We start from the raw sequence: 56,641 nt of genomic DNA, 5'->3' as shown, positions 1-56,641 counted from the left end.
ATTATATTACGATTACACTGATTGGTTTAGATGATTACACCGATTTTGCTTGTAATCTGGTATTGGTCATCGTAAAACTTACAACTTCCCAACCTTACAACATTTCAACTAAAACTATTGATTGTCCCGCCACTCGTATACCCAAGCCGACTGTATCTGCTCCAGGTGGCCTTCATTCGATTGCTCGCGGGTGCCGGCAAAGTTAGGCAGACTTAGTACCCATTCCAAAAGATCGGTGAAACGAATGCGGTATATCTTCGATTCGTCGAAATCGTCGCCGAACTTTTCATAAAGCTCCATGGCAATATCCTCGTAATCGTTCCAGTGTATGGGCAGGGCAAATTTATTGTCGTTCATTTTTGTCGTACGTTATACGTAAAATTCTTTTTAATGACCCAGGAAATTCGACTGATCGGGCAAAGTAACCTCAATATCCCCATCGATCACCACACACTGGCAACCAAGCCTCGAATTAATACGGGGATTGACAGCACGGTCTATAAAATCCTCTTCTTTATCCGATATTTCCTGGATGTTATCCATCCCCTTGTTCACGTAAATATGGCAGGTGCTGCAACCGCATACCCCACCGCAATTATGCTGAAGTTCGATGCCGTTCTCGAGGCAAACGTCCAGCACAGATTCACCTTCGGCAATGGGTAACTCAACCGGTTCGTGTCCCTTCTCCTCAAAGCTGATCTTAACTTTATAGATGTTCATTGGGGCAAAAGTAACAAAATTACCTGTGCAGGGTTACGCTATTTATCCATTTTGATAATCAACTGACTTAACAGCGCATATACCTGCTGCAAATCAGCACTATTACCCAATAATTTCATATGCCCGGCCATCGTTTTTTCATCGTTGCGCACTGCTGGACCCGTCTGTACGTTTTGGGGCAAATGGTCCATCATTTTTTCTGCCGTTTCAAGTATCAGCGGTCGCAGCATATTGAAATCAAGGCCATGCTTGTCAAGAATGGAGCCGGCAGCATAATACAGGTAATTGGGGAAATTACAGGCAAATACCGCCGCCAGGTGCAATATTTTCCGTTTTTCCGAATCAACCCGGTAAACATTTTGGGAAATAGATAGCGCCAACTCCTCCAATAACCGGGTAGTTTGTTCATCGGTGCCTTCAATACAAAGCGGAACCGTATTGAAATTTACTTCTTTGGTTTTGCTAAAAGTTTGCAATGGATAAAATACTCCAGCTTTTGTTGTGAATTGCGACAACTCGTCCAATGAAGTAGCTCCGGATGTATGCGCGATCAGTTTGCCGTATTTACCAAGTTCTTTGGCCAGCCCACCTATTGCGTCATCCTTTACTGATATAATGAACAGATCAGTATCTGGGTTAATTTCTGCCAGTTCGTTAATTGCTTCGGCTCTGATATGATAAGCAAGTATTGAGGCGTTTTGTATATCCCTGCTATACACCTGGACGATATGGTGCCCGGCATTTTTAAAAGCCGCCCCAAGATGTGTGGCCACATTGCCCGAACCGATGATGGTGATGCGCATATTTAAGTAGTTGTCTGTGGGGATACAGACAGCGGATGTAATTTTGTAAATATAAGCCGAATTTAATCCGTCTTCAACTCCTTGTTTCTCCTGAATATAGACATCAGGAAACCGATGACCATAATGATGGTACCCGACCAGAAGAAATTGATATACGGAAACTCTATAGCCCGCATTACAATAAATTTCTTTTTGCCTTCAGGTTGCTGGTAAACCGTTATCTCGGCCTGTTTGGTAGCAGGCGTAATTTTAGTGAGGGCAAGTTTTAAGCCTAAATCGTCTATCTTTTTTGGAAAACCGAATACCCCGTTGCTTTTCATCACATACAGCGGCCGTGCTGTGTAAGTTTTGCCGCGAGATACCACTTCCAGGTCGGCGCCAATGGCTGCCTCGTTCTTTCCAAGCTGCAAATTGGCCACTTTATTATCCAGGCCCAATCCTTTGAACACGATATAGCCGTCGCGATAGTGTATGGTATCGCCTACCCTTACCTGGTGCGGCATGGGCGGGTCATAATTTTTGTCATCGTCTTCACCATGCTTTTCGTCACCCTGCGAGTTTTCTTCGGGAGTAAGGGCGTTAAACATGGTGATGTGTGTATACAGATCGTGGAAAAAATAATGCTTGGTGTCAGGCGATGCGGCAAAGCCACCCATTTGCTTGTTTACCTGCGCTTTGGGCTTTAGCATAAATTCTTCCTTAACGTTGCCCGCAGCATCAAGGCGCTGGTATAATATTTTGAAGAAGTGGTCGGGGGCCGATACGGAATCGCCCACGTAACTTACCCGGTATGGCCCCATCTTTACGGGTTCATTACGGTAAACTATAATATTTTCTTTAGGATTGCTTTCTTTGGCAAAATCAGGGCTGAATTGCTCCCCTGTTGTGTTCTCAGATATTACCTTGCTCGTTCCGGCAGCTATCAGCGCGCCAACCATCAGCAAACCAAAACCGATATGCGCGACAGCCGACCCGGCCAGTTTGAATTTGCCTTTGAAAGCATCCACCAGTACTTTCCCGTTTACAAAAACAGAATAGACGGAGCCGAGCATCAGCAATATGAACACGACTTTCAACCGATATATCCCGGTGAAATAAACCACGATCACCGTTACCAAAACAGCAACGATAAGGTATGTGATGGCTTGCGCCAGGAACTTAGCGCGATCCGTCTTTTTATATTTCAGGAACTGTGTAAAACCGGCAAGTATGGTAACCAGGATCGCAAAAGCCGACTGGAAAACATTGTATAGCGCTACCTGGTTTGAAGGGGGTGCTATTTTGGTGCCGAATATGGCGTTCCAAACAGGTACCGAGGTAACCACAACCAACTGCAAACACGAAAGAGCCAGGAAAACCGAGCCGACGAACATCCAGAATTCGCGCGAGTAAGTATCTTCGTCTTTAGTTGAACGCGGCAGTTCCTTCCATCTTATTACCGGCAGGTAAACTGCCAGGAAAAGAAAAACGAGAATACCAGTAACCAGGTGCCAGAACATGCCAAGATCGGTAAAGGCATGTACAGAAGTATCGCCCAGTATTCCGCTGCGGGCAAGGAACGATGAATACCAAACCAGCACAAAACTAATAAGCACCAGGAAGGTAGCCATGATGTAGGAGTGCCCTGTATTTTTGTATACGATCATCACGTGCAGCGCGCCTACCAAAGTGAGCCATGGAAAAACTGAAGCGTTCTCAATAGGGTCCCAAGCCCAGAACCCACCAAAGTTCAATGATTCGTACGCCCAAAACGATCCCATGATAATACCTGTACCCAGTACCATACCCGCAAACAGCGCATAAGGGATAGCCTGGGTAATCCATTCTTTATATTTTCGCTGCCAAAGCCCTGCTATTGCATAAGCAAACGGCACAACCATAGACGCCAGACCAAGAAAAAGCGTTGGCGGGTGAATCACCATCCAGTAATTCTGGAGGGAAGGGTTCATCCCCTGCCCGTCCTTAATAAAGGAAAGATAATCGGGGCTTTGGAAGATAGGCGCCTCCATGGCATTCCGCAACAGTAAAAACGGTGAACTGCCTATGCGCTGCCCGAAAATGTCAATCCCCAATATCATGGTAGCAAGTATGACCTGCGAAAGTGCAATAACGGTCATTACCGGGCGCTCCCACGATCTTGCTTTCCATATCAGGATATTACCCAATACCGCCTGCCAAAACGTCCAGAGCAGGAAGCCGCCTTCCTGGCCGTTCCAGAAACCGGATACCAAATAGTAAACAGGCAACGAGCGCGACGTATAGTTCCAGGCGTAGTGATATTCGAAATAGTGATTATACAGAATGTAGAAAAGACAAGTACCTACACCGATAATGGATACCGAGTTGATAAAAAAAGCGACGCGGGCAAGTTTGTGCCACGATTTATCATTACCTGTTTTATCCGTAGTGGCGTAGTAGTAGCTTATTAACGACAACAGGGCCGCCCCAAAAGAAAGTACAACGAAAATCTGACCTAAATGCCCCGGGAAAAGGTGTTCACCTTTATAATCTATTGCCATTAATTATATGTCGGCCTTTTTTGCTGAGACCTCTGTAGTTTCTAATTTATCCTGGGTGTACTTGGACGGGCACTTCATCAATATTTTGGATGCATGAAACTCGTCGTTCACCATCCGGCCGGTAAGTACAATTTGCTGCGAGCGTTCAAAGTCCTCGGGCTTGGTACCTGTAAATACAACCTTGCACTCATCTCCCTTATCATCCTTTACATAAAAGGAAAAATAGTTAGCATCTTTAGTAGCGTCATAATACAGCTCTTTTTGCTTGTCCAGGTGTCCTATTACGTGTAATTCGCTATTCGTTTGTTTTGCTTCGCGGAAAGAAGCATAAGTGCTTGAACTGGCATAGGTGCTGATAATAACAGCTATCGCCACTGCAATAACAACTATACCAAATATTGAACTTTTCTTCATTAGCGGTTTTCAAAAATGTTTTGGTTCTGCAAAAATACAAAACGTAAAATTAATAACGATTGATACAAATCATTAAAATGACTGTTACAAGTCATTAATCTTATTTAGAATCAATTTAAAGAATTAGCAACAGGAGGCAAAAGGTGATGATTGCGGGAGGAGTACCTATTGATCGACAAGTTCCTTGTATGTAATTATATAGTATCCAAGGCCTCCTTTGTGTGCGGTTAGAATGATATAATCTGACGGGCCCATCAGGTATTCCTGTATGCGCTCAATATCAATATCCTTACTAAAATCGTCGTATTCAATATTAACCCTCGAGCCTTCGGTCTTGGCCGACTTAACAGCCTTGTTTAATATCTGCGCCTTTATCTTTTCTTCCCTGCTGCTGGCGAAACTGCGGTTAATTTTGAACAACACCGCCATAAACAAGCTTCCGAATAATATGATAGAAAAGAGATAATATTTAAACTGGCGCTCGATAATAAAAGATAATATAAGGCCCGAAATTATACCGGTTACCACGACTGTCTGAAAACTGACGAGCGTAGCGGCATATTCCCTTTTGCAATAGAAAAAGCAATAGATACCCAGGCCGTAGAGGATCGCTTTTATGATCCACACCGGCTTGATCTTCTTTAAAACCTTCCTAACATTTCTGCTTGTTCTGTTTGTTCGCCTTGATCTTCTTCGTCGCTCCATGTATAATTAGATGCAAACTATAAATAATTTATCAATTACGCCCACTAAAGCCACAACCGGGGTATAATTGCGGCCTAATCTGAGCTTAGCTGTGAAACTTATAAACAATGATGTTTTATAATTGGTCATTTTATTTTATCCACTGATAAGGAAAGACAGCGTAAGTTACTGATATTAAATTATGTTTAATAAATCAAAAACTCTTTTAAATCATATTTCTAAAAATATATCAACAAAAAAAGGCGGATATAATACCCGCCTCTCCTTTTTCTGTTTTGAATACCATCACGGCCAAACGCCCAGGTTTTTATAGGATACGGCTATTTTATTGATGGCCCCTACAAAAGCTGCGGTGCGCAGCGTATCTATTTTTTCAGTATTACTATAAGTTTCCCTGATCTCGTGATACGATCTGATCATGGTATCTTCCAATCCTGAATTTACCAGTTCAAGTTCAGACGCTCCTTTGATGATCGTAGACCGCTGCATAGGGGTCAATGCCACGCCTGTTATACCTTCAACCATATTTACCAGGTTGGTATTGGCAGTTTCCTCAAAACGACGGTTCATCCGGCCGAACGCAACATGCGAAAGGTTTTTCAACCACTCGAAGTAGGATACCGTAACACCACCGGCGTTGGCATACATATCCGGGATGATCAGGCCCCCTTTGGCGTAGAAAACTGTTTCCGCATCTGGAGACGTCGGCCCGTTGGCACCTTCGGCGATTATTTTTGCCTTGATGTTTTTAACATTGGCGTCAGTTATCTGGTTTTCCAGCGCAGCGGGTACCAGGATATCGCAATCCTGCTCCAGCCCTTCCATCGAGTTCTTGAATTCGATTGCAGCACCTGCATAGCCCAAAATCGAACCGGTACTTTTGCGATGCTGAAATACAGCTTCGACATCCAGTCCATCCGCATTGTAAATAGCGCCTTCAAATTCGCAAAGCCCCACAATGGTAGCTCCAAACTCGGCAAGGAATTTCGCCGAGTGATAACCTACATTACCAAGGCCCTGCACAATAACCCGTTTACCCGATATACCTGTTGTGAGCCCTATCCTCTTCATATCCTCAGCCACGCTCACACATTCGCGGATTGCGATAGCTACGCCACGGCCCGTTGCCTCGCGGCGGCCGGCTATGCCGTGCAGGGCAATGGGTTTGCCGGTTACTGCGCCCATGGCGTCTAACTGGCCGGGGTTCATGGTTGCATAGGTATCAGCTATCCAGCTCATCTCGCGCTCGCCCGACCCATAATCAGGTGCAGGCACATCGATGCTTGGGCCGATAAAGTTTTTCTTGATCAATTCCACGGTATAGCGCCGGGTGATATTCTCCAACTCCTGCACTGTGTAATTCTTAGGATTGATCTTGATACCGCCCTTTGCACCACCGAAAGGAACGTTTACAATAGCGCACTTATAGGTCATCAGGGCCGCAAGCGCCATTACTTCGTCCTCGTTCACCATCTCGCTGTAGCGGATACCGCCCTTGGTTGGCGACTGGTGCTGCGAGTGCTCAACGCGCCATGCGTCTATTACTTCAAAGCCATCACCCTTGCGGATAGGGAAGCGAAAACGGTAGACACTGTTACATGATTTTATCTGATCTAATAGCCCGGCATCGTGTTTAGTAAATTGCGCCGCGTAGTCAAAATTCTTGCATACGTCGCCGAAAAAATGGGTTTCCTCATCGGCGAGCAGAATATTATTTGCCATAATTTAGAATTGAATAATTATAAGATTCTTAAAAAAGTGCACAAATTTGGTACTAAAATTACCAATATTGCAAATTTAAAATTATTAGTGTTTTAGCTACACCATTGAATAATTACCGCAAATCCGTGTTTAAACCAAACAGGCATATTTTTTTGCCTAATTCCCTTTTTCGATTTTTTTCAATCGCCTGTCCATCGAGAACAGGTAAATGGCCAAACCAATGAAAATTATGGCAACCGTTGCGATAACGACGTATATCCTGCCCGACTTGTAAAAATCGTCAGCCATACCCGTTCCGCCTTTTCCCTGTGCAAAAACAACAATGTTTGATAAGGTCAATAAAACAAGGATCAATAATTTTTTCATCAGGTATATTGGTTCAAATTTGGTTCAAAAAACTTATTTGTACAACAACAGAATTATAAGTCTATGTTATTTCTTTTATGCTCTATCAAACGTATACGATAGCGGATAGTTGCGATCCAGACAGAAATGATAGCCCAACCCGCCATTGCCGGGTAAAAGACCATACGCATACGGTTATCAAGATCGTATTTGCCGAAAGCCGGGTTTCCTCCGTTACCGGGGTGTAGGGAATCGGTCAGCCTTGGTAAAATGAATATCAATACGATCATCACCGGGAACGCGAAAATATTGTAAATGGCGGATATTTTGGCCCGTTTTTGCTCCTCATCCATCGAGTTGCGGAGTACCAGGTAAGCGCAATACAACAGGAAGGCTATCGCGGCGCTATTCTGCTTGGGATCGCCACTCCAGAATTCGCCCCAGGTAAACCTGGCCCACATCATGCCGGTTACCAGGCCCAGTGTAAAAAATAACAAGCCTACATTAACACATTCTACCGACGCCAGGTCATACTCTTCTTTACCCGTGTTGAGATACATAATGCTGAAGACGACGGAAATTGTTAATACCGACATCATTGCTATCCACATAGGTACGTGGAAGTACAAATTGCGAATAGTCTCGTGCAGAATGGGTAATACAGGTACTGGAACGAGGAACCCGGCAATAAGTGTATAAAATATCAGCGTTACCGCTAATACTTTCCACCAGGTTTGATAAATGATCTTCATGCTTTATTTGAGGCTGTAAAAGTACGCTTTTAAGGTGAAAGGAGAAAGCGTAAAGCAGAAAGGCCAAAGCAGAAAGCTCAAAATAATCAGTTGGAATATAAAGGCGTTTAGCTTTGGACTTTCGGCTTTCTGCTCAAAAGCTTATTTATCGTCCTCCGGTGAATAGTTAAACGGGAGCAGGTCGGCTATTTTGGATTTTGACCATGTGCCCTCACTTAATGGAACATCTTTAAAAATTACGCCATTCATATCAAACACCGCATAAGGCCCATGCAGAGTTAGGATGCTTGTTTCAAAATTCTCCATGTCCAGGGGCCTGTACAAATCCTTAAAATCCGTCTCTTCGTGCCGGCGAGTGTAGATAACGTAAAGACAATCTGTAAAATGCAGCAGAAATATACCGGGTTGACTTGTTGTGGCGCAGACCTGGTATGGCTGCAAAGGCTGCCTGATCAGGTTTTCATGATAATACCTCGACATATTCTGTTTGGATATCCAGTAATTTAACGAATCGCGGTAAAAGCTTTGCTGAAATTTTTTGATATTGTGTAAAATGACACCCTCATCCGGCCTGTCAGGGTTTAGCTCGCGTGTCAGTTTATACACAATGAAGCCCTCCTGACCCAATGTGTTTTTATAAAGTGAGCGTAAAAAATGACGCGATGACCCATAATAGGTTTCGGCACGCTTTTGTTTCCATGCTTTTTTCTGCGATACGCTGCCCGGAAGTTCCTGGAAAACCACCTGCCCCTGCCATTGGGTAATGTCCTGTATACCTGATGAAGAAAACGTATCGACAAGGAATTTGACACGATAACCCAACGCCTTATTTTCGATCACCAGGAAATCATTTGTCCAGGCTTCTAATTGCAGCTTTTTGCCATGGTAAATCAGGTTCAGCTCGTGGGGATTTTTCACGTCGCACTTTTTGGCATTGTCGTCATCGCCAATGAACTGCTTCCTGAACATTTCATAATTGCGTTTCCAATCCGCCTCGCTGCTGATGACCACACCCCTGAGCTGGGTAACCTTTGGATTTAAAGTAATATCGAGATTTATTGGTTCGTTTCCGACCAAAACGGACTGCGTATATTCCTGGAAACCGATAGAACTTGCCACCAGGGTATACTGCCCCGGTTTTACACCTGCTAATCTGAATGTACCGTCGTCAGCAGTTTCTGTACCGAATGACGAATTACTCAAAAAAACGCTCACCTTACCTATGCCGGTATGCGAAACGTTAGTGGTAATTTTACCTGAGATGGTGGTAGTTTGCGCCCGGCTTATGAATGGGAAAAGCAGTAAGATCAGAATAAGCCTTTTCACGCTCATTTAACAAAAATACTTTACAGGGATTTATAACGCGAAGAAAAGTATTTATTGTGAATAAATAATGAAGAGGGCGCCGCAAATCGACACGGCGCCTGTAATAAATCATTTACAATGAGTACAAAAATTTCAGCACAGCATCCCTGTCGGTTTTGGAAAGGTGTGCGTAATAAACTTTTGACTGTTCCGCTTCGCCGCCGTGCCACATGATCGCTTCGACAATGGTTCGCGCACGGCCGTCATGCAAATAATAGCCTGGATTATTTACTTTTTCATACAAACCAAGGCCCCACAAAGGTGCGGTTCGCCAGCTTTGGCCGTCGGCTTTAAAATCGGGGCGGTTATCGGCCAGCCCGGGCCCCATATTATGCACAAGCAGGTCTGAATACGGATGAATCACCTGGTTCGATATGGCCGGGAAAGCCACATTGACCCTAGTAATTAGTGTTTTCCTGTGGCATGTGCCGCATTTAGCCAGCATGAAAAGCTGCTGGCCACGTTTTACTGTCGCATCAGTCACATTGCGGCGGGCAGGCACAGACAGCGTCTGAGCGTAAAATTTAACCGCGTTAAGTGTGCTGTCGGGTAGTTCCGGGTCGTCCTTCAGACCATCGTCCTGGGCCTGGCCGTAACTATTCTCAACAGGTAGTATTGTGCTTGTAAGCCCCATATCCTGGTTAAAGGCCGTAGCCACTTGTGTAACAATGGAAGCAGTATTCGCTTTCCAGCCGAAACGGCCAAGTTGTATAGACTTTGTGGTGACATCCCATACATAATTCGCCACGCCCTTAATTCCATCGCCATTGGCGTCATTCGGGTCGGCGTAGGCCACTATCACGCTTTCCGGAACTGCTTCCAGTAAACCCAGGCCGATCATCGGCGGTGCAAGCCGGGGCGATAACAAGTAACTGCCGGATATGGGTGTATACAAGTTCGATAACGTGTAAATAGGGGTTCGGAGATTATATTCCTCGCCATCGTCAAAAGAATACGATTGATAGGTGTAGGTCAAATTAACCTTCGCCTCTGGCTGTTTGCCATAGGCGGCTTTGTCCTGCACCTGTAAGCCGTAGCCAGGCACCGCTACAGGGCCACCGTGTTCGTCCGTTCCGGGCAGGCTGATCCGCATCAGCAGCGATGAACGGTTGTCGCCGGCGGTGGGTAAACCTATACCGTCGTTATGATGGCATGATTCGCAGGATGTATTGTTGAACAAGGGCCCAAGGCCACTATGTATCGGAGCCGGTGCAGTAACAAATGTCTGGCTGAAAACCTGGTCGCCCTTCTCATGTACGTACTCGTCATAAGTTGAAAGTGTCGGGAATGCGGCTCCGAAAGCCTTCGAAGTAGCATCAAAAACCGTTGCGACGCCAGCAGAAAGCCGTTCGTCATATTGATCTTCCGGAAATACGGCTGATTTCTGGCACTCGACCAAAAACAGCACCAGCAATGCGAGAAAACCTGTTATTTTAAACTTCTTCACGCGGCAGATCAGTCCTTAATATTAACATTAACAAAATCAGACAGATCCCCTTCAATCGTTTCCTTTAAGGTCCTTATGGCTGCCTGGACGTTCTTTACCTGTGTTTGCTGGCTGTATATAGCCTTTTCATAGGTAGTGGTTATGCCGCTGAATGAGGATATTGCAGCGCTGATCTGCGCCTGTATCCTGCTGTCGAGCGAAGTATTTTTCGAGGCGACCAATTCACTTAAACTGTGGCCCGTTACACCACCATACTGGCATTTATAAGCATTCAAAACACCGGTGATGTTATTCCTGAAATCGTTTACTGAATTATGCGAAAATGACGACTCGTCAAGTGTTGAATCTTGCGCCGCAAAAGGGGTTTGCATTTTTTCATTGGCCACCTCGTTACAAATATCTGCCATCGACCCAACCAGGGCCAGGAAAACATCCTTACGTGTAGTGAACCTTGTGCTGCCTTTACCCGCATTAATCACCTGTGCAGTAAAATTATTGGATTGGGTTGGGTCCCAGCTATTCCGAAGTTCGGTAGTGGTATTATAAAGGCTTTGACCAAGAGAGGCCAGGTAAACTTTATCCCGATCCGTAATGTCCGCTGCTTTTTGTGTACCGCCAACGCCGAATATGATATATTCAATAGCATGAAAGCCCTTTAGAGTCGTGCCTAATTGCTCTATGTCGGCAACGCCGAGCGGGTTGTCGCTGGCAATAAGATTATCAAGATCGGCTTTGTTCAGCGGCCAGTCGTCCATCGTGGGGTCGTAATCAAAATCCTCAACCGGGCCGAACAAGAAGCCTTCGCATTGTTCCCATGCAGCGCGGGTATCTTTCCATGCGGTGCGGATAGCTTCCAGATTAACATCGTTAGGTGCAGTGTTGAAGGCTATAATAGCATTGTTCATGATCAATGCCTTGGCCTGTATGTCCTGGTAATTGGGGTTCACCAGCACGCCGGCAAAGTCGGTCAGGACATTCTGCTCTGTTGAGGCAGTCGCGTTCTGATCATTGGTAGTATTGTCTTTTTTACAACCGGCCATTGCTATGACCGCCAGGAAGAATGCTGCGATAAATATATTTTTCATAGGGTTAACTTAAGTGAATGATAATTTTGTCACCGATTATTTCGGTTGGATATTTCAGCAATGATCTTTCAGCAGGGCCCTTTGTAACCCGCCCCTCTTTATCAAACGTGCTGCCATGAAGGCTGCATTGGTAACCTTTACCGGTTGATGTAAGCTGGTTATCGGCGTGAGTGCATCTCAACAGCAGGGCAGTATAAGTGCCATCCTTTTCTTTTTGCAGGCCAATGCTGTAAAAGAATTTATTCGGCTGGATGACCCGGAAATCGTTTTGGGCAAATAATGACACCGGAACCGCTACCTTGCCCGATTCAACAGCAGATTGGTACACCGATGCCGTGGCGCACGATGACAGCGAAGCAATCGATATACCCGCGCCAAGCGCTACACATACCGTACACGACTGCCTGATGAAATTTCTTCTATCCATAATTGTCAGAATGATAATGCAACACCCAGGTTAACCAGGTTATAATTTTGCTGGTAAGGTTGTGCGACGGGGCTCGGATTAATGACCAGATCGGGGTTTTGCGCGCCGGTGTGGACCAAACGCACGTCGCCTTTGATAGCAACGTTGCGCGTTGGGAGGTATGTAAATCCCGCCACTACATGGTTCTGATTCAGGGTGCCATCTGATACGCCGTTAGAGGGAACAGAGGCATTCACATTAAACTTCTCATCACGAACGAAGACGATCAGTTGCTTGTCATGGTCATTTCTGAAGGTGTGCAACAGGTCATATCCAATTTCGGCGTAAGCGCCATACTCGGTTTTAGGAGTGTTATTGGCGTATGCCTGGTTGATCTTATTCGCATCGGGGATCGAGACTATCGTACCTAAAACCCTTACTTCAAAACCGTTGTGAGCGTAGATTATATCTGCTTCGCCGATGGCCACGGGTGTGCCAAAGGTGCCCGAATTAAGACCGAGACTATCGGCTTTGCGTTTGCTTACGCCAACAGTTCCCCCGTAGTAGCCTGAAACCTGGAATTTGAAATCGCCGGGGCTATACTGCACCGCCGCTGTCACAGCCAGGTTATTTGCGCTTGCGTTGCGCCCCTCAAAGCGACCCTCGCGGATGCCGGAGCCATGTTCGAAACCTTCGGAATTTAACCCGTTGAACAAGCCAAAGCTGTAGTTTAAAGGCAGGTTATTAACACTGCCGTAGAATCCGACACCTAATTCGCGCCAGGTAGAGGGCAGGATAAAGGTCTCCACATAATTGCGTTCGTTGCCGTTGAATGTATTAGGCAAATGGTTCTCGTTCAGGATGCCAATGCGTGGGAGGAACAAACCTGCGGTAATGTATTGATTGGCATTCAGGTTGAATTTGAGGTATGCTTGTTCAATGGCCACTTCGCCGCCGTCTTCGCCCCCTGATACTTTGGCGTCCTCAACTTCCAGTTCGGAAAAGAAGGAAATTTTATCGTTGAATTTATGGCCGGTGAACAATACAAAACGCTCCAGGTTGATCTTCGAGGTTTGCAAAGCCGAATTGCGCTGGTAAAATACGTTTCCATAACCACCTATGGTGGTAGCGCTCTTTGACATATTATTATTCAGGGAATCCTCGGATGTTGTTGCTTTTTGAGCGAACAGGCTGGTTGATACCAGCGAAAAAAATACAAATGCAGTAAAAATTGTGCCTTTCATTATATAAAGTTTGATGCTGCAAAGTAAATTCTTATTTAGACTTAATCCAAATAAAGATTAAAATAATTCTAAATAAGACTGTAATTAATTGATTTAAAGTTGATTATAAAGTGCTATTATGAAACTTAATCCTTCCAGAGATACGGAAAGAGTAACAATGAAGTGGCGATGACGATAGCATTGATGGCAAACAGCACGCCCATATTACCATAGCTGGCGCTACGGTCGAGCCCGTCCATTGCACTTTTACTTAACCTGACAAGCACGAGGATAACCGGGATAACAACGGGGAAGCTCAGGATAGCCATCAGCGTGCCGTTGTTACCGGCTTTAGAGGCAATGGCGGATATCATAGTGAATATGGTAGAAAAGCTGATACTGCCGAGTATGACCGACAGAAAATAGAAAAGCGGGTCGCCAATAGTATTATTGAAGAAAAGGATATAGACCAGCAAGGCAAGCACGCTCAGCAGCGACATCAACAGGATATTGTAAATTGTTTTGGATAAAATAATAGCTTGCGGGCTTGCAATGGAGTAATAATACAACAGCCTGCCCTTACTTTCCTGCAAAAAGCTTTTGGCGATAGCATTGACCGATGCGAAAAGCATGATGATCCAGAAAAGGACGTTCCATACAATGGGGTAACCGGCACTACCCTCAAAACCAGGTGTGAGGCGGAATGAGATGTAGCAAACAAACACCGTTGAGACCACATAGAGCAAAACCCCGTTGAAGGCGTATTTAGACCGCCATTCGAGCAGTATCTCTTTTTTGAGCAGGTGAAGGGTTTGGTTGTAGAGCTCCATTGAATGCAAAGATAGTTTTTGTGAAGCTGAAAGCAGAAAGACTAAAGCAGAAACCATTTGAGCTTGTGTTTCATTGTAAAAACTTAATTTTACCGTATGCCAACTATTTATCATCCATCACCCATCGGTATCATAAGGATAAGTGAAAACGACGGGTTCATATCGTCTGTCAACATCCGGGACGTTGCGGGTGAGGAAGAAGAAGGGCCCACTCCCCTGCTTAAAATGGCTGCCCGACAACTGGATGAATATTTTGCCGGCACGCGTAAAATATTTGATTTTCCGATACAGCAGCCTGGTTCGGCTTTCCAGCAACAGGTATGGGAATGCCTGTTGAAAATAGGTTATGGGAAGACTATAAGCTACCTGCAACAGTCGAAGATGATGAACAACCCCCTGGCCATCAGGGCCATTGCTTCAAGTAACGGGAAAAACGACTTGGCTATAGTCGTTCCGTGTCACCGGGTTATTGGGTCGGATGGCAGCCTTACTGGGTACGCAGGAGGTATTTGGCGTAAAAAATGGCTGCTTGAGCATGAAGCCAGGGTGCTTGGCGTTGGGCAAACGAGCTTATTCTGACGGGACTATCCTCCCATTTTTTGATAAATATTAGCCTTTGAATTGATAGTCTTAAACTTATGCTTCATATCGGGGAAACGGATGGTCTCCTTTGTACCCAGGCACAGGAAGCCGCCGGGCGCCAGGCTATTATAAAAAAGTGTCAGTATCTTTTCCTGTAAAGCAGCTTCAAAATAAATAAAAACATTCCTGCAACTGATCAAGTGAAATTCGTTGAAAACACTGTCGGTAATTAGGTTGTGGACCGAAAACAGGGTATTTTGCCTGAATGTACTGTGAACACCGGCCGCGTCGTGCATCATGGTAAAATGATCGGTAAGTGAGCCTGGTAGCTCCGATTGGGTGTAATTTTCCTGGTAGGCCTTTATTTTCCGCAGGTTATAAACGCCCTTCCGCGCTTCATTCAGCATTTCAACATTGATATCGGTGCCGTATATGAACGACCGGTTGCCAAACCCGGCAAGGTTGAGCAGGATAGATAACGAGTACACCTCCTCGCCCGAGGAGCACCCTGCGCTCCAGGCCCTTATATGATTCAGGTTATCAAAACAAGGCAATACCTGGGTATTTAGCGCCTTGAAAAAAACCGGATCGCGAAACATCTCGGTGACATTCACGGTGATCTCTTCCAGGAACCACTGAAAAAAATGCGGATCGGAGTTCAGCTGTTTGTGAAGTTCGTCCAGGCTCATTTTTTTGAGCATGATGATACGCGATAGCCGCCTTTTTAAAGATGCTTTGGAGTAGCCCGAAAAATCGAAACCGTGCAACTTTCTGACCAGGTCCGTTAATTCATGAAGTTGCAGGTCGGTTATCCCGGGTATTTCGCTCATTGGAGATCGGTGATATGGCTAAATCAGGTGAAAATGTACAAAATTATTCATTGGACTCATCCACCGGGGACCGGCGGCTTATACCCGGGTTTTTTCTTTAGCGTTCCGGCTATTGCCAACAACGGGGCCGTCGCAAGCAGCCACCAGCCCCATTTAAATTTGATCTGCCTTTCCATAAATCTCTCAAACGAGTGGAACGGGATAAAAGTAAACGAGTAATGAATTTTTAACAGCGACAGGAAATAGAACAAAATAACCAGCACGAGAGACAACCAGGCCGCCAGGCGTACTATTTTACGCTGCATGAAAACGACCCCGACAATGCCAACCACTGCTATTAGCAAAACGACAACACCGTAGGGCATATTGGCTTTGTACATATTCCAGTTGACGATATGCAGGGGGCGAAAAAGTGGGCAGTAGGTTGCTGCTATGAGCATCACAAAACCCGCGAAGGAGATGAATGATGAGAGTCTCATTATTTTATTTTTGGCTGATTTCCATTTTATCGGCAAAATGCGCACAATAATCGCGAAGGTCCTCTACAATGTTCTTTTCGCCGGTTGCACGCAAAAAGCTGTCGCCCATTGTTTGCAGCGTTTCGTAAAAAAAGCGTTTCATTTCATCAACGGGCATGTCTTTCGTCCAAAGGTCGATGCGGAGCGTATTCTTGTAATTGTGATCCCATAGCGCCAGCATCATTGATTTTACCGGCAAGGCTTCTTTATTTTCTGCATCGGTCGACTCCCAGGTTATGCTTTGGGGTACGTTTGCATCGTCAAGGTCTATTGTGAGTTTGATCTCGGCTTTTTTCATTTTGTCATTTAACAAGTAAAAATATAATAATCGCCAAAGTTATAAAGCTTAGTTCAACGATCCACAGTTTTTTGGTTTGAGGGAAAAAATTGCGCAGCATGATATCCATAAATGACACCACCATGGCGAAAAGCACGAATATACCTGCAAATAGGCCGCTTTTAAGTGCGTGCGGATAGTGTCCGCCCATTACACTTACGCCATAAAACATAATATAAGCCGCCATAAACAGGAAAAAAGCAGCTGCAAAGTTTAGCGGGGTTATCCGGATCTTATTTTTCATTATAAGCGTGTTTACCTTTTGCCTTTCGTTTTTCCACCTTTACCCCTGTATTTCTTGTCCTTAGCCGCATCAAATTTTTTCCGCTGATTGACGGTCTTCTTTTCGTGAAAGGCCCCTTTAAATTCGGGATTTTCTTTCCGCTTCTGCTCGTCTATTTCCTTCGCCTGGGCCTGGCGCTCTTCATAAGGCGTTTCCTCCACAAATACTTCACCGGGCAAAGCCGACACGGGTATTTCCTGCCGTATCAGCTTTTCGATCTTCCGTATATAATATTCTTCCGCCGGGGTACAAAATGTTATTGCCTCGCCTGAATTGAAGGCGCGGCCGGTCCGGCCTATCCGGTGCACGTAATCCTCTATCACAAAAGGCACGTCAAAATTGATCACATGACTCACATCGCTCACATCTATTCCGCGGGCGGCCACGTCCGTCGAAACCAGCATTTTTACCTTATCGTCCTTGAACGCGTTGATGGAATTAATACGCGTATTTTGGCCTTTATTGGCATGTAGCACTTTTACCCCCTGCTCGCCATACCGGCGATGGAGAAATTTATATACCTCTTCGGCATTGGTGCGGGTTTTGCAAAACACCATCAGCTTTTTGATCTTCGTTTCGCCGTCCAGCAGGTATTTCAACAGGTTGATCTTCGTGCGGATATTAGGTACCAGGTAAAGTTTCTGCGTGACAGTTTGTGCCGGCGTGGCCTGCGGCGTAACTTCAATAACGGTAGGGAACTCCAAAAAATTAGCCGAAAGCTCACGTATCTTATCTGACATGGTTGCCGAAAAAAGCAGGTTCTGCCGTTTTCGGGGCACTACTTCCAATATCCGGTTTATCTGGGGCATAAAACCCATATCCATCATTTTATCAGCCTCATCCAGTACCAGCACCTGCAGCAATTTGGTAACCAAATGTCCCGCCAGATAAAAATCCATAAAACGCCCCGGGGTGGCAACAATGATATCGGCTCCCTTGTATACCTGCTCAATTTGCGTTTTCGGACCCAGGCCGCCATAAAGTGTTACTACACGTAAATCGGTGTAAGTAGCAAATGTTCTGACATTTTCCTCTATCTGGATGGCGAGTTCCCGCGTTGGCGCCACAATTAAAGCACGGGGGTGTTCACCCTGTGCATATTTGAGGCGCATAATTATGGGTAACACATAGGCAGCCGTTTTGCCGGTACCGGTTTGGGCTATGCCCATCACATCCTGCCCGTTCAGTATCGGCGGTATGGCTTTTTGCTGCACAGCGGTAGCTTCGGTATAACCGGCATCAGCAATTGCATTCAATAGTTGTTTGTTAAACTTAAAATCTTCGAAGCCAGTTGACATGCGGCAAAGATAGTGTTTGAGTCGGGAAGTCCGAAAGTCCGCGTAAGTCCGGAAGAGCTTGCGTCTTACAGCACCTTTTTAAGCATGAGCGTGCCAATATCTAAGAAAAGGTGAAAGCGTAAAGGACTATTTCCAATTTTGAATATTCAATTTCAAATGTGTTCTTGTGTCACGTTTTCTTAGATTTGCAACATTAATCTTAAATCGCTCGATGTCAACTATCCTCATAAAATCCGCCACCATTATTAATGAGAACAAACAATTTGTGAGCGACCTGCTGGTGAAGGAGGGTTTGATAGAACGAATAGACGGACAGATAGATGTTAAGGCCGATCAGACAATCAATGCAGAAGGGCTTTACCTGCTGCCGGGCTGCATCGATGACCAGGTGCATTTTCGCGAGCCGGGGTTGACACATAAGGGCGATATCCATTCCGAATCGAGAGCGGCAGTGGCGGGAGGTATCACTTCTTTTATGGAAATGCCAAATACCGTTCCCAATACTTTGACAAAGGAATTACTTGAACAAAAATATGAAATAGCAGCACGCAACTCGCTGGCTAACTACTCGTTTTACATGGGCGCGTCTAACGACAACCTTGACGAAGTACTGAAGACGGATATCAAGAATGTTTGCGGCATTAAAGTATTTATGGGTTCGTCAACCGGGAATATGCTGGTGGATGATCCTAAAGCGCTGGAAAGTATATTCGCCCAATCACCTATGCTTATTGCCACGCATTGCGAGGATGAGGCTACCATCAAAAGCAACCTGGAGCATTACAAACAACTGCTGGGCGAAAATATACCGGTAAGGTTACATCCTAAAATCAGGAGCGAGGAGGCGTGTTACCTATCGTCTTCAATGGCGGTGGATATGGCAAAGAAATACAATACCCGCCTGCATATTTTGCATATATCGACGGAGAAGGAAACTTCCCTTTTTGATAACAAAACTGCACTTAAGGATAAAAGAATAACTGCCGAAGCCTGTATTCATCACCTGTGGTTTAGCGACCAAGACTATGAAGCCAAGGGCAATTTTATTAAATGGAACCCGGCTATCAAGAAAGCGAGTGATCGTGACGCTATTTTAAAAGCGGTTTTGAACGGCAGGATAGACGTTATAGCTACCGACCATGCCCCGCATACGCTGGAGGAGAAATCAAAATCGTATCTGCAGGCACCGTCGGGCGGGCCGCTGGTGCAGCACGCGCTTCCTGCTATGCTCGAACTTTATCATCACGGCAAGATCACCCTGGAACAGATTGCCGAAAAGATGGCGCATAACGTAGCGATATGTTTCGAGATAGAAAAACGCGGCTATATCCGCGAAGGGTACTGGGCCGACCTGGTATTGGTTGATTTAAATAACCCATGGAACGTTAACAAGGACAACCTGTTATATAAATGCAAATGGAGCCCGTTTGAAGGCTCCACATTCCGGTCGAAGGTTATGCATACGCTCGTATCCGGCAATTTGGCTTACAGCAATGGAAGTTTGATTGAAGGTAAAAGCGGCAAGCGGTTGAACTTTAACAGGTAAGTTGTCATACAACGCCTACGTATATCTCCGTTTCTGTTTCTTCAAAACTGTTCGCGCCAGCTTTATACAGGTCGTAATCGGCAATATATTGTCTGCCGGAGCAATTTTCCCATATGTGGCGCCAGGTCCCTGCTACACATTGCGGAAATTCTCCTTCGGGTTTATACATCCTGTAACTGCCATCGGGCACAAGTGCCATAAACAACCCGGTGTTTATTTGGGGTTCCTCTATCCGGCAACCTATCACTGCGCGGTACCAGTCATTATGATCGCTTTCATAATCGGTATACACGCAATAGATATCATTCGATAATTTTCCCGGTATCTTTTCCCTGATATTTTCAGACATGAACCTTTCCCACAAACTACCTATATCTTTTGATGACTGGTCATTTTTATTGATGGTTTTAACCGCTATACCGGCTACATAAAATTTTTCCTGGTCGGCTAAAGTATACTGCATCTTGGTTATTCAAAAAAGTTATAATGTAATATAAATAATTTATTAACAAATATTTGTGAAATATAATTAAACAAATACTTAAACATCTCCATTCTCTACCATTTCTTTCATCTTACCAAAAACTGATTGCCAGTTTTGTTCGGAGTGACTCTTTGCTTCCTCGCTTTTTATTTTCTCCTGGGTAACAGTAAGCAATGTTTTCCGGTCCTTTTCGGACAGGTCATACGTAATGTCCAGGTAGTTTTCCGGGGCGTCATCCGTTCCCGACATACTGCTCCAGTAATTATATTTTACGGATCGCCCGGGATCGACGTCAAGTATCTCGCCTCTATCCTGGTAGGTTTTTCCATCCCACTCCCCTTCCCAAACTATCGGGCTTCCTTTCTTCCAATCGGTTTTTACATTGGTGCCGAAGAAATATTGTTTGACAATTGCCGGGTTTGTCAGCGCTTCCCAAACCTTAGCTGCCGGTGCATCGATCTCGATCGCTGTTTTTAAAGTTAGATTTGTCATGATTTTATTGTTGGTTGCTATTTTGTTAAATTGATGTATGACTTTATTGTTTTTGGACTAACATTTTTTCTTTCAATAAATTAAAATCGTGTTGGCCTATCTCAAAAAAGCCAAAGCGGAAACGGAATCCCCAGGCCTTTTTATCGCGGATAAAATCCAGCGAGCCTATTAACGGAACTATCGGTACATCTTTGCACGTATAATATTTCACGTTTCGCCGGTAGGGAATAAAATCGTCGGACATTTTATGCTGATAGATTTCACCATCGGCTACCTGCCCTATCGCCGTAAAGGCCTGCAGCTTTTCATCTCCTTCATAAGTTACCTTGGGCGAATAAAATATCACCCAATCGTTCGGGCGAAGTTTTTTTAAAGAACCCGGCTTACCATGATTAGCCTGCATAAAGCTCCCAGCTACCCCCCGCTTTATATGATCTTTCGATACAACTGTTACCCAGTATCTTTCCTTATCCATCATTTATCGTCGTTTTCTGCTACAAAATAACCGCGCGAGAATGACAGCCCTATGTCAGCAGTAAAAAAAATGTTTATAAGTTGTTACAAATGAACCTGCATTTTTAGTTGGTTAACCCGGTAATAGCCGTATATTTACCAACCCCGCAACCTAAATTGACTTATACACAGATATAAACCTGTCAGGATGGCGACTAATATTTTCGATCTATGTACCAACCCGGTAACGGGTGAAACCTTTAAAGCCGTTTCTTTAACGCCATACGCTTTTACAATGCAATGGACCGTACAATCGGGGCGCCACGTTCCGTTTGAGCACCTGCATGTGTACCAGGATGAGATATTTTATGTAAAAAAAGGTGAAATAAAAGTACTGGTAGAGGGTAAAGAACATATAGCCCGCGAAGGGCAACGGGTGATAATAACCAAGGGCAAGAAGCATGCCGCATTCAACAACGGGGAAGATGAGCTGAATACCTGGGTTGAATACAGGCCCCCACTGGACCAGCACCGGTTATACCAATGCTACAACGGGCTCATCAATGACGGATGCCTCGACAAAAACGGCGCCGTGAGCATGCCTATGATGTGCTACATGTTAAAAAAGATGAAGTGCAAAGCCATGGCCCGGCCAACAAGTATACCTGCACCGTTGTTTAAACTGACGCTCAATTTGTTTTACCTGATGGGTACCATGAAGGGCTGGGATAAGTTGTACGAGAAATACACCCAATAACTCAACTGTTCCGCAGCATAATAACATTGGATAGTTCTTTGACCTTTTCCTTCAAACTGTCCGGGCTCACGATTATAGCCATATCTCCATACATCATTAGCCACCGTACAAAACCCTCGACAAATCCCGTCAGGAACGTCATTTCGATCAAACCGTCAACTTCACGTTCCGAAACAAAGCCGTTGTAATATTTTTGTTCGTTCAGGTACGGACCTATGCTTTTTTCCACCCTGATGATCACTTCCTCCAGGTTCCGCTCCCTCGCCTGTTGCGAAATGTATTCATTAAGATTTGGGTGCATTGTTTTGAAGCGTTCGCCCGTCAACGATATATTGGAAATACGGTCGAGCCTGAAATCGCGGTAATCCTCACGTAAACGGCACCAGGCGATAAGGTGCCAGTAATTATCCTGGTAAAAAACACCTACCGGCTCTATACAGCGTTCGCTCCATTGCTGGTTGTGCATGGCGAAGTAATGGATAGATAGTACCGTCCGCTCTCCTATACCTTTCAGAATTATCTGCAGTGGGTTCAGATCGAGCTTCACACCTGATGTGCGCCTGCTTTTCAAAACCTCGATATGCCCGTCGATATTATCAAGGAAATCTTTTTCGGCCATACGTAAAACCGACCTTATTTTATACATCGCCGATTTATAGTTCTCGTCCGATGATGGGTCGGTAAGCTTTTCCATCAGTTTTTCGGCCGTAAGAAACGCCGTCGCTTCTTCGCGGGTGAACATTACCGGCGGCAAGCGGTAACCATCCATAATGGAGTAGCCCACCCCTGCTTCACCTATCAGCGGTATACCTGCTTCTTCCAGTGTTTTCACATCGCGGTAAACCGTGCGCAAGCTTATATTGAACCGGTCGGCAATATCACTTGCCTTAACTACCCTGCGCGACTGCAGGTGGATTAATATAGCTGATATGCGGTCGATGCGATTCATAATAATGCCAAATTAACCAAAACAAATCCTCATTTTTGACTACGTGAATAATTAAACTTTAAGATGCATAAAGAAGAACAAATCGTAACTTTTGAAACGTATTTCGACCCTATGCTGGCCGAGATCATCCGGGCCAAACTGGAGGCGAACGATATACCCTGTTTTTTAGCAGATGAAAATATGAGTATCATTTACCCGGCGTATAACCAGGGTGGCGGCGGCATCAAACTCAAAGTATTTGCGCGGGATTGGGAGCGGTGCCGGGAGATCATTAATAATGATGAAGAAATGGGGAATGATTAGTTTATCAAATACAACACTAACCGTGAATACGATTGTTAAATATTGAAAATACCGGCCATGAAAAAATACATATTCCTTTCAATTGCACTTGCAGCTTTAACTTTTTCCTCCTCCGCCCAGCAGGTTATAAACCCAGGCAAGACACAATTTTTATTCATCATCCGGTTTAAGGCTGATTTTAAACCGTCTTCGGACGAAGCGGTAAGGGCCAATATCAAAAAATGGCAGGAATACATGGGCGAACTGGGCAAGTCGGGGAAACTGGCAAGTGGTTACCGGCCGGCGAGCAATGGCTTAACCATAAGCGGAACAGGCAAATCGTTAAAAAGTGAACCCTATGTTGCCGACGGCGACCAGGTGAGCTCGATACTGGTTATTAATGCCGAAAGTATGGATGCAGCAAAAGCCATTGCAGACAAATGCCCGGTATTTGAATTTGGCGGCAGCGTTGAAGTAAGACCGGTGATGAATACGGCAGGACAATAAAGCCGAATATTGAATAATCCATTTCGAATAACCAGCACCGAAGTTACTTTATCATTCGATGTTCGTTATTCGGTGTTCGTTATTAAATACTTTATATTAGCGGCATGTACAATCGCCGTAAATTCATCAAAGTCTCCGCTGCGGGCGCTTCGCTCGCCGCATTGTCACGGTCGGCCGTGGCTGAAACTCTTGCTCAAACCGCCGACGCAAAATTCCCCATTGTTATTTCGACCTGGGATTTTGGTATAGTAGCCAATAAAGAAGCGTGGAAAACCCTCGAAAAAGGCGGGCGGGCGCTTGATGCTGTGGAAGCAGGTGTGAAAATACCTGAAGCTGATATGAAGAACCATACTGTGGGCAGAGCGGGATATCCGGATCGCGATGGTCACGTAACGCTGGATGCCTGCATTATGGACGATTTTGGCAATTGCGGCTCGGTTGCAGCCATTGAACATATTGCCCACCCCGTATCCGTCGCACGACTGGTAATGGAGAAAACACCGCATGTAATGCTGGTTGGCGAAGGAGCCACCCAATTTGCAGTGGAACAAGGCTTCAAAAAGGAAAAGCTGCTTACGCCAGAGTCGGAAAAGGCATGGAAAGAGTGGTTAAAAACTGCCAAATACAGCCCGGTTATCAATATCGAGAACAAACAGGGCATTCCGGGAAATCAATATAATCACGATACCATAGGCATGCTGGCTATTGACGCTAAAGGGAACCTGTCAGGCGCATGTACCACCAGCGGCATGGCCTTCAAAATGCATGGGCGCGTAGGTGACAGTCCGATCATCGGAGCGGGCTTATATGTAGACAATGAAGTTGGTGGCGCTACTTCGACAGGGGTTGGCGAGGAAGTGATCCGTAATGTGGGCAGCTTCCTGGTGGTTGAATTGATGCGTCAGGGTTATTCGCCGGAAGACGCCTGCAAAGAAGCGGTAAAACGCATCATCAAAAAGAAACCCGAGACCGCAAAACAGATACAGGTTGGTTTCCTGGCTATCAATAAAAAAGGTGAGTACGGTGCTTACGCCATTCAAAGCGGTTTTTCATTTGCAGTTTGTAACGCTGAACAACAGGATCTCTTGATAAAAGGTAAAAGCATTTATTAGTTTTTGGTTCATCGATTCATAATTGATAGTTAGAAGTTATCATAAAACTTGTAAATTATTGATTAACTTAGATACTTATTAAGAAACAAACCGGACCCCTCCCTTTAATTACCGGCCGTAAGCTATTGACCAATTGATGCCTATGAACAAACAAACCAAACCTGTCATCCAACTTGAGGTATGCGCTAATTCGGTTGCTTCCGCGTTAGCGGCTCAGGAAGGCGGGGCAATACGGGTTGAATTATGTGAAAATCTTTCTGAAGGAGGTACAACCCCCTCGTACGGCCAGATCGCTTTAGCCCGGAAATTGCTTTCGATCAAACTTTATGTATTGATACGTCCGCGTGGCGGTGATTTTCTCTATTCGGATGTCGAGTTCGACATCATGAAGGCCGATGTAAAACATTGCATTGAAACCGGCTGCGACGGCATCGTTATAGGCATACTCAACGCCGATGGTTCGATAGATAAAAAGCGCTGCAGCCAATTGGTTGGCATGGCAAAAAGCAAAGGGCTTGGCGTAACCTTTCACCGGGCAATTGACATGTGTGCCGATATAAGCCAGGCGCTTGAGGATATTATTGAACTGGGTTGCGAACGTATACTTACCTCGGGCGGAAAAAGTACAGCCGTAGAGGGTGTTAATACTATTGCACACCTGATAGAGAAAGCCAACGGACGAATAAGCATTATGCCCGGGGCCGGGGTAAATGAAAAAACGGTGGCCGATATCATCCATTTTACCGGCGCAACAGAGATTCATTCATCAGCGCGCAAGGCAACCAAAAGCCAGATGCTTTTTAAGAACGACCATATCCTGATGGGTTACGGTGAAACCGATGAATATAGCTATTCCATGACAGATGTGGAGCGCGTGAAAAATATCATAACAGAGGCCAATCGCTAATTTCACATCGAAATAAATTATATTTGTATATGGACGCACTGATTGTTTACCCGGAAAATAAAGAGCAGTTAACTGCCCTGAAGGCTATAATGAAAGCCATGAAAGTAACTTTTGAGCAACGAAGCGAAATTTACCCTGATCATGTAATTGAAGGTGTAAAAGAATCGTTAACGCAAGCCGACGAAGGTCAGCTGATTCGATATGCCGGAATTAAGGATATGCTTAATTAAAAAATGGGCCTCACCATTTTCTATACTCCACGATCTAAAGAAACTTTATTATCTGTTTATAACTTTATTAAAAACGAGTTCGGTGTTATTGCGGCGGAAAAATTTTCGGCAAAGGCAGAAAAAACAATTTCACTCGTAGCTGAACATCCATTTTTATTTAAAGCTTCTATGATTGATGAAAACGTGAGAGTTGGTTTGATAGCCAAACAAACATCATTGTTCTATAAAATTACCGATACTTCGATAACTCTTTTGTTTTTCTGGGATAATCGCCAGGAGCCTTTTTTTACTGAAAAGAATTGATCTCGAATTTCTTTTTCGGTAATAAACAATTCCATTTCGATATTTAACAATTAAAACACCGCTACCGGCAATATGATCTCGAAACGGTTACGACCTGAACCGCCGAATACATCAGGATCAAGCAATCGATCGTAGCGGAAACCGAATGATATGGGCACTTGGTTGAACCATTGCGTATCGAAGAATATGGCCGCACCGGCCGACCGAAAGCTGCGGTGATGCTCGCCGACGGTAAACGCATCTGATACCCTGCTGCAATCATAAAACAAATCGCCGCGCAGTCTTAAAAAGTAAATGGTGTTGGCGGCACCTTTATCAGGATAGGCTATCGGGAAATGATAGTCGGCTCCTATCTTATTCATGCTGTACAGGTTTTCGGCGACATATCCCCTGGCAAACGGGAAACTGTTGGTGAAATCGATCTGGTTATCATCCCCTTTTTGCTGGTGTGCAGCATTGATCACCAGATTATGGTTTATGGCAAGCCCCGGGAAAAAAAAGTTGCCCGATGCCAGGAACTGGCTGGCGGTAAGGCCTGTAATGGCATTTTTGTAATTAAGCGATATGCTTTGCCCGAAGCGCGGGTATATATTCTGCCTTGCCTGCTGAATGTGGGTTGCAAACCTGACGTAGTTATTGAGGTACGTATAACGGCTTGAGCCTATATCGGCGGTGTGAAAATTTGCCTGGCTGTAGTAAACGTCGGTACCAAAACTTAAACCGGTGATTTGCCTGCCGCGGCTTAAATTAAACGGGAATTGAAGGCCGCCGTGAATATTCACCTCGTTCCAGTAAATGTTACCGGTCTTGAAAAACCCTTTGCGGTCGATCGTATAATCCAGCCCCATGCGGATAAAAGGGAACCATGCACCGTAAATGGCATCAAAACCAATATCCTTGTACCCCTCATCGCGGTTATATCCAAAGGATATTTGTGACTGAAAAGTGTTCAACACATTTTCGCCTATGATGGCAATCGAATAGTCGGGATCGCTTATGGTTGGAATAATGCTGTGAAAGTTGAACAAATGATAGGTTTTCGGGTATTTGGCAACAGGTAGTGGTTGCTGTTTCACCGAATCTAGCAAATGGGCTGCGGCATTATTATGCAAAGCGGCAATGCCCATATCGGGCGTAACAGAGGAGTTTATTGCGTCCTTAACTTCAAACCACTCAACGCTTTTCCTGTTTATCTCTGTTATCTTGTAACCATCGGCGGTAAATCCTACCCAGGCTAACTTATGTTCGGCAACTGCAGGTTGGTAATACCCAATTGCCCCATGATTTTCCGGGTTTGGCAGCCAATATTTTTTCCCGCTAACAAGGTCGTAACAAAACAGATCGTCAACCCAGCCAGACTGTGTATAATAAACCAAATTATCTTTAACCTTCAGGAAAGCAATAGGTTCAAATGTGAAGTGCACCAGGTATTTAACCTGACCTGTTTTAATATCGATCTCGGCCACGGACATTTTGCCTTCCACGTTCCTTACAGCGGATATCAATTTATCTTCGCCGTAAAATTTAGGGTAGGTAAAAAACAGCTTATCAGAGTTAGCGACAATTTGTAACCGTTTACCGCCAACAGCACTTAGCAAGTGAATTTCGCTTTTACCTGACGGGCCAACTTGTACCGCGACAATTGTTTTACCATCAGGACTAAAATCAGGTGCAAAATACTTCGAGCTTTTGGTCAGTCGCTTTTCTTTGCCTGTGGCCACATCAAGTAGTTGCAATTCGCTGTAGTCGCGGTAGGTCCAGCGCAGGTCGGACCGATAAGCCGCATAAATGATCTTACCATTATGATACGCGAAATAATTATCCAATGAGGCGTCCCGTGTTCGTATGCTCTTCTCTTTATTCCCGGTTTTGATTACAAATGCCGGCAGACGATCATAAGTGCTTTTCATGTAAATGAGCGTACTGTCATTTACAAAAGCGGGATATTCCTCGTTGGCAACGAAATGTTCAGGGAGGTTTGTGTTTTTACCATCAGAACCAAACTCTTTTTTAAAATGATCCAGTGCATCGTTCCTGAATTGGGGATAGCTTACGCCTGCATATTTTTTTACGGCATGCTGTAAGGGATAAACACCGCCTGTAAAAGCTGCGGCATCCTGCGTTACTTTTCGCCAAAAATTATCGCCATACTTTTCCCGCCCATAGGCTACCAGCATATAGCCCATGGGGTACCAATCGGGTATATAATCCCGGTACGATCCGTTGCGCAGCTTCATCCAGCTATAGTCTTTCCCGGCCGCCCATAAGGCGCGGTAACCGTTAAAAAAGTAAGGCAAACGCCCCCTGCCCTGCTCGCTTACCAGCGTTTCGTTAAAAACAGCATCACCCTCAAAAAACCAGTTGGGTATGGCCAGGTCGTTACCCAGTGCCTGCCCGCCTTCACCAAACAGGATACGCAGGAAACGCGAAAACCCCACATTAAAATTATTGTATTGCTGCACGTGCCGGAACTCGTGTATCGATAGTTGCGATGCCCAGGGCAAGCTGCCTATTTCGAAACTATTTTGTTCAGGTGTCAGGTAAAATTCGCTGCGGAAGGGCGCCAGGCCCACATAAGCATTGGCGACCGTGGTTTGATTTTGCAACACGATGCTCACCTGTTTTTGCTTTGTACCGATAGTAGGTTTAATAGCATCGTTCATGCGCCGGATAATATCAGCAACTTCAAACGCTAATGAATCGAGTCCTTTTGGGAAAATAACCTTCGCCGCCGGGGTTTTTACCTGCTCCCATTTGATGGATGGCGGATTACCCCCGAATTGCTGGGCGCTGCTTTTAGTGGCAGTTGCGAGTAATAGTAGCAGTAAAACCTGTACCGGGCATTTATTCTTCAGGGCAGATCGGATCATCGGGATGAAAGTAATGACAAAATAGCTGTTATGCAATGGAAATAAGGCACCTGTTAATTTGTTTACTTGCGGGATATATTCGTTATCTTAGATCAACTATTGAAAACCGATTATTCGCCTTGTCTGAAATATGCTGCTCAAAAAATATCATCTTATTATATGCCTGTTTGCGCTGGTTTTTATTTCGTGTAAAAAAACCAACCAAAAACCTGTTCCTAAAACTGTGGATACTGATACGGTCGACAATGCCGACATCTACATTGCGGGCTATGTGAACGGTACAATTCACGGTTCGACGGCCGCCTACTGGAAAAACGGCACACTGGTTAAACTAACCGGCGATAGTATTGTTTCAAAAGCCAACGCACTTGCAGTGAGCGGCACGGATATTTATGTGGCCGGTTATATAACCAATGGAAGCCATAACGCCACTTACTGGAAAAATGGTGTGGCTGTCACCTTAACTAACAATAGTTCGTCTGCTTCAATCGCAAGCGGTATAGCGGTACAGGGTTCGGATATATATGTATCCGGGTACCTGGAAGGCAGTCCTCAGAAAGCTGTTTATTGGAAAAACGGAACGATGGTCGATCTCTCCACCGTTAACGCATTTATAGAATCCACAGCAAATGCCATCTTTGTAAAGGGAAGCGATGTCTATGTGGCCGGCTACAGTTACTCTGCCGCAGGCACAGCGGCTACCTACTGGAAAAACGACATGCCGGTGTTCCTGGATGACCATGGTGCGGTCTCGGCTGTGGCGTTTGGCATCACGGTGATAGGCGCCGATGTGTATGTTGCCGGTACGGTATCGTTTGATGAGTCGGGAGCGGTATGCTGGAAGAACGGCATTGAAATACCAATAGGCAGCACCTATGCAACAAGTATTACTTCCGATGGGGTGGATGCCTACGTATGCGGGAACGGCTATGACAATATAGGTTACTGGAAAAATGGCGAACTGACACCGGTAACCGCTAATAGCATCGATATCAACGCGAGAGCACAGTCCATAGCCGTGCTGGGCAAAAATGTTTATCTGGCCGGCGAGGTGAAAAATCTTGCAACTTATTGGCGGAACGGAAAGGCTGTGTCTATCGCCCCAGCTGCATACGGATCAGGAGCGACGGCGATTGTCGTTTTACCGCGTTTATTATAGGCCATTCCGCCAGCGTCAAATTCGAAACATTTAGATGACACTCCGTGAGCTAAAACTAAGTACATTTGCCGCTTGTTGATCGTTTAACATGGCTAAAGTTTCCATCAACCTGGCAACGGGTTCCATACAAAAAGAAGATATTATTGTCGGCATCGACCTGGGCACCACCAATTCGCTTGTCGCCTTTATCGACCCCGATAAAAACCCCAAAGTTATTAATGATACCGGCAAAGGTGTTTTAGTGCCTTCTGTTGTCCATTTCGGCCCGGCAGGAGAAATTACTGTCGGTAACGAAGCTAAGAACTATTTAATAACCGATCCGCAGAACACCGTTTTCTCGGTAAAACGGTTGCTGGGCCGCTCCTATCACGATATTGAAAATTATAAGGATTTCTTCTCCTATAAAGTTATCGACGATGATACGGAAAGCCTTGTCAAGATCAAGGTCGGCGATAAATTTTATACGCCTATCGAACTTTCGGGCCTGATATTAAAAGAACTGAAAGAGCGTGCTGAGCATGCCCTGAAAACGCCGGTTAACCGCGCTGTTATTACTGTACCCGCGTACTTTAACGATTCGCAGCGCCAGGCTACGCGCGATGCCGGTAAATTAGCCGGGCTCGATGTATTGCGTATTGTAAATGAACCGACAGCCGCCAGTTTGGCCTATGGAATCGGGTTGAACCCAGAGGAAACAAAAACCATTGCGGTATATGATCTTGGTGGTGGCACATTCGATGTTTCCATTCTGCAAATACAAAACGGCATTTTTGAAGTGCTTTCTACCAATGGCGACACCTTTTTAGGCGGCGACGATTTCGATCATGCCATTGTAGATTACTGGATTGAAAAGAATCAACTGGATAAAACTGAACTACTCCAAAACAGGGAGTTAGCGCAGGAACTGCGATTAAAAGCCGAAGAAGCTAAAAAAGCCTTTGCTCACCAAAGCCTGGTGAATGACAAGATAGGTAACATCTGGTGTACGCTTGACCGTAATACTTTCAACGAACTGATAATGCCCAAAGTGCAGCAAACCATTGATAGCTGCCGCAATGCCCTGAAAGATGCCGGCTTAACTATTAAAGATATTGATGAAGTGGTAATGGTGGGTGGGTCGACCCGCACAGCTTTGGTGAAAAAGATGGTAGCCGAATTCTTTGGCCGTGAGGTACACGACGATATGAACCCGGATGAAGTTGTAGCTTTGGGTGCTGCCATACAAGCTGATATACTGGCCGGTAACCGGACTGACATTTTATTACTGGATGTTACCCCGCTTTCACTTGGTATTGAGACCATGGGCGGGCTGATGGATGTTATTATTCCCCGAAACTCCAAAGTGCCGACAAAGGCTGGTCGTCAATATACCACCTCGATAGATGGGCAGGCGAATATGAAAATAGCCGTATACCAGGGCGAACGCGATCTGGTAAAGGAAAATCGAAAACTGGCCGAGTTCGACCTGAAAGGCATACCGGCTATGCCGGCAGGGTTTCCTAAAGTCGATATTAATTTCCTGCTAAATGCCGATGGTATATTGAAGATACAGGCAATGGAGCTGCGGTCGGGTGTAAAGCAGGAAGTTGAAGTAACGCCGACCTACGGCATCACGGACGACCAGGTGGAGCAAATGCTGATGGATAGTATTACCCACGCAAAAGATGATGTGGCCCAGCGTATGCTGATCGAAGCCCGCACTGAGGGTGAACAAATGATTTATACCGTTGAACGCTTTTTGCAAAAAAACAGCGATTACGTTACGATAGCTGAAATAGGCGATACCACTAAACTGATCCAGGCGCTGAAAGATTCGCTAACCAGCGGTGACAAGGACCTGATCCATAAAAGTATTGACGAATTGAACGAATTTACCCGCCCCTTTGCCGAGCGCCTGATGGACCAGGCCATCAGTACGGCAATGAAGGGAAAGAGTATAGATGAGTGATTTGTTGATTGGTGATTTGTGACTGGTTAATTCGTGATTGGTGATTAGTGGGGATAATCTGTTACTTTCGCGAATCAATTCATATCTATGCTTAATAAAAAACTGCTTTTCTCTGTTGCCTTTGCCTGCTTTATAGCAGCTGCCCATGCACAGGTTACTGATACTGCCACCCATAAAACTGCTGTTGATACCACCGTCAAAGCTGTATCGTTGACACTTGATACGCTGAAGTACGATTCGCTTATGCTAAATGTAGCTAACGGCGACCGCAGCGGAAGGTGGCCCGTTAAAAAAGCACCCTACCCATTACCCGGCGCCGTTTTACCATTTAACCGCATAGTGGCCTATTATGGCAATATGTACTCCAAAAACATGGGAGTACTTGGGGAATATCCGCCAAAGATCATGATATCGAAATTGCAAGCCGAGGTAAAAGCATGGGAAGCTGCCGATCCGAATACCCCGGTTGTACCGGCGCTGCATTATATATGTGTTACTGCACAGGCATACGCAGGAAAAAACGGCCTGCATAACCTCCGGATGCCTTTTAACCAGATAGATAAAGTGCTGGATATGGCAAAACCCATCAATGCATTGGTTTTCCTGGATTTCCAGGTTGGCTTTAGTACGGTACAACAGGAAATACCCCCTATAGAAAAATACCTGCAAATGTCTAATGTGAATGTGGGCATTGATCCGGAATTTTCGATGAAGGAAGGCAGTGTACCGGGCAAACGTATAGGGACATTTGATGCTGCGGACATCAACTTTGTATCGGATTACCTGGCGCAGATCGTCAGAAAATACAACCTGCCACCGAAGATATTGGTGGTACACCGCTTTACCGAAAGAATGGTGACCAACTATAAGAATATCAAGTTACACCCCGAGGTACAAATAGTTATGGATATGGATGGCTGGGGCGGCCCCGATCTGAAGAAAGGCACTTACAAATATTTCATTTCACAACAGCCGGTGCAGTTTACCGGATTCAAGCTGTTCTACAAAAACGACATAAAAAATCCGCCGAAGCGGATGCTGACCAAACAGGAGCTACTAAACCTGAAGCCTGTGCCAATGTATATACAGTATCAATAGTGAGTGGTGAACAGTCAATGGTGAGTTTTTTAAAACTTACTCCTTATTCACCATTGAGCATTCACTATTCACTTACTTGTTCAGCGCTTCCTGTTCCTTCAACGCTGAGATATTGTTCTTATCGCTGTAGGTGTCGGTCTTGCCTGCGATGTCTTCCAATATGCTGGCTATGGTATCCAGGTTATCAGATACACGCTGGTGCATATCAGGCAGATCCTTCTCCAGCCGCTTATCGCCCAGGTCCATGTTGTCTACTTCAATTTTCGCTAATTTTTGTATGATGGCCTGCTGGCTATTCTTTAAATCTTCAAGTTCATGAACAATTTTTTCCATCAGCTCAAACTTTTTTAACTTATCCATATCTTAATTTTCTTTTGTTAAACGGTGTGAATTGGTAACACCCAAAACGGCTTTTTTGTTTAAAATTTGCGATTATAAATAATAACTAATAATTTAGTTATATGAAATCTATCCTACTTTCTACGCTCCTGCTTATTCTTTTCATGAACACCCGCGCGCAGGATAAACCAGTCGATGAGCAATTGGTCGACTATTATCAGACACAACGCTACGCTGATGCATTGGAGTTGCTAAAAAGCACTTACCATGAACCGGTTACCGATCAAAAAGTACTTTCAAGCATGGCTTACGCCTCGCAGATGGCGGGGCTGCTGGCCGATGCCGAGACCTATTATCAGCGGGTGTATGATCTTGATTCGGCCAATTACAGGGTACTGTTTAGTCTTGGTAACCTGAACCTTCGAAAAGGGAACAACCAGAAAGCCAAGGGGTATTTCCTCCGCCTGCTGCAAAAGGATAGTTCCAACTTTATTCTTTATAAGGACCTGGCGCAGATCAGCATTGATGAGAGCGACAGCGTAAAGATCATGACCTGCCTCGAAAAAGCTAATCAGCTTCAGCCGAAAGACGCTGACGTGGCAGGCCAGTTAAGTGGCTTTTACATAGGCGCTAAAAAGTATCCGGCAGCCGAGAAAGTACTGGATACCGCCATAAATGCCGACCCGCAGAATATTTTCCTGTTACAAAGCCTGGTAAAACTCGAATATGCGCAACGGAAATGGAAGGATGTTATCGCCACCGGCGAAAGCCTTTTCCAGGCGGGGGACAATTCGCCCTATGTACAAAACAAGGTTGGCGAGGCTTATTATTTTAACAAACAATATGTTTGCGGCATCGAGACCTTGTCGGCTATTCAAGGGATCTACAAAACTGAGGGGACGTTCTATTTTATCGCATCGTGCTATAAAGGGTTGAAGGATCAGGCTAAAGCGATTGAGTTTTTTAACCGCGCCATTGAAGCCGGCCTTTCACCTAATATCAGCAGTTATTACGACGAAATAGCCGATAGTTATACAACATTAAAAAAGAACCGAAGCGCTTTACAAGCCTATCAAAAGTCGTTGCAGTTCGAAGAAAGCCCTTTGACCTATTACCTGATAGCAGGTTTATATGACACCGGGTTAAAGAACAAGAAAAGCGCGCTGAGATATTACAGAAAATACATCGCCTCGAAACCGCCGGAAAAACAGAAGAAATACGTTGACTACTCAAAAAGCAGGATAGAGGCTTTGAGCCATTAACGTTGCATCAGCCGTGCTACGTACTTGCCTATAATATCGAACTCGAGATTGACCTTTGACCCTAACCTAACCTGCTGCAGGTTAGTATGTTCGAAAGTATAGGGGATAATGGCCACCGAGAAACTATTGTCTTTAGAATTGACCACCGTCAAACTAATACCGTTTACACAAATCGACCCTTTTTCGACGGTAACATTGCCCAATGCCGCATCATATTCGAAAGTATATTCCCAACTGCCCTCCAATTCACTAAATGCGGTACATACCCCAGTCTGGTCGACATGCCCCTGGACGATATGCCCATCCAGCCGGGCATTCATTTGCATACAGCGTTCCAGGTTTACCAGGTCGCCTGCTTTTAGGTCGCCGAGGCTGGTTTTATTGAGGGTTTCCTCGATAGCTGTTACGGTATGGTTTCCATCTTCCAAAGCAACCACAGTTAGACAGACGCCGTTGTGCGCCACCGATTGATCGATCTTTAATTCGTTGGAGATGGCGGATTCGACCGTGATGTGCAGGTTGCCCTGCTCGTGCCGCAGGTTGGTGATGGTTCCTAAAGTTTCGATGATACCGGTAAACATTTGCCCCCCATCCCCCTAAAGGGGGTGTTTGATAGGCAAAAGTACAACATTCATTTCAAAACTCCCCCTTTAGGGGGTAAGGGGCTATTTAAAATTGCTGCCAATATCCATACGCTTATTGCGCAGGTCGATGCCACCCTCGAGGATGGATTTGAGGTTGGCGAGGTAAAATGTCCAGCCTACCTGGCATTGTACGAAGAGGTTTTTTGAAGGATCGGGTTCTTCCTTGATATTTTCCTGGGTTAGCTCGAGGATCGTAAGACCGTTACGGCTTTCGAGCGAAACGCTTACGATGGTATCGTCTGAAAAGGTGAATTTGAAAAAATCGATACTATTAACCTCCAGCACAGCGCCTTTTTCGACGGCAGAGTCGTCAAAGCCGTGCCAGTACCATTCATAGGTATCTTCCTTCAACACCGATTCGTGCGATTCGCGCAGACGGCCGGTTATGGTATAAAAATCGGCTTTCCGCAAAAACCAACTTTCCAGCCCGGCCGGGGTTGTCCAGGCGGTGTAAACACTTCTCATGTCCACATTGAAGTCGGCTGTTACGGTAAATTTTGTCCAGTTATTTTCGGCCATAGCGCATTAAGTTTGTTACTGTAAAAGTAATTATTAATGTTATCTCTTTTGTTAACTTGCCTTTAAATTCCTATGGCAAAACAAAGCGCAGGCATATTGTTGTTCCGCTTCAAAAACAGGCAGCCCGAAGTATTCCTTATACACCCCGGCGGACCATTTTTTCGAAATAAAGATGAAGGCGGTTGGTCGATACCCAAGGGAGAATTTACGGATGATGAAGAAGCGCTTGGAGCAGCCAAACGCGAATTTGAAGAGGAAACCGGGCAGGCCTTAACCGGTGAATTTATCCCACTTGATCCAGTCACCCAAAAGGGCGGTAAAAAGGTGTATGCCTGGGCAGTGGAGGGTGACATTGACCATGAAACCATCGTAAGCAATACTTTTGAAATGGAATGGCCGCCGCGGTCGGGTAAAAAGCAAACTTTCCCGGAAGTGGATAAAGCCGGCTGGTTTGATATGGAAACGGCGAGGGTGAAGATCAACGCGGCACAGGTGGGACTAATTGAAAGTCTGATGCCCCTCCTAGATCCTCCCCTGTAGGGAGCTATCTAAATCCACAAGTTGCAAAAACATTTAAGCGGAATGAGCCGTCGGCTCTACCGGTTTGTAGAAAAAAATAACGAACAAGATTTATGCCTCGGCGAGGCTACCCGCCACCAGCAAAGTAACTCGCTCTTACCGCATTGTGTCACAAATGGCGACAACGGGTAGCCTCTACGAGGCAACAAAACGTTTATTCCCATTTGCTACAAACCGATAGACCCTACGGGTAATAGAAATAATATCGATAGTTAGTATCTATGAAGTACAGCTAAAAATTTAAACAAGCTTCTTCCTGTTCTTCACCCAGGCCGATGTTTCCGTTGCCATCATTTGCCCGTTTTGATGATAGCTTCGGTCGCCCAGTAGTTTTTCCATTACAATGGCCGCTATCATTGCTTCTTCGGCGTTGCCGGTTTGCAATACTTCGGGAGTAAAATATTTCTTAACAAAGTGCGTATCAAAATTACCGGAGGTGAATGCCTCATGCTGCATCACAAATTTGCCAAAACCAAGCGTCGTGGTAATGCCCGTTATCTGGTATTCGTCGATAGCGCGTATCATCCTTTCGATGGCCTCCTTACGGTCTTTACCATAAGTGGTCAGCTTCGCAATCATCGGGTCGTAATAGATGGGTATTTCCATCCCCTGCTCAAAGCCGTCATCAACGCGCACACCGGGCCCTTTGGGGGTAACATAAGTTTGCAGTGTGCCAATGTCAGGCAAAAAGTTATTGGCAGGATCCTCAGCGTACACACGTAACTCAACCGCATGCCCTTTTATCTCCAGGTCCTGCTGCTTAAAGCTGATGGGTTCACCGCGGGCTATCTTTATTTGTTCCTTCACCAGGTCGATGCCGGTTATCAATTCGGTTACCGGGTGCTCAACCTGCAAACGCGTATTCATTTCCAGGAAGTAAAAGTTCAATTGGTCGTCCATAATGAACTCGACCGTACCCGCACCGGTATAATTAACCGACCGCGCCACATCCACGGCGCAGCGTCCCATCTGTTCGCGTATCCCAGGCGTCAAAACCGAAGACGGCGCTTCCTCAATTACTTTCTGATGCCGGCGCTGTACGGAACAATCGCGTTCGAACAAATGAACAATATTACCATGTGTATCGCCCAGCACCTGTATTTCGATATGCCTTGGCGATGAAACATAACGTTCGATAAACACCGAACCGTCGCCAAAGGCCGATGTAGCCTCGGATACCGCGAGGTGCATTTGTTCTTCAAAATCTTCCGCTTTTTCTACAATACGCATGCCCTTGCCACCGCCACCCGCCGCTGCTTTGATGAGGATCGGAAATCCAACCTCCACAGCGCGCTTTTTTGCTTCGGGGATGTCCGAGATCGCTTCCTCCGTTCCGGGTACCATCGGGATGTTATATTTCAAAGCCGCTGCCTTGGCCGATAACTTATTACCCATCACCTCCATTGCCTCGGGCGAAGGGCCTATCAGCGTTAGCCCTGCTTCCCTTACCATACGGGCAAAAGCAGCATTTTCGGAGAGGAAACCATAACCGGGGTGTATACCTTCAGCGCCTGTCTGCCGGCACGCTTCTATGATCCTTTCGCCAACGAGGTACGATTTGCTGGATGGCGCTTCGCCTATAAATACCGCTTCATCGGCATAACGGACGTGAAGCGCATCACGGTCGGCTGCAGAATAAACAGCCACCGTTTTTATACCCATTTCGCGAGCCGAGCGCATCACCCTTAAAGCTATCTCGCCGCGATTGGCTACCAAAATTTTTTGCATATCAGCAAATGTATAAGATTTGAGTACAATACAAATAAATTTTACCGCTGGATGTGTGCCACCACCATGCCCGCCAGTTCCTTAATATAATAGTTCCAGGTAATGAGCGCGTACAGGTTCGGTATGATATAATCCGGCGTAGCCGTATTGGTATTCCCGGCTACATAATCACAGGGATACGGCAGCACATCCACTCCCTTCTTTTTGAAAATATACATTGCCCGCCGCATGTGGAATGCCGAGGTCACCAGCAAATAAGGTCCTTTTAACTGGCTTTGCTGCAGCACCTGCCGGGTATATTCCGCATTTTCCATCGTGTTGATGGATTGATGCTCGGTTAATATCACGCTATCGGGAAAGTTAAATTCCTTCAGCGTTTTATTTACCCAGGCGGCTTCTGTAAACTGCGCCCCGGCGCCCGCCCTGTTGCCGCCGCTCATCATGATATGAGATACCCTGCCCGTAGTTTTAAGGTGCATGCCTTCTATCAGCCTGTCGCTGCGTTCATTAAAAAAGCCCTTCCCGGTGTTGTCTTCGCTGGTGAATCCGCCCAAAATAATAGCCGCGCTGTAAATCTTTCCTTTTTCTAAAGGCGCCGGCGGAACATCCCACCAGCGGGCATAGCAGTTCAGCAAAAACATATTTGAAAAAACGAATAATATCAACACTGCCGACAGCAAGCTTTTCTTTTTCCATTTCGGATTTTTGGACAACAGTACCACCAGCAGCAATGCTACGATCCAACTGAAAGGTGACAGAAAAAGCACTGCTAAATTTGAAAAGAATATATACATGGAAGTTTAGCAAAAATTATGGTCAAAATAAGGGTAAAGGAGGGAGATTGGAAATTAATCTTTGAAAACAGAAAGATTGTGATGCATGGCGGGGACTCACCCGACCGACGCTTCGCTGGGTCACCCTCTCTACCGTGAGCGGTAAAGAGGGTTTTTGGTTTTTCCTTAATTCAAATACGTCTCTATGCTGCATATAAAAACGGTGTAATTGTGAAAAGGAACGAAGCAATGACCGTGTTGGTCGACGGTAAAGTGATCGGATCACCAATTATACGCCCAATCAATTATTTTTTAACTTTATTCAAAATCCACACCATGGACAGCACAACAGCTAAAATGCCCGAAATTGAAGGCATAGCACCCTATATCGAAGTATTTGACATGCCCATTTCCCTGCATTTTTACCGGGATATACTTGGCTTTGACAAAAAGATGAGCTCGGGTGAGGGAGATGACGTTGACTGGGTATTACTTGAACACAAAGGCGCCGTCCTAATGTTGAATACGGTCTATGAAAAAGAAAACCGCCCGGCTCAGCCCGATAAAACCCGTGTCAAAGGCCACAGGGATCTGTGTTTTTATTTTGACTGCCCGGACATTGATGGCCTGTATCAGTATTTTGTATGCAAGGGGATTGAACTGGAGGCTCCCATCATAACCGGTTATGGATGGAAAGCTATTTATGTGAGAGATCCGGATGAGTATGGGTTATGTTTTCATCACCCGGTTTGCGAAACACCACCAGATTGACGCCTTAGTGTAAATAGCAAATAATTGATAAAGAGGGCATTTTAGGAGAAACAGGGTTGGCAAACGGCGGCGGCGTGAACACTTAATGTAGCCGCATGTTTCGTGATTTCGATTATATCAACTTAGCCGAACATTTTAAAATATTTTAATAACTTAGGTGAGCAATTTTACAACTTAAAGCACATGAGCCAGGCCACCCTTTCCAGCAGTTCCCCTAAACGTCTTTTATCCGTCGATGCGTTTCGTGCGCTCAACATGCTATGTATGATATTTATCAACGACCTGAGCGGCGTTAAGGGCATACCCGAATGGATGGATCATGCCAAACGGATGGATGATAAAATGGGCTTTGCCGATACCATTTTCCCGGCGTTCCTGTTTATCGTAGGGCTTTCGATACCGCTGGCAATAAACCGTAAGTGGCAAACAGGGGCATCATCAGGATCGATCGCTTTTTCGATCATATCGCGTTCGTTCGCACTTTTGGTAATGGGTTTTATGCACGTGAACCTGGAAAGCTATAATTCGGCCCACGCCGTGCTGCCCGAATCCGTTTGGGAGATACTGATCACCGTTAGTTTTTTCCTTATCTGGCTGGATTACCCTGAGACACTGGATAAGGTTAAAAAATACTTTTTAATAGGCCTGGGATGGCTCGTATTGCTGACGATGGCTTTTCTTTATGTCGGTGGTCGCGGCGAGGAGGTTCACGGCCTGCGACCCGAGTGGTGGGGTATACTGGGTATTATCGGCTGGTCGTACCTGGTTTGCGCGTTTGTCTACTTTTTGGTGAAGGGAAATTTCACAGGAGTGATCATCGCCTTTATTGTATTTATGGGACTCAATATCCTTAATCACAGTATGAAGCTGCATTTACATATCATAGGCATTTATGACGGCTCGTCGATATCACTGGTACTGGCTGGTACAGTAGTTTCGCTGTGGTACTCGCGCATGGTTGCGAAAGGTTATAATACCAAACTCTGGGCGTTGCTTTTGCTTGCAGGGTGCCTTGCTATAGCAGCAGGATTACTCATCCGCCCTTACACTGAAGGTATCTCCAAAATACGCTCCACTCCTGCCTGGATATTTATCTGTATTGGTATCAGTATCCTTGTGTTTGAAGTGATGATCTACCTCGTCGATTTTAAAGGAAAGAAAAATTGGTTCAGCCTTATATGGCCGGCAGGGACCGCTACCCTTACCTGCTACCTGATACCTTATCTGCAGATTGGTTTTTATAAGCTGGTACATTTTCATTACCCCGAATTTCTTAATTACGGCTGGGGCGGGTTTTTCAGATCGTGGGCGGTTGCTTTTGTGGTGGTAATTATTGGAGGGCTACTGGCTAAAAAGCATCTGAAGCTAAAAATATGATGCGATAACCTTTCGATCATCTTATAAGCTTATTAACAAGAAATCCCTGCCCGCGTTAGCGTAACAGGGATTTTGGATTGGGTAAAGAACGTATTTGTTATTAATCTTACCTATAACAGATCGGGTACTTTTACGCCTGATGGTTGTAAAGGTTATTACGACTTTTCCACAAAATACTTTCCTATCAGTAATGTTACATTAATTTACAATTAATCAACTTTAACCAATAGTCTATAATAATCAGATTATCAATTCCATAAACTTAAGATCTAACCAACGGCCAAATTTGTAACCCACCTCTTTAAAATGTGCAACCTCAACAAAACCGAATGAGCGGTGAAGGTTATGGCTAATTTGATTGTCAGCATCTATCCCTGCGATCATGGCGTGCAAGCCCATTTCGCGGGCCCTATCTATCAGCGGTTGTATCAGTAACTTGCTGATACCTTTACCTCGATGGTCGGTGTGGACATATACGGAATTTTCAACCGTATAGCGGTAACATGGCCAAACCCTGAAATGCCCGAAACTGCTGAAACCGGCCACCTGCCCCTCAGCGTCAGCGACAAACACAGGGAAGCTATTATTAATACGGTCATTGTACCAACCCAGCCGCATTTCATAGGTATGTGGCTGCTCGCTATATACCGAGGTGGTATTCAGTATCACATGGTTGTAAATATCAAGGATGCCCTGAATATCTTCTTCCCTGGCGTCACGAATAATAATGTTTGATGACATGGTAATGATGAGTTAAAAATAACAAAGGCGCCTCATACATGAAGCGCCTTGCCAATATTATTTTTGTCCCGGAGGCGGGCCGCCCGGACCAGGTCCTCCCGGTGGCGGGCCACCAGGTCCGCGTCTTCTTTCGGGTATTTTTGCTTCGGGATGTGCTGTGCCGTTATGACAGGTATAGCAATTGACGCTGCTTTCCATCACCATGCCCAGCGAATCTTTTTGAGCTTTGAAAAATTTCTTGTTGATCTTAGCCGCCATTTTATACATTTCGCGGGCCATATTCTTTTCGGGCTTGGCATCACTGGCGAAGTCCATTTTATTGGTCTGCTCGTTGCGTACATGGCAAAAATTACAGTGTACACCCAGCGAAGCCGACCAGACATCCATGGTATGATCCAGTACTCTGAATGGTATGTTCTTAGGGAAAACCTTCAGGTTAACCAATTTTGGCTCCTGTCGTTCCTGCGGCATCGACGCTGCGATACCCAGTGCCATAGCGCCGAACAAGCCGGCGGCAATAGCTATTTTTTTGTTGATCATCATAAGGTATTAATTCAGGAAACTAATATAGTGATTGGAATGACAATTCCATGACTCAAGCGAAAAAAAGTGGTTACAACATATAATTGTACTTAAATTTTTACCAACTTTTCGCTGATTGCCCATAGTTTGTTCCGTGCTTCTGCGTTATCCGCTATCAGCGAGTTTTTAGCAACCTTGCATTTAATAAAGTATTTACCGCTGTTCTTTTCCAATTTTGGTTGTGTTGCCAGGTAAATAATTGTCTCGGCGCCTTTCTCAGGTGTTATCATAAATAGTTTTAACACGCCTACAAACAGGCGCGCTATTCCTTTCACACCATCCCAAATATTGGTGTTTACTACGCCCGGGTGCAAAGCATAGGATACAATACCTTTATCTTTATATCTTTCCGCGAGCGATTTTGTAAAGTAGATATTGTATAGTTTACTGATACCATAGGCCTTCATTACTTTATAAGGTGTATGTTCCCACTTAAGATCGTCGAAATTGGGTTTTGCACGTTGATGTCCTTGTGAACTTACATTGATTATACGCGCCTGGCCGCGCTCGAGCAGGGGCATTAAGCTTGTCGTTAACAGGAAATGGCCCAGGTGGTTGAGCGCAAACGTCATCTCGAAACCATCCTTACTCAATTGCTTTTCCGTGAATGCGCTCCCGGCATTATTGATCAATATGTTAATGCCGAACAATTTTGCCTTTAGTTCTTCAGCCGCTTCGCGTACGCTTTGCATATCGGAAACGTCGCACCGTACAACGAAGATATTCTTATTGCCCGTCTGCGCCATTATCTCTTCCCTCACCCGTTCGCCCTTTGGCGTATTGCGAACGAGCATATAAATTGCATGCCCTTTTTTAGCCAGTTCGAGCGCTGCAACTTTCCCTATACCCGATGTTGAACCTGTAATAACCGTTGTAATGGCTGCCATAGTGCTGCAATTTATTGATGGACAAGATAGAGAGATAATTGTTTTGTAGGTGTCACTCAAAAATAAAATGTTAAAAAATGTAAAATAATTTGGATTATTACGAAATGTTCGTAGATTTACGAAACAATCGTAATTGACATGGAAAAATTGACCAAACAGGAAGAAGACGCAATGCAGGCCGTATGGCAATGCGGGGCAGGATCGGTAAAAGATTTCCTCGAAGAGATGAGCGAGCCAAGGCCGCCATATACTACGCTGGCGTCGACCATAAAAAACCTTGAACGCAAAGGTTTTCTTACCAGCGAAAAAGTTGGCAACGTTTATCGTTACAGTGCATCCATACAGGAAGAAGAATATAAAAAGAAGTTTATGAATGGCTTTGTAAGCGACTATTTCCAGAACTCATATAAAGACCTGGTAACATTTTTCGCCAACGAAAAGAAGATCAGCGCGAGCGATCTGAAGGAAATAATCAAACTGATCGAAAACCCTAAAAAGTAAACATCATGCCTGCATTGTTCACATTCCTGTTTAAGGTAAACATAGCCCTAGTGCTTTTTTGCCTGGGTTATTACCTGGTATTGCGCCATCTTACCTTTTATACACTCAATCGCATATACCTGGTAACAGCCATCCTGTTTTCCACCATTTATCCATTTATTAATGTCAACGGCTTTTTGAAGCGGCATCAGCAACTGGCCGCCCCGGTGCAAAAGGTGATACTGCAATGGAAGACCCCGGCCGAAAATTTCGCCATGCCGCTTAACCAGCCCAATTATTGGCAATGGGCCGAAGTGGTCTTTTGGGTAGGCGCTATCGTGTTTGCATTGCGCCTTGGCGTGCAATTATTTTCGCTGTACAGGCTCTACCGTCATTCGACACCCGGCCATGTGAATGATCGTCCTGTGCGACTGATCGAAGGTGATGTGAGTCCCTTTTCGTTCTGGCAAAGCATTTTTGTGAACCCCCGCACGCTTGCTCCTGCCGACCTGGAAAAAGTTCTTGAACATGAACAGGTGCATGTAAATCAATGGCACACCCTTGATATTCTACTTGCCGAATTGAGCACGGTATTCTACTGGTTCAATCCGGGGGTATGGCTCATGAAAAAAGCCGTACGCGAAAATATAGAGTTTATTACCGACCGAAAAATACTTGAAAAAGGTATAGATAGTAAGCAATACCAGTACAGCCTGTTGAACGTGAGCATGGCGGGTACACCAAATACCATAGTTAACAATTTCAATATTTCAACAATTAAAAAACGAATTATCATGATGAACACTAAAAGATCATCCCGAATAAAACTGGGCCGTTATATATTAGTAGCGCCTATTGTTGTTGCTTTGCTGCTTATTTTTAGCATATCCAAGGCTGATATTGCCAAAAAAGGGCTTAATAGTATCAAATCTTCGCTTAGTTCGGCCATTAAAAGCGTGACTATTAGCAGCGACGACAGACCGATCAAACACCCGGTTGTAATAGCTGAAAAAACCAATCCGGTTCAAAAAATCAAAACCAGATTCAATGCCGATACTATCTACGCAGGAAAATCAAAGAACGGAAAAAAGAATATGCTGATAACAAGTGATAAAAGGGTCGACTCGGTTGAATTTGTAATTAACGGAGCCAAAGCGACACGAGAAGAAGCTAAGGCACTCGATCCGGATAAAGTGAAAAGTTTGGACATGGTGCCTGCAACGGATGCAAAGCAATTTGTTGATTTTATGCTGGATAAGCCGGAAGTATTGTTTATTACTACCGACGACTCCGACAAAGGCAAGTATTTGAAAGAAAGATTAGATAAAGCCATGGGAGGCGGCACACTGGCCAGGGCGAGGAACATGGCCACCGCGTCGACAGCGGCAAGTTCTGATGTTGCGCCCGCCGCCGTATCTGCGGGTTCTGGTGTATCAGGCTCGTCTTCAACTTCATCGTCTGACGAAGCGCCCGAAGTGACTGTATATACCAAAAATGTTTCTGGCTCCGATGCAGCACCTGTAAAAGCTGAGGGTTATGCCAAATCTGCGTTCAGGAACAAGGTTTATGTAACGGCCTCCACTAACACCATTGTGACAGCAAACGGAACTTACACTGTTGCCCCTAAAGCTGCGGACAAAGTTTATATCACCGGCAAAGACAAAAAATCTACCGGCATAACCTACGTGGTCAGAGATGCCGGCAGTGAGGGAGGTACAGAGCCCCTGATAGTTGTGGATGGCAAAACAGTACAGAGTATAAAGAAAGTGGACCCGGACGATATCTCATCTATACAGGTATTAAAAGACAAGGCTGCAAAAGACACCTATGGTGAAAAGGGGAAAAATGGGGTTATTGTTATCACCACAAAAAAAGGTAAAAAATAAGTTCAGTTGACCCTCCATCATCGCCCCGTCAATTGTGCGGGGCGATGTTTATCCAACATATTTTTGAGCCATGCGCAGATTTTTTTTCAAACTGCATTTATGGTCCTCCATAATAGCAAGCCCGTTCATACTCGTGTTTGCTGTTACAGGCTGCTTTATGGCCTTTGAGCCGGAGCTCGACCATTTGCTACATGCACGTCTTTCCTATGTTGAGCCTAAGGGCAAGCAATTGTCACTTGGTGCCATAAGTGATGCTATTCACAAGGCTTATCCCCTTGATACAATTGGCTCGTATGATATAGCCACCTCGCCCGGGATTTCATATAAAGCTTACACCAATAACCAAACTATTTACATCGATCAATATTCGGGTAAAATATTAGGCACGATGACGGAGCCTGATTTTTGGGAAAATACACAGAACATCATTCATCAACTCCATCTTCGCCTGGCTTTTCACGACAAACACAATATCGGCAAGTCGATCATGACATGGGCCGGTGTTTGCATGCTGATCATACTGCCTGCCGGCCTGGTTTTGTGGTGGAAGCAAAAACAGTTGTCAATTCGTTCAGGGAGTAACTCACGGCAATTTTGGTTCGATCTGCATAGCATGACAGGGGCGTTTGTATTTATATTCCTGCTCGTTCCTGTCGTCACAGGCGTAATTATCGGTTTCGAACATCAGACAGTACCGTTGATGTACAAACTCACATCAAGCAGACCTACACCTATGCCTGATATAAAAATCATTTCTCAGCCTGGCAAAAAGCAGATAACGCCAGACAGTGCGTTGCAGGCAGCCCGTAATGCTTTGCCGGGTGTTACCCCTTTTAATATAAACGTCGCCGGGCCAGCGGACGCATATTTCATCCGTTGTCGCTATCCGGAGGATCTTACCCCTGGCGGAAGGAGCATGGTAATAATAGATCCGTACACAGCAAAAGTACTATATGCCGAAGGCTCACGCACCGCTCCGGCCGGCACACGCCTTAAGGTTGCGACCCGTGCTATACATACCGGCGATATTTTCGGAATTCCTTCTAAGTTTTTTGGCTTGCTGGTCTGTCTGGTTCTTGTTGTGCAAATTGTAAGCGGGCTGAAAATGTGGCTGGGACGAAAATTAAAAAAAGGCGCAGCATCAACCAAAATAAGACAATAATTGCACCCATTAAAATGACTTACCAGGACACTGATAAGTCATTTTTGTTTGAAAACAATTGAAATGCGTAAATTAGAATGAAAATGGGTTAAATCATTGATCTATAGCATTGTTTATGGCAAAACCGGTTGCTGTTGAACTTAAGTTCGGTTTGATCATTGGCATTGTCGTAGTTGCCACCGCAGCTATTGGCACTGTGACCAAATGGAAAGAATTTTACGAATTATTCGTACCGGGCGGAATTTTGCTTAATTGGCGCTTTGTATTTCTTGTCGTCTTTTTGGCCGTAATTGTTGTTTGGTTTATTATGAACCATTTCTGGCAAAAAGAATTTGACAGGCACGAGATCACAAAAAAAGACCGGGACAATTTAAGAGATGCCTTAAAAATATCGGAAAATGAGCGCTTAACCGATGTGATTACCGGTATACCAAACAGCAGGAGCCTGGAAAAGGATATTGACGAATTTTTCTCGAACCGGTTGAATAAAAAGATGCAGTTCATTTTTATCGACCTGAAAAATTTCAGGAAGGTGAACAGCAAATTCGGCTTCAACAAAACCAATGATCTTTTAAGGACAATAGCTCAAACCATTTATAAACGTATGCGCCGGAACGAGGATATGTACAAATATTCTGTCGGCGATGTGCTGAATAAGCACGAAAAAGAAAGCTTTTATCGTGTATACCCCGGTGGCGATGAGTTTGCTTTTGTGATCGAGGGCGATCAGGCCGATGCCATCGGCTTTTCCAACAGGTTGGTAGCTCAGTTTGAAGAAATTTCTAAAAAAACGATTCAAATATTAGGAGAGAATATTGACCTTTCTTTTCATTGTGCTATTGTAGAAATAGACCCCCGCGATTCCTTCGACGATATTTTCAGAAAAGCAGAGGATTGTTACCGTATCTCCAAAGAAGGAACCGCCAGTTTTACCATATGCTGGCATCCAAATACCATTGAAAAGGTACTTTCAAAAGACACAAAAAAGAAAACGGATTACGACCGGGTAAGGAAGTTGTTTGAGGTGATGACCATTGTCGATAAAGACTATGAGTGAAGGCCCCAAAAAACGATGTATGACAAAAAACTCGTCTTCAACTCGCCTCTGCCAGCTTTTCATTTGCTAACAGGTCCAGCAGCGCTTTTTCGGCTGTGTTTAGTTCAACCACGTTCACGTCCTTATCTTCGTCCAGTTTGCTGATGTATTTGAATATCGTGCCTTCCTCATAACTTTTTATCACCGTGGGATGCACATAGTATTTTTTGCAGACCGTACGCGTGTTACCTAAATTAATGGCCACTTCGTCGAGCACGCTGACGATCTTCTTTTTGCATTCAGAAACGGTTTCAAACTCGCCGGCTTCCCTGAAAGCATACAGCGCGCTTACACTACCCGCCCAGGTGCGGAAGTCCTTGGCGGTAAAACTCTGCCCGGTTATCTCTTTTAAATAATCATTCACATCACCCGAGCCTATCGAATGCCGTTTACCTTCCGCATCGTAATATTGAAAAAGCTCCTTACCAGGTATGTCCCGGCATTGCTTTACCAACCGGGCCAGCTTTTTGCTATGCAGCGCCACTTTATGATAAACCCCTTTTTTCCCTTTAAACTCGAAACTAAGGTCGGAGCCGTTTATTTTGACGTGCCTGTCCATTAGCGTAGTTAACCCAAACGAACCATATAACTTTTTATAAGATTCGTTTCCCACACGAATACTAGTCAGCTCCATAACCCTGACCACCAGTGCGACTACTTTTTCATGATCGAGGTGAGGGCGGTTCATATCTTTATCAACCCTTTTGCGGATAGCAGGCAAATATTCAGCAAATAACTGGAGGCGATGGTACTTGGATTGATTGCGGAGTTTGTTCCAGTCGGGATGGTAGCGATATTGTTTACGGCCTGCGGCATCTGTTCCTGTAAATTGCAAGTGGCCGTTCTCTGCCGGCGATATCCACACATTGGTATAAGCAGGTGGTATCACCAGCCGATTAAAGCGACCGATCAGCTCTTTGTCTTTAACAAGCTTACCATCAGCGTCATAAAAGGCGAAACCCTTACCTGATCTTTTGCGGGTGTACCCCGGCGTCGAATCAGCAACATAACGTAACCCCGCCGCCCTGGCAGTAATCACCGGGTCGCGCCCGATCTTTTCGAGCTTCTTTATCAGCCTGTTCATGAAGTGGAGAACAACGACAAGGCGCCATAAGTTTTGGGGCCGATCCAAAAAACAATCGCGCTCTGCTTTCGGACCTATCCGAACCAATATCTCACACGCCCTCTAACCCATATTGCCTCAAAACGTCATCCGGTACACCCTCCCATTTGCCGGGCGCGTTTCCTTTATAACCCAGGTCATCAATGCCCATTTTGCTGGTAAAAAAACCAATGGCTGTCAGATCGCGCATTTTATTGAAGAACGCCACGCCCTGCTGCATGGCTGGCTTAGCGGTGGAAGGATAGGCGATCTGGTCCAAAACCGCCAATTGTTGTTGATGGGTACAATCTTTAAATGCATTGTTGTATGTATTTAAACAATAAACATCCAGCCATTTCAGTCCTCCGCGCATGGGAAGCGCGTGCTCGGGTTCGTCTTTAACAATAAATTCGATAAAATCGGGGACTTTGGCATCAGTAGCGCTCCCGCTGTGCGCGTCCTTAGGTATGATCAGGTCGGCCAATATGGCAGTGGTCGCCATTTCGTGCTTATCAAAAAAGATCTGTTTAGACAATGCCTTATCCCGTTCCGCTTCAAATGGCTGCCTGCCTGTAGTGTCCACGGCAGCGGCTTCGCTCCCACTTTCTTCCCCTGTTTTTGGGTGGCAACCGGCCAGCACTGCGCCTGCCGATATAGTACCGATGCCTAATGCTTTTAAACTGTCTCTTCTGTTCATGGTTTTAGTTTTAATGCTTAAACATTCTGTTTTTTACGCTGCTCTATCAAATATTCAGCCGTACGCATAGACAAGGCGAGTATGGTCCATGTCGGGTTCTTCTCCGATTGCTGGGTAAATACCGAACCATCGGTTACAAACAAATTCTTACAATCGTGCGCCTGTCCCCATTTATTCAGCGGCGCCTGTTTGGGATCTTCGCCCATTCGCACCGTACCGACTTCGTGAATACCTTTACCCGGTTTATCCAGTCCGTAATTATTTTCTGCTGTCGCCGGTTTCATCAGCGGGATGCCCCCCATCAGTTTCAATATTTCTGCCGAGGTTTCTGCCATATGTTTGGCCTGGTTCACATCATCCTGGTTCCACTTATAGCGAAAGCGGAGCACCGGTATACCGTATTTATCAACCACATTCGGGTCTATTTCGCAGTAATTGTCCTCCCGCGCTGTTGATGCGCCGTGACATCCGAAACCTGCCATGGTTCCATAGAATCTCCTGTAATCGTCCTTAAGGGATAACCCATATCCGCCGCCGGGTTTCATTTTTCCATCGGCGCCGGGCAGGTAGCCGTTCAGCATCGGTACCAAAGCGCCCTCAAATCCGAAGTAGCCGCCGTAGCTTGGCATCATCATGCCACCAAATATCTCCAGGTGGTACCCGCGCGCAAAATCAAGTTTTTTATTGTCCAGCCACCAGGGCGCGTAAAGGTGCAGGCTGCCTACCCCATCTTCATTAAAACGTTTGCGGTTCATCAGTTGCGGAATGATAACTGCTCCGCCTCCCTGTGTCGAGTCGTGCAGATACTTACCCACTGCATTACTACTGTTGGCCAATCCATTTGGATGACGGTCCGATTTTGAATTAAGCAATATCCTGGCCGATTCGCAGGTACTCGCTGCCAATATTACCGTTTTTGCTTTAACCTGGTACTCCTGCATATCGTCCTTCAGGATGTATGAAACCCCGCTGGCATTGCCTTGTGCGTCAGTTAATATCTCGCGTACAACAGCATTGGTAATAACTTTTAAGTTGCCTGTTTTTATAGCTGGGATCACCAGGCACGACGACGACGAAAAGTCTCCGTAAATTTTGCAACTGCGATTACATTGCCCGCAAAAGAAACAAGCATGGCGATCGGTATTTCCCGGCAGCGGCGCTGTTAATACTGATCCGCGGCCGGCTATAACTTTGATACCTGCGGCGGTGGCAGCCTTTTTTACAAATAACTCATTCAGCCGTGGTTTTGGTGCGGGCAGGAAGATACCGTCAGGGTCATTTTCAAGGCCTTCCATAGAACCATACACGCCTATCAGCCGGTCAACCTTGTCGTAATAAGGTTTTATCTCGTCGTAAGTAATCGGCCAGTCGTCCCCCACACCATACGCTGTTTTTGATTTGAAATCTTTGGGGCCCATTCTTAAGGAAATGCGTGCCCAATGATTTGTACGACCGCCGAGCATTCTGGAGCGATACCATTGAAAATCCGATCCGTCCTTTTGGGTATAAGGTTCACCTTCTAATTGCCAGCCGCCGTAGGATGCGTCGAAATCGCCCATTGGCCGGGTGGCATTGCCCCCTCTGCGTGGCGACTGGTACGGCCACTTCAACTGATCCGAATCCTTTGCCGGGTCGAAAAATGGGCCGGCCTCCAGCATCAGCACTTTAATACCTGCATTGGCAAGTACATAACCGGCCATACCCCGCCGGCACCTGAACCGATAATGATCACGTCATACACGGTTGATGATTTCTTTATCTCCATTGCGATCTGTTTTGCGATTAGGTTTATGCCATCTTTCCTGCCTTTATTGCAAGGTTTTTGGTAGCGGTAACGCCTGCGTAATCGTCCAGATATTTGCTATCTTTCGTGTACATCTTAAACAGGCCGCCTTCATATTCGATACTGGCCCATCCTGTAAAACCTGATTTTTTGATGATCTTGAACATGCGATAGAAATCTGTTTCCACATCATCGCCCTTTGCATCAAACACATGCGATTTTACGTGAATGCCCTTGGCATACGGCATCAATTCTTCAATACCTTTATATTTATCATATTCTTCCAGGCATTTGGTTTTCATATAACCGGCAATGTCGTTGGTTTCGGGTTTCGTACGGTTAATGCAAAAATTGCCAAAATCGGCCAGGGTGCCACAATGCGGGCTGTTAACTTGTTTCATAACCCCTGCCAGCCATGCTCCATTGCAGGATATTCCAATATGATTTTCGACGATCACATCAATATTTTGCTTGCGCCCATATTCAATCAACCTACCTAAACTATCCACCGCTGCTTTAGCCACTGCATCATGATCGCCCTCACCCTCTACGTTTACCCTTATCATAGGGCAGCCCAGTGTAGCCGCAGCATCCATCCACTTATAATGATTTTCAACAGCTTTCAATCGCACTGTATCGTTCAAGTCGCCCAAAACGCCTTCGCCATCGATCATGATGCGCAGGTTATAGCTGCCATTATCGGCCGCACGTTTCTTCAATTCGCCCAGGTATTGCGTGTCTTTGGCTTTGTCTGCAAAAAACATGGAACAGTAATCCAGGCCCAGTATACCAAGCTCTTTCGATTTGGCTGCAAAATCGAGCGCGTCGAGTTGCTTGGTCCAAAATTCGCTGGCAAATGAAAATTGTGAAATGGCGATCTTGAAAAAAAGCTCTTTCTCCGCATTCGCATATAAAAACTCCGGTAAGCTGGCGGCTATGCCTACTCCTGTTGCGCCTATGGCAGCTTTTTTAATAAACGATCTTCTGTTGAATCTGGTCATGATATTGATGAATATAATTGGTTATTTGGTAGATTTTACAAAATGAAGGTAGTAATTAATTTCACATTTAGTAGAATTCACTAAATAAATTTTTCTACACAGTTTGATAAGTGTATTTTAGGCCATGCAAACCGAAGAGCAGTTAAGAGATTTTATACTGAACGGACAACTCTACTATATTCCGCACGTGTCGCTTGATTGCGCCATCTTCGGATATCACGAACAACAACTTAAATTGCTACTGATAAAGCACAAAGCCATTAAGGATTGGTGTTTACCCGGCGGTTATATAAAACGGACAGAAACGCTGGTGCAGGCTGCTAACCGTAATGTGAAGGAACGGACCGGTATCGACAACCTTTTTCTACAACAATTTAAGACCTTTGGCGACCCCGACCGCGCAAAGACAAGCCAATTTGATGAGGACAAATGGTTTGAAACCGTGGGCATACGTATCGACAAAACAAACTGGCTGATCGATCAAACCATATCTGTCGGTTTCTATGCGATAACTGATTTTTCGCGCACCGAGCCTCAGTCAGATGTGCTGGCCGTACAATGTGCCTGGTTCGACATAGATAGCCTGCCTAAACTGGATTTTGACCATGATGAAATGGTGAAAGAGGCGCTGCACACCATGCGGGTGCAGCTATATCACTATCCAATCGGGTATAATTTATTGCCTGAGAAGTTCACCTTGAGTGAAATACACGCCCTTTATGAAACTTTGCTCGGTAAAAAGCTGGATATAAGCAATTTTCCCAAAAAACTGATCGCTCTTGGGCTGCTTAAAAAACTTGATGAAAAACGCAGCATCGGTGCTCATCGTTCTCCGCATTTATATATGTTTGATAAAGAGAAATATGATGAGGCGCTGAAAGAAGGGCTTGTTCTGAGTTGAATCGGCCCCTTTCGGCTTCCCGGCTTCTTTCATTACATTTGGTAATGAACCTGTTACCTATAAAAGAGCATCTTCACGAAAACACCGAATTTATCGGGCACCCGGACTGCAAAGATAGCCTGGGAATGTGTATCGATTTTTATCAGCGTGTCGGTTTTAATCCGCCATGGATATGTTATTATGTCCAAATTGACGATCAATTGGTTGCCGCAGCCGCCTTTAAGGGAAAGCCGGTTGAGAATAAAGTAGAAATTGCTTACGGGACCTTTTCCGCCCATCAAAATAAAGGCATCGGCACAAAGATCGCAGAAACGCTGGTTAGGCTGGCCCTCGAAGCGGACCCATTGATAAGGGTAACCGCCCAAACCTTAATGGAAGAAAATTACTCGACCAAAATACTCCGCAAAAACAATTTTGTGATCATAGGCAAAGCCATGGACGACGACGAGGGCGAAGTCTGGGAATGGGAGTATCAAAAGGGTTAACATCCGCTATTTGATCAATCCTTCATTTTTGCGCCCAATCATTAAAGCTATACTAACCTAAGATAGTGTTTTGACCTTTTCCTGACTTTTATATCCGTACAAAGCCACAACTTTACGATAATTCAAATCACAAACATTTTATGAAATACAATTTTTTAGGGAACACCGGTGTGGTGGTGTCTGAACTTTGCTTTGGTACCATGACCTTTGGCGGTGAAGGCGGCATTTGGGGGAACATCGGCAAACTTCAGCAGGACAGCGTAAACGAGTTAATGAAAGCGGCAGTAGATGCGGGCATTAATTTCATTGATACGGCAAACATTTATTCTTATGGCCTTTCTGAAAAGCTGCTCGGACAATCATTAAAAGATGCGGGTATCAGCCGGAACGAACTGGTGATAGCTACGAAGGTCCGCGGTCGCATGGGTGAGGGCAAAAACTACGTGGGCCTCTCCCGTCTCCATATTTTCCAGTCGATTGACGAGAGCCTGCAGCGCTTACAGATGGATCATGTGGATATTCTTTATGTACATGGCGTCGATCCGAAAACTCCGGTAGAAGAAACCGTAAGGGCGTTGAATGATGTGGTGCTGACCGGCAAGGTTCGTTATGTGGCTGTTTGCAACTGGCCGGCATGGATGGTAATGAAAGCCATCGGCATAGCCGAAAAGAATGGCTGGAACAAATTTGTCGGCCTGCAATATTATTACTCGCTTACCAGCCGCGATATCGAGCGGGAGGTCCTACCGCTGGCCATCGACCAAAACCTGGCCGTTATGCCGTGGAGCCCGCTGGCCGGCGGTTTCCTGTCGGGGAAGTACACCCGAGACACCGAAAAGGCAGGCGACTCGCGGCGCGATGTTTTCGATTTCCCGCCGGTGAACAAAGAGAAAGCCTATGATATCATCGACGTAATAACCCAAATTGGCAAGCAATACAATGTTTCTGCGGCGCAGGTGGCATTAGCGTGGGTTCGCCTTCAAAAAGGTATTACAAGCACCATTATCGGAGCGAAACGGGTAGATCAGTTACTTGATAACGTAAGATCGACGGAGCTTATCCTATCAGATGATGATCTTAAAAAGATCAATGAAGTAAGCGCCCTGCCGCGCGAATATCCCGGCTGGATGGTAGAAAGGCAAAGTGCCGACAGGGAAATTAAGTAAAAGTCTCACCAAACCCCTCTCCCCGGAGAAGGGTTCTTTCTAAACTGGCACAACAGGGTTAACATGGTTAACACAATTTTGCGCATTTTTAATCTAAAGCACTGATTATAATGTGATTACAAAATCAAAGTGTAACCATAAATATTTCGTTTTTAATCGAAAATATTTTCGTGCCGCTATTTGATATTCACCCTTGGATAGCAGGTATCGTTTTAAACTTACGCTTAGAATTCCTGGCCTAAAACCTCAACAATATATTCCACCTGCCGGGGGTGTACATCCAGGTGTGTAACAAAACGAATGCGGTGTGTATCGGTGCTGTTGGCCCTGATACCTTTAGATAAAAGCTTTTGGAGAACTTCGATCGCTGGCGCAACTGTATCGAATAAAACGATATTGGTATCGGCCGGCATTACATAGCTTACCCAGCTTTGCCCGTTCAAAGCATCAGCCAATATTTGGGCATGGGCATGATCTATTTTTAATCTTTCGACATGATGATCGAGCGCATAAATTCCCGCGGCGGCTAAAAAGCCCGCCTGTCGCATGCCTCCGCCTAAAACCTTACGCACCCGCCGGGCATATTTGATAGTTTCCTTATCCGCGAGCAAAACCGACCCAACCGGTGCGCCAAGTCCTTTTGACAGGCAAACTGATATGCCGTCAAAATATTTACCATAATCTGCAGCGCCGTCACCGGTGTTTGCCAGCGCGTTGAATATACGTGCGCCATCCAGGTGCAACTTCAGTCCTTTTTGTTTACACAATGCAGCAATCGGCTTTATATCGTCAAGTTTATAGCAGCTCCCGCCGCCTTTATTCACCGTATTTTCCAGAACAACCAAACTTGTGCGCGGATAGTGGACATTTTCCGCATTGATCTCGGGCGCTATCATTTCGGCGGTGATACGCCCCCGGTCGCCGTTCAGTAATCGTGTGGATACCGCCGAGTTGAACGCTATGCCACCACCTTCGTAACGATAGACATGCGATGCCTGGTCGGCTATCAACTCATCCAGCGGCTGGGTGAAACATTTGATCGCAACCTGGTTCGTCATCGTCCCGGATGGACAAAACAATCCTGCTTCCATGCCAAAAAGCTTTGCTGCCTTTTCTTCCAAAGCATTTACGGTTTCGTCCTCGCCAAAAACATCATCCCCTACTTTGGCGCCCCACATTGCTTCCAGCATGCCGGGCGTAGGTTTGGTAACGGTATCGCTACGAAGATCAACGGTTATCATATATAATTGAAAATTGCGTTATTTTTGTATCGAATTAATTATGCGCCCAATTTTAATCATTTTATTGTTCATGCTAATCGCTGTATCAGCAAAATCACAAAAGTGGCAAAAAGGCTCGTTCACCGATATCAAAGGTAATAAGGTGACAGGCCTTATTC

General features: G+C 45.3%; 62 protein-coding genes (1 of these 62 cut by a window edge). 24 read left to right on the top strand and 38 right to left on the bottom strand.

What is annotated here, in order from left to right:
* Positions 1-114 precede the first annotated feature (114 nt).
* The 15 genes from iscX to FRZ54_RS15815 all read right to left on the bottom strand — a co-directional run bounded on the left by iscX (position 115) and on the right by FRZ54_RS15815 (position 14,336).
* Positions 115-357 (bottom strand): Fe-S cluster assembly protein IscX, encoded by a 243-nt coding sequence (iscX, locus tag FRZ54_RS15885; protein ID WP_147032565.1) that lies wholly within the window; start codon positions 355-357, stop codon positions 115-117.
* A 30-nt stretch (positions 358-387) separates the two neighbouring features.
* Positions 388-720, bottom strand: coding sequence for a 2Fe-2S iron-sulfur cluster-binding protein (locus FRZ54_RS15880; RefSeq protein WP_147032564.1), 333 nt, complete (start codon positions 718-720; stop codon positions 388-390).
* Between the two features lie 38 nt (positions 721-758).
* Positions 759-1,523 carry a Rossmann-like and DUF2520 domain-containing protein gene (locus FRZ54_RS15875; protein WP_147032563.1) on the bottom strand — a complete coding sequence of 255 codons (765 nt, stop codon included), beginning with the start codon at positions 1,521-1,523 and terminating at the stop codon, positions 759-761.
* A 62-nt stretch (positions 1,524-1,585) separates the two neighbouring features.
* Positions 1,586-4,042 carry a cytochrome c biogenesis protein CcsA gene (gene ccsA / locus FRZ54_RS15870; RefSeq protein WP_147032562.1) on the bottom strand — a complete coding sequence of 819 codons (2,457 nt, stop codon included), beginning with the start codon at positions 4,040-4,042 and terminating at the stop codon, positions 1,586-1,588.
* Between the two features lie 3 nt (positions 4,043-4,045).
* Complete coding sequence (locus FRZ54_RS15865) at positions 4,046-4,456, bottom strand: cytochrome c maturation protein CcmE domain-containing protein (RefSeq protein ID WP_147032561.1); 411 nt, start codon at positions 4,454-4,456, stop codon at positions 4,046-4,048.
* 165 nt (positions 4,457-4,621) lie between these two features.
* A complete protein-coding gene (locus FRZ54_RS15860; protein WP_147032560.1) occupies positions 4,622-5,161 on the bottom strand; it encodes a hypothetical protein in 540 nt (179 codons plus the stop codon).
* A gap of 285 nt (positions 5,162-5,446) precedes the next feature.
* Entirely contained in the window at positions 5,447-6,883 is a 1,437-nt protein-coding gene (locus tag FRZ54_RS15855; protein WP_147032559.1) for a Glu/Leu/Phe/Val family dehydrogenase, read from the bottom strand.
* Between the two features lie 156 nt (positions 6,884-7,039).
* The gene (locus tag FRZ54_RS15850; protein WP_147032558.1) at positions 7,040-7,249 is read right to left on the bottom strand and encodes a CcmD family protein; all 210 of its coding nucleotides are present in this window, start codon (positions 7,247-7,249) and stop codon (positions 7,040-7,042) included.
* A gap of 53 nt (positions 7,250-7,302) precedes the next feature.
* Positions 7,303-7,980 (bottom strand): cytochrome c biogenesis protein, encoded by a 678-nt coding sequence (locus FRZ54_RS15845; RefSeq protein WP_377026775.1) that lies wholly within the window; start codon positions 7,978-7,980, stop codon positions 7,303-7,305.
* A gap of 141 nt (positions 7,981-8,121) precedes the next feature.
* On the bottom strand, positions 8,122-9,312 hold the full coding sequence (locus FRZ54_RS15840; protein WP_147032557.1) for a carboxypeptidase-like regulatory domain-containing protein: 1,191 nt from the start codon (positions 9,310-9,312) through the stop codon (positions 8,122-8,124).
* A gap of 106 nt (positions 9,313-9,418) precedes the next feature.
* Entirely contained in the window at positions 9,419-10,792 is a 1,374-nt protein-coding gene (locus tag FRZ54_RS15835; RefSeq protein WP_187359638.1) for a di-heme oxidoreductase family protein, read from the bottom strand.
* A gap of 8 nt (positions 10,793-10,800) precedes the next feature.
* Entirely contained in the window at positions 10,801-11,877 is a 1,077-nt protein-coding gene (locus FRZ54_RS15830; RefSeq protein ID WP_147032555.1) for an imelysin family protein, read from the bottom strand.
* Positions 11,878-11,881: 4 nt separating this feature from the next.
* The gene (locus FRZ54_RS15825; RefSeq protein WP_147034512.1) at positions 11,882-12,304 is read right to left on the bottom strand and encodes a QcrA and Rieske domain-containing protein; all 423 of its coding nucleotides are present in this window, start codon (positions 12,302-12,304) and stop codon (positions 11,882-11,884) included.
* A 5-nt stretch (positions 12,305-12,309) separates the two neighbouring features.
* The gene (locus FRZ54_RS15820) at positions 12,310-13,527 is read right to left on the bottom strand and encodes a porin family protein (protein WP_147032554.1); all 1,218 of its coding nucleotides are present in this window, start codon (positions 13,525-13,527) and stop codon (positions 12,310-12,312) included.
* Between the two features lie 125 nt (positions 13,528-13,652).
* Positions 13,653-14,336, bottom strand: coding sequence for a heme exporter protein CcmB (locus FRZ54_RS15815; RefSeq protein WP_147032553.1), 684 nt, complete (start codon positions 14,334-14,336; stop codon positions 13,653-13,655).
* A gap of 96 nt (positions 14,337-14,432) precedes the next feature.
* Between FRZ54_RS15815 and FRZ54_RS15810 the strand changes: the two genes are divergently transcribed.
* A complete protein-coding gene (locus FRZ54_RS15810; RefSeq protein ID WP_147032552.1) occupies positions 14,433-14,915 on the top strand; it encodes a methylated-DNA--[protein]-cysteine S-methyltransferase in 483 nt (160 codons plus the stop codon).
* Positions 14,916-14,920: 5 nt separating this feature from the next.
* Here the strand turns inward: FRZ54_RS15810 and FRZ54_RS15805 are convergent, their stop codons facing one another.
* Genes FRZ54_RS15805 through FRZ54_RS15785 form a run of 5 tightly spaced genes read right to left on the bottom strand, consistent with a single transcriptional unit; the run spans position 14,921 to position 18,184 of the window.
* Positions 14,921-15,748 (bottom strand): CheR family methyltransferase, encoded by an 828-nt coding sequence (locus FRZ54_RS15805; protein WP_147032551.1) that lies wholly within the window; start codon positions 15,746-15,748, stop codon positions 14,921-14,923.
* A 56-nt stretch (positions 15,749-15,804) separates the two neighbouring features.
* Complete coding sequence (locus tag FRZ54_RS15800) at positions 15,805-16,227, bottom strand: hypothetical protein (protein ID WP_147032550.1); 423 nt, start codon at positions 16,225-16,227, stop codon at positions 15,805-15,807.
* A gap of 4 nt (positions 16,228-16,231) precedes the next feature.
* Complete coding sequence (gene gldC, locus FRZ54_RS15795; protein WP_147032549.1) at positions 16,232-16,564, bottom strand: gliding motility protein GldC; 333 nt, start codon at positions 16,562-16,564, stop codon at positions 16,232-16,234.
* A 4-nt stretch (positions 16,565-16,568) separates the two neighbouring features.
* Positions 16,569-16,847 (bottom strand): hypothetical protein, encoded by a 279-nt coding sequence (locus FRZ54_RS15790; RefSeq protein ID WP_147032548.1) that lies wholly within the window; start codon positions 16,845-16,847, stop codon positions 16,569-16,571.
* A gap of 11 nt (positions 16,848-16,858) precedes the next feature.
* The gene (locus FRZ54_RS15785) at positions 16,859-18,184 is read right to left on the bottom strand and encodes a DEAD/DEAH box helicase (protein ID WP_147032547.1); all 1,326 of its coding nucleotides are present in this window, start codon (positions 18,182-18,184) and stop codon (positions 16,859-16,861) included.
* Between the two features lie 211 nt (positions 18,185-18,395).
* Here FRZ54_RS15785 and FRZ54_RS15780 point away from each other — a divergent pair, with 211 nt between their 5' ends.
* Positions 18,396-19,730, top strand: coding sequence for a dihydroorotase (locus FRZ54_RS15780; RefSeq protein WP_147032546.1), 1,335 nt, complete (start codon positions 18,396-18,398; stop codon positions 19,728-19,730).
* A 4-nt stretch (positions 19,731-19,734) separates the two neighbouring features.
* On the opposite strand, the gene FRZ54_RS15775 is transcribed toward FRZ54_RS15780, so the two are convergent.
* The 3 genes from FRZ54_RS15775 to FRZ54_RS15765 all read right to left on the bottom strand — a co-directional run bounded on the left by FRZ54_RS15775 (position 19,735) and on the right by FRZ54_RS15765 (position 21,184).
* Positions 19,735-20,193 carry a GyrI-like domain-containing protein gene (locus FRZ54_RS15775; RefSeq protein ID WP_147032545.1) on the bottom strand — a complete coding sequence of 153 codons (459 nt, stop codon included), beginning with the start codon at positions 20,191-20,193 and terminating at the stop codon, positions 19,735-19,737.
* A gap of 78 nt (positions 20,194-20,271) precedes the next feature.
* Positions 20,272-20,706 (bottom strand): SRPBCC family protein, encoded by a 435-nt coding sequence (locus tag FRZ54_RS15770; RefSeq protein WP_147032544.1) that lies wholly within the window; start codon positions 20,704-20,706, stop codon positions 20,272-20,274.
* Between the two features lie 43 nt (positions 20,707-20,749).
* A complete protein-coding gene (locus FRZ54_RS15765) occupies positions 20,750-21,184 on the bottom strand; it encodes an EVE domain-containing protein (protein WP_147032543.1) in 435 nt (144 codons plus the stop codon).
* A gap of 183 nt (positions 21,185-21,367) precedes the next feature.
* Between FRZ54_RS15765 and FRZ54_RS15760 the strand changes: the two genes are divergently transcribed.
* On the top strand, positions 21,368-21,916 hold the full coding sequence (locus FRZ54_RS15760) for a cupin domain-containing protein (protein WP_147032542.1): 549 nt from the start codon (positions 21,368-21,370) through the stop codon (positions 21,914-21,916).
* Between the two features lies 1 nt (position 21,917).
* Here the strand turns inward: FRZ54_RS15760 and FRZ54_RS15755 are convergent, their stop codons facing one another.
* Positions 21,918-22,865, bottom strand: a complete 948-nt coding sequence (locus FRZ54_RS15755) for a helix-turn-helix transcriptional regulator (RefSeq protein ID WP_147032541.1) — start codon at positions 22,863-22,865, stop codon at positions 21,918-21,920.
* Between the two features lie 63 nt (positions 22,866-22,928).
* On the opposite strand from FRZ54_RS15755, the gene FRZ54_RS15750 reads away from it, so the two are divergent.
* The 6 genes from FRZ54_RS15750 to FRZ54_RS15725 all read left to right on the top strand — a co-directional run bounded on the left by FRZ54_RS15750 (position 22,929) and on the right by FRZ54_RS15725 (position 26,206).
* Positions 22,929-23,168 (top strand): putative signal transducing protein, encoded by a 240-nt coding sequence (locus FRZ54_RS15750; RefSeq protein WP_147032540.1) that lies wholly within the window; start codon positions 22,929-22,931, stop codon positions 23,166-23,168.
* A gap of 57 nt (positions 23,169-23,225) precedes the next feature.
* Entirely contained in the window at positions 23,226-23,654 is a 429-nt protein-coding gene (locus FRZ54_RS15745; RefSeq protein ID WP_147032539.1) for a YciI family protein, read from the top strand.
* 104 nt (positions 23,655-23,758) lie between these two features.
* On the top strand, positions 23,759-24,766 hold the full coding sequence (locus tag FRZ54_RS15740; RefSeq protein ID WP_147032538.1) for a N(4)-(beta-N-acetylglucosaminyl)-L-asparaginase: 1,008 nt from the start codon (positions 23,759-23,761) through the stop codon (positions 24,764-24,766).
* A 142-nt stretch (positions 24,767-24,908) separates the two neighbouring features.
* Positions 24,909-25,673: a copper homeostasis protein CutC gene (locus tag FRZ54_RS15735; RefSeq protein WP_147032537.1), complete on the top strand. Its 765-nt coding sequence runs from the start codon at positions 24,909-24,911 to the stop codon at positions 25,671-25,673.
* A gap of 29 nt (positions 25,674-25,702) precedes the next feature.
* Positions 25,703-25,903: a DUF2683 family protein gene (locus FRZ54_RS15730; RefSeq protein ID WP_147032536.1), complete on the top strand. Its 201-nt coding sequence runs from the start codon at positions 25,703-25,705 to the stop codon at positions 25,901-25,903.
* Between the two features lie 3 nt (positions 25,904-25,906).
* Positions 25,907-26,206 carry a type II toxin-antitoxin system RelE/ParE family toxin gene (locus FRZ54_RS15725; protein WP_147032535.1) on the top strand — a complete coding sequence of 100 codons (300 nt, stop codon included), beginning with the start codon at positions 25,907-25,909 and terminating at the stop codon, positions 26,204-26,206.
* Between the two features lie 50 nt (positions 26,207-26,256).
* Here the strand turns inward: FRZ54_RS15725 and FRZ54_RS15720 are convergent, their stop codons facing one another.
* Entirely contained in the window at positions 26,257-29,076 is a 2,820-nt protein-coding gene (locus FRZ54_RS15720) for a TolB family protein (protein ID WP_147032534.1), read from the bottom strand.
* A 130-nt stretch (positions 29,077-29,206) separates the two neighbouring features.
* On the opposite strand from FRZ54_RS15720, the gene FRZ54_RS15715 reads away from it, so the two are divergent.
* The 3 genes from FRZ54_RS15715 (at position 29,207) to FRZ54_RS15705 (ending at position 33,281) form a co-directional block, all read left to right on the top strand.
* Complete coding sequence (locus tag FRZ54_RS15715; protein ID WP_147032533.1) at positions 29,207-30,235, top strand: hypothetical protein; 1,029 nt, start codon at positions 29,207-29,209, stop codon at positions 30,233-30,235.
* An 88-nt stretch (positions 30,236-30,323) separates the two neighbouring features.
* Positions 30,324-32,183 (top strand): Fe-S protein assembly chaperone HscA, encoded by a 1,860-nt coding sequence (gene hscA, locus FRZ54_RS15710; protein ID WP_147032532.1) that lies wholly within the window; start codon positions 30,324-30,326, stop codon positions 32,181-32,183.
* 87 nt (positions 32,184-32,270) lie between these two features.
* Positions 32,271-33,281 carry a hypothetical protein gene (locus FRZ54_RS15705; protein ID WP_147032531.1) on the top strand — a complete coding sequence of 337 codons (1,011 nt, stop codon included), beginning with the start codon at positions 32,271-32,273 and terminating at the stop codon, positions 33,279-33,281.
* A gap of 72 nt (positions 33,282-33,353) precedes the next feature.
* On the opposite strand, the gene FRZ54_RS15700 is transcribed toward FRZ54_RS15705, so the two are convergent.
* Positions 33,354-33,641, bottom strand: a complete 288-nt coding sequence (locus tag FRZ54_RS15700) for a hypothetical protein (protein ID WP_147032530.1) — start codon at positions 33,639-33,641, stop codon at positions 33,354-33,356.
* A gap of 101 nt (positions 33,642-33,742) precedes the next feature.
* Here FRZ54_RS15700 and FRZ54_RS15695 point away from each other — a divergent pair, with 101 nt between their 5' ends.
* Positions 33,743-34,882, top strand: coding sequence for a tetratricopeptide repeat protein (locus FRZ54_RS15695; protein WP_147032529.1), 1,140 nt, complete (start codon positions 33,743-33,745; stop codon positions 34,880-34,882).
* Here the strand turns inward: FRZ54_RS15695 and FRZ54_RS15690 are convergent.
* Entirely contained in the window at positions 34,879-35,463 is a 585-nt protein-coding gene (locus FRZ54_RS15690) for a riboflavin synthase (protein ID WP_147032528.1), read from the bottom strand. The two genes, FRZ54_RS15695 and FRZ54_RS15690, sit on opposite strands and share 4 nt — an antisense overlap.
* 84 nt (positions 35,464-35,547) lie before the next feature.
* The gene (locus tag FRZ54_RS15685) at positions 35,548-36,045 is read right to left on the bottom strand and encodes an SRPBCC family protein (RefSeq protein ID WP_147032527.1); all 498 of its coding nucleotides are present in this window, start codon (positions 36,043-36,045) and stop codon (positions 35,548-35,550) included.
* 72 nt (positions 36,046-36,117) lie between these two features.
* Here FRZ54_RS15685 and FRZ54_RS15680 point away from each other — a divergent pair, with 72 nt between their 5' ends.
* Entirely contained in the window at positions 36,118-36,585 is a 468-nt protein-coding gene (locus tag FRZ54_RS15680; protein WP_147032526.1) for an NUDIX domain-containing protein, read from the top strand.
* A gap of 279 nt (positions 36,586-36,864) precedes the next feature.
* Here FRZ54_RS15680 and accC read toward each other — a convergent pair whose 3' ends face one another.
* Together accC and FRZ54_RS15670 are read right to left on the bottom strand one after the other, a co-directional pair.
* The gene (gene accC, locus FRZ54_RS15675; protein ID WP_147032525.1) at positions 36,865-38,352 is read right to left on the bottom strand and encodes an acetyl-CoA carboxylase biotin carboxylase subunit; all 1,488 of its coding nucleotides are present in this window, start codon (positions 38,350-38,352) and stop codon (positions 36,865-36,867) included.
* Positions 38,353-38,393: 41 nt separating this feature from the next.
* Positions 38,394-39,146 carry a YdcF family protein gene (locus tag FRZ54_RS15670; RefSeq protein ID WP_147032524.1) on the bottom strand — a complete coding sequence of 251 codons (753 nt, stop codon included), beginning with the start codon at positions 39,144-39,146 and terminating at the stop codon, positions 38,394-38,396.
* A gap of 210 nt (positions 39,147-39,356) precedes the next feature.
* Here FRZ54_RS15670 and FRZ54_RS15665 point away from each other — a divergent pair, with 210 nt between their 5' ends.
* Both FRZ54_RS15665 and FRZ54_RS15660 read left to right on the top strand, forming a co-directional pair.
* A complete protein-coding gene (locus FRZ54_RS15665; protein WP_147032523.1) occupies positions 39,357-39,896 on the top strand; it encodes a VOC family protein in 540 nt (179 codons plus the stop codon).
* Between the two features lie 183 nt (positions 39,897-40,079).
* Positions 40,080-41,273, top strand: a complete 1,194-nt coding sequence (locus tag FRZ54_RS15660; RefSeq protein ID WP_147032522.1) for a DUF5009 domain-containing protein — start codon at positions 40,080-40,082, stop codon at positions 41,271-41,273.
* 240 nt (positions 41,274-41,513) lie between these two features.
* On the opposite strand, the gene FRZ54_RS15655 is transcribed toward FRZ54_RS15660, so the two are convergent.
* The 3 genes from FRZ54_RS15655 to FRZ54_RS15645 form a co-directional block, all read right to left on the bottom strand.
* Positions 41,514-42,014, bottom strand: a complete 501-nt coding sequence (locus FRZ54_RS15655; RefSeq protein WP_147032521.1) for a GNAT family N-acetyltransferase — start codon at positions 42,012-42,014, stop codon at positions 41,514-41,516.
* A gap of 57 nt (positions 42,015-42,071) precedes the next feature.
* A complete protein-coding gene (locus tag FRZ54_RS15650) occupies positions 42,072-42,557 on the bottom strand; it encodes a c-type cytochrome (RefSeq protein ID WP_147032520.1) in 486 nt (161 codons plus the stop codon).
* 89 nt (positions 42,558-42,646) lie between these two features.
* A complete protein-coding gene (locus tag FRZ54_RS15645) occupies positions 42,647-43,483 on the bottom strand; it encodes an SDR family oxidoreductase (RefSeq protein ID WP_147032519.1) in 837 nt (278 codons plus the stop codon).
* 138 nt (positions 43,484-43,621) lie between these two features.
* Here FRZ54_RS15645 and FRZ54_RS15640 point away from each other — a divergent pair, with 138 nt between their 5' ends.
* The 4 genes from FRZ54_RS15640 (at position 43,622) to FRZ54_RS15625 (ending at position 48,068) form a co-directional block, all read left to right on the top strand.
* Complete coding sequence (locus FRZ54_RS15640) at positions 43,622-43,984, top strand: BlaI/MecI/CopY family transcriptional regulator (protein WP_147032518.1); 363 nt, start codon at positions 43,622-43,624, stop codon at positions 43,982-43,984.
* Positions 43,985-43,989: 5 nt separating this feature from the next.
* Positions 43,990-45,849 (top strand): M56 family metallopeptidase, encoded by a 1,860-nt coding sequence (locus tag FRZ54_RS15635; protein ID WP_147032517.1) that lies wholly within the window; start codon positions 43,990-43,992, stop codon positions 45,847-45,849.
* A 70-nt stretch (positions 45,850-45,919) separates the two neighbouring features.
* Positions 45,920-47,011 carry a PepSY-associated TM helix domain-containing protein gene (locus tag FRZ54_RS15630; RefSeq protein ID WP_147032516.1) on the top strand — a complete coding sequence of 364 codons (1,092 nt, stop codon included), beginning with the start codon at positions 45,920-45,922 and terminating at the stop codon, positions 47,009-47,011.
* Positions 47,012-47,126: 115 nt separating this feature from the next.
* Entirely contained in the window at positions 47,127-48,068 is a 942-nt protein-coding gene (locus FRZ54_RS15625) for a GGDEF domain-containing protein (RefSeq protein ID WP_147032515.1), read from the top strand.
* A 37-nt stretch (positions 48,069-48,105) separates the two neighbouring features.
* On the opposite strand, the gene FRZ54_RS15620 is transcribed toward FRZ54_RS15625, so the two are convergent.
* The 4 genes from FRZ54_RS15620 to FRZ54_RS15605 form a co-directional block, all read right to left on the bottom strand.
* Positions 48,106-49,191, bottom strand: coding sequence for a DNA topoisomerase IB (locus tag FRZ54_RS15620; protein WP_147032514.1), 1,086 nt, complete (start codon positions 49,189-49,191; stop codon positions 48,106-48,108).
* 91 nt (positions 49,192-49,282) lie between these two features.
* Positions 49,283-49,906 carry a gluconate 2-dehydrogenase subunit 3 family protein gene (locus tag FRZ54_RS15615; protein WP_147032513.1) on the bottom strand — a complete coding sequence of 208 codons (624 nt, stop codon included), beginning with the start codon at positions 49,904-49,906 and terminating at the stop codon, positions 49,283-49,285.
* A 17-nt stretch (positions 49,907-49,923) separates the two neighbouring features.
* Positions 49,924-51,606 (bottom strand): GMC family oxidoreductase, encoded by a 1,683-nt coding sequence (locus tag FRZ54_RS15610; protein ID WP_228462510.1) that lies wholly within the window; start codon positions 51,604-51,606, stop codon positions 49,924-49,926.
* Positions 51,607-51,694: 88 nt separating this feature from the next.
* Complete coding sequence (locus FRZ54_RS15605; protein WP_147032512.1) at positions 51,695-52,690, bottom strand: sugar phosphate isomerase/epimerase family protein; 996 nt, start codon at positions 52,688-52,690, stop codon at positions 51,695-51,697.
* A gap of 124 nt (positions 52,691-52,814) precedes the next feature.
* Between FRZ54_RS15605 and FRZ54_RS15600 the strand changes: the two genes are divergently transcribed.
* From FRZ54_RS15600 to FRZ54_RS15590, 3 genes are all read left to right on the top strand, one after another.
* The gene (locus FRZ54_RS15600) at positions 52,815-53,591 is read left to right on the top strand and encodes an NUDIX hydrolase (RefSeq protein ID WP_147032511.1); all 777 of its coding nucleotides are present in this window, start codon (positions 52,815-52,817) and stop codon (positions 53,589-53,591) included.
* Positions 53,592-53,635: 44 nt separating this feature from the next.
* Complete coding sequence (locus FRZ54_RS15595; RefSeq protein WP_147032510.1) at positions 53,636-54,076, top strand: GNAT family N-acetyltransferase; 441 nt, start codon at positions 53,636-53,638, stop codon at positions 54,074-54,076.
* Positions 54,077-54,216: 140 nt separating this feature from the next.
* Positions 54,217-55,242 carry an aldo/keto reductase gene (locus FRZ54_RS15590; protein ID WP_147032509.1) on the top strand — a complete coding sequence of 342 codons (1,026 nt, stop codon included), beginning with the start codon at positions 54,217-54,219 and terminating at the stop codon, positions 55,240-55,242.
* 224 nt (positions 55,243-55,466) lie between these two features.
* On the opposite strand, the gene FRZ54_RS15585 is transcribed toward FRZ54_RS15590, so the two are convergent.
* Positions 55,467-56,483, bottom strand: coding sequence for a threonine aldolase family protein (locus tag FRZ54_RS15585; RefSeq protein WP_187359637.1), 1,017 nt, complete (start codon positions 56,481-56,483; stop codon positions 55,467-55,469).
* 40 nt (positions 56,484-56,523) lie between these two features.
* Between FRZ54_RS15585 and FRZ54_RS15580 the strand changes: the two genes are divergently transcribed.
* Positions 56,524-56,641, top strand: partial view of a hypothetical protein gene (locus FRZ54_RS15580; RefSeq protein WP_187359636.1) — the 5' portion only. The gene runs 596 nt beyond the window's last position; the window shows 118 of its 714 coding nt (coding positions 1-118); it begins with the start codon at positions 56,524-56,526; its stop codon lies off the right edge, out of view.

The sequence above is a fragment of the Mucilaginibacter ginsenosidivorans genome (assembly GCF_007971025.1).
GTDB classification, from domain to species: Bacteria; Bacteroidota; Bacteroidia; order Sphingobacteriales; family Sphingobacteriaceae; genus Mucilaginibacter; species Mucilaginibacter ginsenosidivorans.
The sequence above is the reverse complement of the archived record's forward strand: the minus strand, read 5'-3'. Positions and strand labels throughout refer to the sequence as shown.

Coding starts and splice junctions, on each gene's coding strand:
- iscX (WP_147032565.1), bottom strand. CDS start 357: ATGAACGACAATAAATTTGCCCTGCCCATACACTGGAACGATTACGAG.
- FRZ54_RS15880 (WP_147032564.1), bottom strand. CDS start 720: ATGAACATCTATAAAGTTAAGATCAGCTTTGAGGAGAAGGGACACGAA.
- FRZ54_RS15875 (WP_147032563.1), bottom strand. CDS start 1,523: ATGCGCATCACCATCATCGGTTCGGGCAATGTGGCCACACATCTTGGG.
- ccsA (WP_147032562.1), bottom strand. CDS start 4,042: ATGGCAATAGATTATAAAGGTGAACACCTTTTCCCGGGGCATTTAGGT.
- FRZ54_RS15865 (WP_147032561.1), bottom strand. CDS start 4,456: ATGAAGAAAAGTTCAATATTTGGTATAGTTGTTATTGCAGTGGCGATA.
- FRZ54_RS15860 (WP_147032560.1), bottom strand. CDS start 5,161: ATGGAGCGACGAAGAAGATCAAGGCGAACAAACAGAACAAGCAGAAAT.
- FRZ54_RS15855 (WP_147032559.1), bottom strand. CDS start 6,883: ATGGCAAATAATATTCTGCTCGCCGATGAGGAAACCCATTTTTTCGGC.
- FRZ54_RS15850 (WP_147032558.1), bottom strand. CDS start 7,249: ATGAAAAAATTATTGATCCTTGTTTTATTGACCTTATCAAACATTGTT.
- FRZ54_RS15845 (WP_377026775.1), bottom strand. CDS start 7,980: ATGAAGATCATTTATCAAACCTGGTGGAAAGTATTAGCGGTAACGCTG.
- FRZ54_RS15840 (WP_147032557.1), bottom strand. CDS start 9,312: ATGAGCGTGAAAAGGCTTATTCTGATCTTACTGCTTTTCCCATTCATA.
- FRZ54_RS15830 (WP_147032555.1), bottom strand. CDS start 11,877: ATGAAAAATATATTTATCGCAGCATTCTTCCTGGCGGTCATAGCAATG.
- FRZ54_RS15825 (WP_147034512.1), bottom strand. CDS start 12,304: ATGGATAGAAGAAATTTCATCAGGCAGTCGTGTACGGTATGTGTAGCG.
- FRZ54_RS15820 (WP_147032554.1), bottom strand. CDS start 13,527: ATGAAAGGCACAATTTTTACTGCATTTGTATTTTTTTCGCTGGTATCA.
- FRZ54_RS15815 (WP_147032553.1), bottom strand. CDS start 14,336: ATGGAGCTCTACAACCAAACCCTTCACCTGCTCAAAAAAGAGATACTG.
- FRZ54_RS15810 (WP_147032552.1), top strand. CDS start 14,433: ATGCCAACTATTTATCATCCATCACCCATCGGTATCATAAGGATAAGT.
- FRZ54_RS15805 (WP_147032551.1), bottom strand. CDS start 15,748: ATGAGCGAAATACCCGGGATAACCGACCTGCAACTTCATGAATTAACG.
- FRZ54_RS15800 (WP_147032550.1), bottom strand. CDS start 16,227: ATGAGACTCTCATCATTCATCTCCTTCGCGGGTTTTGTGATGCTCATA.
- gldC (WP_147032549.1), bottom strand. CDS start 16,564: ATGAAAAAAGCCGAGATCAAACTCACAATAGACCTTGACGATGCAAAC.
- FRZ54_RS15790 (WP_147032548.1), bottom strand. CDS start 16,847: ATGAAAAATAAGATCCGGATAACCCCGCTAAACTTTGCAGCTGCTTTT.
- FRZ54_RS15785 (WP_147032547.1), bottom strand. CDS start 18,184: ATGTCAACTGGCTTCGAAGATTTTAAGTTTAACAAACAACTATTGAAT.
- FRZ54_RS15780 (WP_147032546.1), top strand. CDS start 18,396: ATGTCAACTATCCTCATAAAATCCGCCACCATTATTAATGAGAACAAA.
- FRZ54_RS15775 (WP_147032545.1), bottom strand. CDS start 20,193: ATGCAGTATACTTTAGCCGACCAGGAAAAATTTTATGTAGCCGGTATA.
- FRZ54_RS15770 (WP_147032544.1), bottom strand. CDS start 20,706: ATGACAAATCTAACTTTAAAAACAGCGATCGAGATCGATGCACCGGCA.
- FRZ54_RS15765 (WP_147032543.1), bottom strand. CDS start 21,184: ATGATGGATAAGGAAAGATACTGGGTAACAGTTGTATCGAAAGATCAT.
- FRZ54_RS15760 (WP_147032542.1), top strand. CDS start 21,368: ATGGCGACTAATATTTTCGATCTATGTACCAACCCGGTAACGGGTGAA.
- FRZ54_RS15755 (WP_147032541.1), bottom strand. CDS start 22,865: ATGAATCGCATCGACCGCATATCAGCTATATTAATCCACCTGCAGTCG.
- FRZ54_RS15750 (WP_147032540.1), top strand. CDS start 22,929: ATGCATAAAGAAGAACAAATCGTAACTTTTGAAACGTATTTCGACCCT.
- FRZ54_RS15745 (WP_147032539.1), top strand. CDS start 23,226: ATGAAAAAATACATATTCCTTTCAATTGCACTTGCAGCTTTAACTTTT.
- FRZ54_RS15740 (WP_147032538.1), top strand. CDS start 23,759: ATGTACAATCGCCGTAAATTCATCAAAGTCTCCGCTGCGGGCGCTTCG.
- FRZ54_RS15735 (WP_147032537.1), top strand. CDS start 24,909: ATGAACAAACAAACCAAACCTGTCATCCAACTTGAGGTATGCGCTAAT.
- FRZ54_RS15730 (WP_147032536.1), top strand. CDS start 25,703: ATGGACGCACTGATTGTTTACCCGGAAAATAAAGAGCAGTTAACTGCC.
- FRZ54_RS15725 (WP_147032535.1), top strand. CDS start 25,907: ATGGGCCTCACCATTTTCTATACTCCACGATCTAAAGAAACTTTATTA.
- FRZ54_RS15720 (WP_147032534.1), bottom strand. CDS start 29,076: ATGATCCGATCTGCCCTGAAGAATAAATGCCCGGTACAGGTTTTACTG.
- FRZ54_RS15715 (WP_147032533.1), top strand. CDS start 29,207: ATGCTGCTCAAAAAATATCATCTTATTATATGCCTGTTTGCGCTGGTT.
- hscA (WP_147032532.1), top strand. CDS start 30,324: ATGGCTAAAGTTTCCATCAACCTGGCAACGGGTTCCATACAAAAAGAA.
- FRZ54_RS15705 (WP_147032531.1), top strand. CDS start 32,271: ATGCTTAATAAAAAACTGCTTTTCTCTGTTGCCTTTGCCTGCTTTATA.
- FRZ54_RS15700 (WP_147032530.1), bottom strand. CDS start 33,641: ATGGATAAGTTAAAAAAGTTTGAGCTGATGGAAAAAATTGTTCATGAA.
- FRZ54_RS15695 (WP_147032529.1), top strand. CDS start 33,743: ATGAAATCTATCCTACTTTCTACGCTCCTGCTTATTCTTTTCATGAAC.
- FRZ54_RS15690 (WP_147032528.1), bottom strand. CDS start 35,463: ATGTTTACCGGTATCATCGAAACTTTAGGAACCATCACCAACCTGCGG.
- FRZ54_RS15685 (WP_147032527.1), bottom strand. CDS start 36,045: ATGGCCGAAAATAACTGGACAAAATTTACCGTAACAGCCGACTTCAAT.
- FRZ54_RS15680 (WP_147032526.1), top strand. CDS start 36,118: ATGGCAAAACAAAGCGCAGGCATATTGTTGTTCCGCTTCAAAAACAGG.
- accC (WP_147032525.1), bottom strand. CDS start 38,352: ATGCAAAAAATTTTGGTAGCCAATCGCGGCGAGATAGCTTTAAGGGTG.
- FRZ54_RS15670 (WP_147032524.1), bottom strand. CDS start 39,146: ATGTATATATTCTTTTCAAATTTAGCAGTGCTTTTTCTGTCACCTTTC.
- FRZ54_RS15660 (WP_147032522.1), top strand. CDS start 40,080: ATGAGCCAGGCCACCCTTTCCAGCAGTTCCCCTAAACGTCTTTTATCC.
- FRZ54_RS15655 (WP_147032521.1), bottom strand. CDS start 42,014: ATGTCATCAAACATTATTATTCGTGACGCCAGGGAAGAAGATATTCAG.
- FRZ54_RS15650 (WP_147032520.1), bottom strand. CDS start 42,557: ATGATGATCAACAAAAAAATAGCTATTGCCGCCGGCTTGTTCGGCGCT.
- FRZ54_RS15645 (WP_147032519.1), bottom strand. CDS start 43,483: ATGGCAGCCATTACAACGGTTATTACAGGTTCAACATCGGGTATAGGG.
- FRZ54_RS15640 (WP_147032518.1), top strand. CDS start 43,622: ATGGAAAAATTGACCAAACAGGAAGAAGACGCAATGCAGGCCGTATGG.
- FRZ54_RS15635 (WP_147032517.1), top strand. CDS start 43,990: ATGCCTGCATTGTTCACATTCCTGTTTAAGGTAAACATAGCCCTAGTG.
- FRZ54_RS15630 (WP_147032516.1), top strand. CDS start 45,920: ATGCGCAGATTTTTTTTCAAACTGCATTTATGGTCCTCCATAATAGCA.
- FRZ54_RS15625 (WP_147032515.1), top strand. CDS start 47,127: ATGGCAAAACCGGTTGCTGTTGAACTTAAGTTCGGTTTGATCATTGGC.
- FRZ54_RS15620 (WP_147032514.1), bottom strand. CDS start 49,191: ATGAACAGGCTGATAAAGAAGCTCGAAAAGATCGGGCGCGACCCGGTG.
- FRZ54_RS15615 (WP_147032513.1), bottom strand. CDS start 49,906: ATGAACAGAAGAGACAGTTTAAAAGCATTAGGCATCGGTACTATATCG.
- FRZ54_RS15610 (WP_228462510.1), bottom strand. CDS start 51,606: ATGGCCGGTTATGTACTTGCCAATGCAGGTATTAAAGTGCTGATGCTG.
- FRZ54_RS15605 (WP_147032512.1), bottom strand. CDS start 52,690: ATGACCAGATTCAACAGAAGATCGTTTATTAAAAAAGCTGCCATAGGC.
- FRZ54_RS15600 (WP_147032511.1), top strand. CDS start 52,815: ATGCAAACCGAAGAGCAGTTAAGAGATTTTATACTGAACGGACAACTC.
- FRZ54_RS15595 (WP_147032510.1), top strand. CDS start 53,636: ATGAACCTGTTACCTATAAAAGAGCATCTTCACGAAAACACCGAATTT.
- FRZ54_RS15590 (WP_147032509.1), top strand. CDS start 54,217: ATGAAATACAATTTTTTAGGGAACACCGGTGTGGTGGTGTCTGAACTT.
- FRZ54_RS15585 (WP_187359637.1), bottom strand. CDS start 56,483: ATGATAACCGTTGATCTTCGTAGCGATACCGTTACCAAACCTACGCCC.